Raw genomic sequence first — 56,291 nt, forward strand, 5'->3', positions numbered from 1 at the left:
ACGGGGTCGTAAGGGCTGCCCATGTGCCCCGTGCGGGCCCGCGGGCAGACGTCCTGGACGGTGATGTTGGTGACCTGGCCGGCGGAGGGACCGGGGCGGAGGTACTGGCGCTCGTACGGGGTGACGATCCTGTCCCACCGCGTGACGAGCGTGGTGTAGTGCACGCCGCGCACGGTGTCGCCGCCCGCGTCGAGCCGGCGGTTGACGGCCGATCCGATCGTCTGGTCGGCCAGTGCCTGCCCGCCGAATTCGGCGACCGGGGCGAGGATGCGCAGCCGCTGGGCGAGGGTGGCGAGCCCGGACACGGTGCTGCCGTGGTTGGCCGGGGAGATGCCGATCAAGTGGTGCACCTTGTTGCGGGCGGGATGGCCCGGGTCTGTGCCGCCGGCGAATTTCAGGTAGTAGCGCGGCAGGATTCCGCCGCCCTGGGAGTGGCCCACCATGTCGACCTGGCGGGCTCCCGTCCGGTCGAGGACCCGGTCGACGAAGCGGGCGACCTCCACCGCGGAGTCGGGGATGGCGGCTCTGCCCTTGGCGACGTCCCCCCGCGGCGCACCGAAGTTGCCGGCGAAGACGCAGTAGCCCTCCGCCCTGAGCCGGGGCGAGAGTGCGCTCCAGTTGCTGAAGGCGTTCTCGTACGTGCCGTGGACGAGGACGACCGGCCTGGGGTGCCGGGCGGCCGGTTCGCAGTTCCAGTCGTTGGCACGCGGCGGCGGGGCGTCGGGGTGGTCGACGGAGGCGAGGAACGCCCGCTTCCAGCGCGGGTGTCCGGTGTCCGGAACGCCTGCGGAGCCGGCGGTGAGCGGGGAGCGGCTGTCCGGAGCTGACGCGACGACGAGGGCGAACAGGAGGCCGAGGGCCGTCAGCACCGCCGACCGGCGGAACACGCGGCCGTTCCGGGGCCTTCGGCCGGTGGGGAGGTCGGGGTCGGTGGTGCGGAGATACGGGACCTGCATGGAGGTGCCTCCCGGCTGGGTTCTCAGGGTCTGTTCATGGGCGTGGGTTGACGGGGGGTCCGCCGGCCTGGCCGGTGCGCTTTCGGGTGACGCCACGCCAGGCGTTGTTCACGGAGAGTGAGATCGCCGGTACGGTGGGAGGTGTCGTGGGCGGGCCGGTGTGCCCGCTCCGCCCCCCGACGCCACGTCACCTCGTGCCCGGCCGCTAGGAGATGGCATGCCCGCGAACTCTGTTGTCCTCGGTGCCGGTGGCTTCATCGGCCGCTCCCTGGTGGCGGAGCTCCTGCGCCGCGGCCAGGAGGTCGCCGCGGCCGTGCACAGCGGCGGTGACCGGCTGACCCGGTGGCTCGCGGACCAGCGGGTGGACACCGGTCGGCTCACCGTCGTCCACGCCGACATCACCCGGCCCGGACTCGGCCTGCCCGAGCAGGACTTGGGCGAGGTGCGCGACATGTACAACACGGCGGCGCGGTTCGCCTTCGGCATGGACCCGGCCGAAGCCAGGGCGGTCAACGTGGACGGCGCCGTCCATGTGATCGAGTGGGCCTCGGCCCGCCCGCACCTGCGCCGGGTGGTGCACATCAGCGGCTACCGCATGGCCGCGGCCGGCGCCGACTCGCCCGACTACGCGCGTGACGGCGCCTACGAGGCGTCCAAGCGTGAGGGCGACACCGCGACGCGGGCCCGGGCTCGTGAACTGGGCGTCCCGCTGACGGTCGCCAATCCCAGCACGGTGATCGGTCAGGGGCAGTACGTCGGCCTGGCAGACCTGGTCGGGGAGCTCTGGCGGGGCCGCCTCGCCGCACTGCCCGGCGGCCCGGACATCTTCCTTCCGGTCGTCACGCTCGACTACTTCGTCCAGTTCCTGGCCTCCCTTCCCGAGCATCAGGAGAGCGCGGACAACACCTACTGGCTGCTGGACGACGCCACACCCCGACTGCCCGAGCTCGTCGCACTGCTCGCCGAGCACATGGGGGTGCGGGCGCCGCACCGGTCCGTTCCCCTCGGTCTCCTGAAGCGGCTGCCCCGCGCACTCACCAGGGCGGACCCCGAGACCCTGTCGTTCCTCTCCACCGACCGCTACGACACGTCGTCCGCACGGAAGTTCGCGGAGTCCTGCGGCCTCGAGATGCCGCCGGTGCACGATGCCCTGCGCGGGTGGACGGACGACCTGGTCGCCGCCCGCTTCGGCCGGGTCCGGGCACCGCGCGGCCCGTACGGCTTCCAGCAGGTCGGCACGGACCGGACCTGGGTGACGGGCGACCGGGAGGAGCCGGGTTATGTCTTCCTGCACGGGCTCCCGGTCGATGCCGACTCCTGGGCGCCCGTGGCCGACCGGGTGGACGCCTCCACCCTGGCGGCCGACCTGCCGGGCTTCGGGCGGTCCGCACCCGCCAGGCAGTCGCACGACAACTGGCTGAGCGCCCTTCTCGCACCGGTCCGGGGCCGGCCGGTCCTGGTCGCGCACTCCTACTCCTGCGGGCCGGCCCTGCGTTACGCACTGCGGCACCCCGAGCGCGTGGGCGCGCTGGTCCTCGTCTCCCCGGCCTTCCTCCAGCCCGCCTCCTCGTGGCTGATGCGCTCACCTCTCGCCGTACCCGTCCTGCGCGGGATGTCCGCCGAGCGGCTGGCCGGATCGCTGGGGCTGCCGCACGACGGTTACCTCGAGGGGCCGGTGGCGGACCTGCGCCGGTCGGGGGCGGCGGTCCGGGTGGTGGCCGCCCTGCGTTCGGCGTACGGACAGCGCGGTGCGCTCCGGAGCGCCCTGCACCGTGTCACGGTGCCGGTGGAACTCGTCGTCGGAGCGCAGGACCCGCTGGAGGAGCCGAGCGTCCTGCCGGTCACCGAGATCGCGTCGGCCGGCCACTACCCCCAGCTCACCCATCCTGATGACGTCGCCCGTCACCTCGTCCCGGTGAGGGAGCGGGCAGCGGCCCGCTAGCGGCCGGTATTCAGCCACGGGTGAAGGCCAGCACCACGTTGTGCCCGCCGAAGCCGAAGGACGTCGACAGGGCCGCGCCGGCGTCGGCCTTGCGTGGTACGCCGGTCACCAGGTCGAGGCCGATGCCGTCCCCGATCTCCTCCAGGTTGCGCACCGGCGGCACCAGCGACTCCTTGAGCGCGAGCACGGTGAGGATCGCCTCCACCGCGCCCGAGGCGCCCAGCAGATGGCCCGTGGCGGACTTCGGGGCCGTGACCACCGGGTGATCGCCCACCGCGGCCGTCAGGGCCCGGGACTCGGCGATATCGCCCTGGGGTGTGCCTGTCGCGTGTGCGTTGACGTGGCCGATGTCGCCGCCGGTCAGTCCCGCGTCGCGCAACGCCTCATCGATCGCCCGCGCCTGGCCCGCCGCGTCGGGCAGCGTGATGTCGTGGGCGTCGGACGTGACACCTGCCCCCGCCAGCGCCGCGTGGACGCGCGCGCCCCGCGCACGTGCGAAGTCGCCCCGTTCCAGCACGACCATTCCCGCGCCCTCGGACATCACGAAGCCGTCCCGCCTCCGGTCGAACGGCCGGGACGCCCGGTCGGGTGCGTCGTTGCGCAGCGACAGGGCGCGCATCTGCGCGAACGCGCCGAGTGAGAGCGGATGGATACAGGCGTCCGTGCCCCCGGCCACCACCACATCGGCGCGGCCGGCTCGGATCAGCAGGGCGCCCACCGCGATCGCCTCGGCGCCCGAGGCGCACGCACTGGTCGGGGCATGGGTACCGGCACGCGCTCCGAGCAGCAGGCTGACCACGGCCGAAGGGCCGTTGGGCATCAGCCGCGGGACGGTGTACGGGGATACGGCACGCTGCCCGCGCTCCCCCATGCGGTCGTGCTGGTCCAGTATGGTCAGCGCGCCGCCGATCCCGGTGCCCACCACGACGGCCAGCCGTTCGGGTTCGACCTCCGGCGGCCCCGCGTCGGACCACGCCTCCCTGGCCGCGACCAGGGCCGCCGCCTGGCTCCGGTCCAGCCGGCGGCGCTGCACCCGGTCCACCTCGGCGTACGGATCCTGGAGCATGGTGCCGGCGATGTGGACCGGCAGCCGCGTGACCCAGGGAGCGATGATCGGGGAGATCCCGGACCGGCCCGCCAGCAGCCCGTCCCAGGTGCCCGCGACGTCGGCGCCGAGCGGGGTGGTGGCTCCCATACCGGTCACCAGCACGTCGTTCCCGACCCGGTCGCGGGACCGCTCGGTTTCACCGACCGTACGCCGCACGGCCGACCCCCTTGCCGGAGCCGCCGGCCGACCACGCACACGCGCTCAGCCCGGCCGCGGTGAGCCTCACCACGGCGAGCATCAGATCGCGGGTACCGGCCACCTGGGCCGGGTTGTCGTGGGAGTCCGGCCGCCCGGACTCCTCCCCGCCGCGAAATGCATTCGTTTCCACGGTCACACACATACCATCTCCCCATTCCTTTGCACCGCGTGTGGCTTGAAAATGCCGTAGCCGCCGGACGGGCGCACGGAATGCCACAGAGACACGGCCGAGTTAGCGGCTACGGATTCATCTCCCGCAACCGCAACTCAATCTATGCGCCGCCACCTCCTGTGCACCTCGGCTATTGTGTCGAATTATCGCCTCCCCCTTTCAGCGGGTTCTCGTCCGTTAGGGGGGCGCAAGGGGCGCAACCGACAGCACAGGAAGCCGCCCCACCTCCTCTGCACGTACAGTATGCCGAGCTCAGCACCATGATCAAATTCTTTCTGACTTGTCGTACAATGCCTTCGATTATTGCTTATTGCCACAACACTCAGGAATGCTGCATAGTGAAGAAAGAGGCTGCAGAGAACACTTCCAACGCCGACCTCGGACTCCGGTGCACTTCAAAAATAAATCAATGCACAGTAGGGGCCAGGGCAGCTCACGGATGACTTTCCCGTTCTCCTGCAAAATTCGGAAAGGGAGATTCGTGCCGCACACCAAAAGGCCTCAACCGTCCTCGGACGAGGAACAGGTTCACGTAGTTCGCTGGCCCCTCGAAGCGTCGAAGCTGGAGCACTTCCGGCACAAGGGCGCCCTCCGTCTCCTCGTGATCGAGAACGGGGCGACGCCGCCCGTGTCGACGGACGTGCGGGAGGACTGGGTCCGATCACCGATCACCCGGGAGGACTTCGCCGCACGCGTCTCGGCCCTGCGCGCCAGAGCGTTGTCGCACGACGTGCCGGCGCTGGACCACGACGGTCTGCTCAGGTACTGCAGCCGGGTCGTGCCGGTGTCCCCGACGGAGATGTACCTGTTGCGGCCGCTGGTGCAGCGCTTCGGAGGCCTGGTGGGCCGGGACGAGCTGCTCACGCTGCTGAGCACACGGGGCAGCACCGCGAGCCGGAACGCCCTGGACCTGCACGTGATGAGGATCCGGCGCCGCGTCCTGCCGCTGGGGCTGCGGGTCCGCACCGCCAGCCGGCGGGGATATCTGCTGGAGGCGCTGGGCTGACCACGGAGCCCCTGCCGGACGTCGGTCCGGCAGGGGCTCCGTGGTCGTGTGAGGGCGCTGTGCTCAGGCCGCTCCGGTCCGCTGCGGTCCGGAGCAGGCGCAGAGGGCGGGCGCCAGTCCCGTCCGGTGTGCGTAGATCACCGCGTGCACCCGGTTGCGCAGGTGCAGCTTGTCGAGCAGGTTCTGCACATGTGACTTCACCGTGCTCTCGCTCACCACGAGTTCGGCGGACATCTCGGCGTTGCTGAGGCCGCGGGCGAGGAGCTGGAGCACCTCGTGCTCCCGGCGCGTCAGCAGCCCGGCGCGTGCACGGTCCGCGTCCGGCCCCGGCCGGGAGGCGGTCGCGGGCCACGGCTCCCCGGCGCCCGCGCCGTCCCGGAGTCCGGCCGCGGTGTAGACGGCGTATCCCGCCGAGACCATGTGGACGGCGGAGACCAGCTGTTCCGGGGTGGCGCTGCTCAGGACGACGCCCTTGGCACCGGCCCGTAACGCCTCCCGCGTGGTGGAACCGGTGCCCTGGGCGGTCAGGAGGACGGCCGGCATCGTGTCCCCGCACCGTGCGGTCAGTGCGGCGACCATACCGACGACGTCGAGGCCGGGTGACTGTGCGTCGGCGAGCACCACTCCGGGGCTGAGGCGGAGCACCTCGCGCTCGGCGGCCGCGGCGTCGGAGGCCTCCCCGACCACCTCGATGGCCCCGTTCTGGTCGAGAATGGCGCGGATGCCGGTCCTGGTGATGGCTCGGTCGTCGACGAGCAGGACGCGGACGGATGCGGTGATCGGTCTCTCCTCTCCTCTGGAGCGTGGAAACACTCTGCGGTGATCCGGACCTTCGGTCCGGGCCGGCCGACGAAGGGCCGGGCGTCAGGCCTGGGCGCTCTCGGCGCCGGAAATCCTCATGCCGGTGTCCCTCCCGGCGGTCCGTTCCGTTTTCGGGCGCCTCGGTGTCGTGAGGACCGCGACAGCGCCGACGGCGATGAGGCACGCGCCGGTCCACAGGGCGGGGATCATGCCGTCGGTGAACCGGCCCGGCGTGGCGAGGTCACCGTGCGCGGTGAACACGGAGGCGAGCACGGCGACTCCGAGGACACCGCCCAGCTCGCGCAGCGAGTTGACCGCGCCCGAGGCCATCCCCCGGTCCTGGGCGTCGACCGAGCTCATCACCAGGTTCGCGGTCGGGGAGAAGTAGAAGGTCATGCCGAGCCCGCACAGGACCAGGGCCGGTACCAGGGAGACGTAGTCCACGTCCGGTGAGACGCGGGCGGCGATCCAGCCCAGCCCGCAGGCCTGGAAGGTCAGGCCGATCGCCACGATGGAACGGCTGCCGATCCGGTCGGAGAGGAATCCCACGATCGGTGCGACGAAGATCGGCACCGCCGTCCAGGGAAGGATGCGCAGGCCGGCCTCCATCGGGGAGTAGCCGCGCGGGCCTTGGAAGAACTGGGTGAGGAGGAAGACCGACCCGAACATGCCCGCGAACATCAGCAGCCCCGCGGCGTTCATGCCGCTGAAGGTGCGGTGGCGGAACAGCCGCATGGGGAACATGGGCATGTCGGTACGGAGTTCCCAGGCGACGAACGCGGCCACGACCAGGGCGCCCCCGGCCAGCGCGGTCAGGACATGAGGGCTCGTCCAGCCGTCCGTGGGGCCCTGGATGAGGCCGAACACGATGCCGAAGAGACCGGCACCGGCCAGTACGGTCCCGACCAGATCGAGCCGGGAGTTGGGGCCGCGGCTCTCGGCGAGCTTCCACCGGCCGAGAGGCAGCAGGACGAGACCGATGGGTACGTTGATCCAGAAGATCCACTGCCAGGTGAGGTGCTCCACCATCACCCCGCCGACGAGCGGCCCCATCGCGATGGCCAGGCCCTCGACGGCGCTCAGCGCCCCGAGGACGGCGCCGCGGCGCGCGGGCGGAGCGACCGCCGTGAGCAGGGTCAGATTGAGGGGCATCAGCGCGGCGGCGCCGAGGCCCTGCAGGGCGCGGGCCGCGATGAGCTCGCCGATGCCGGGGGCGAGAGCCGCGGCGGCCGACGCGGCGGTGAAGACGCCCAGGCCCACCACGAACATCCGCCGCCGTCCGAACCGGTCCCCCAGCGCCGCACCGGGGAGCATCAGGACGGCGTAGGTGAGTGTGTAGGCGTTGACGGTCCACTCGAGTTGCTGGATGTCGCCGCCGAGGCTCTCGCGGATCGCGGGCAGGGCGGTGATGACGACCAGATTGTCGAGGGAGACCATGGCCACGCCGAGGCCACAGCAGAGGAACGTCCACAGGACGCTCCGCTTGGAGACATGCATGATTGCCTTTTCCTGGAGGGTGTCGCCGCGGCCGGACACCGGCGGCGGCCCCGCGGGAGCCCGCGGGGAACGCCGCCGGTGAAGCGTGCGCGGTCGCGTTCAGCGCGCGCCGGATCGGCGCATGAGGCGGAGCATCGGCGGCACCAGGGCCGCCAGTTCGACCGGCCGTCGCAGGCGGGTGAGCCAGCGCTCGCCGAGCGGCCGGGCCATCTGGTGCACGTCCAGACCGATCTCCTGACGCACCCGCTTCCCGGCGAGGACGCGTACGGCCATGTGGGAGCTCAGCACTCCGAACGCCGCCGCGGTGTAGGCGACTTGGGGGAAGCTGTAGTCCGGACGCAGGTGGTTCGCCCGGATCTCCGCCAGCATCTCGGCCGGCACCCGGCGCAGCGGCACCGCGCGGCGCAGGAGTTCCCAGGTGTCCACGCGCTCGATGTCGGCCAGGGTGATGGCTCCGGCGAAGGGCTCCCGGATGCGCCGGTAGTCGTAGCAGCGCACGTACTGGGTTCCGGCCATGTCCCAGCCGGTGATGAGAGGGAGCTTCCGCTGGACCGCCACGCGGTGCAGGAGGTGCTTCGCGTGCCATCCGTCGGCGGTGGTGACGTCCACCCCGTCGATGACGATCTGACAGGACGCGGTGAGCCGCTGCACGGTCGCCGCGGTCACCCCCTCGGTGAATACGCTCACCCGGGCGTGCGGGTTGATCGACATGATGCGTTCCGCCGCGCCGGCGGCCTTGTTCTGCTCGATGTCGGCAGCGACCGCGCTCTGGCGGTTGAGGTTGTTCAGCTCGAACGTTCCGGGGTCCGCCACCAGGAACCGCTGCGCTCCGAGCCGGGTCAGCGGCTCCACGGCGGCGCCTCCGATCGACCCGCAGCCCGCCACCAGGATCGTGGCGTTGCGCAGCGCCAGCTGCTCGTCGGCGGAGACGACCCCCGCGTTGCGGGTGACGAGCTCCTCGTAGAAGACGCGGTGCGGTCCCGACTCCCCGCTGCCCGCCGGCGGCAGGTCCGTGCTCTTTGGGGTCATGCGGCACCTCCTCGCTGGCGGGGGATCAGGGAGCCGCCCACCGCCTGTCTGCGTCCGGCGAGCCGGGCGACCATCTCGTGGTACGAGGTCAGATCGCTGCTGCCGTCCATGTACGACCGGACGACGTCGCGGTACCAGGGCAGGTCCTGGGGCACCGGGGCGACGAAGGGCTTGGCCAGGACGCCCTGGTGGTAGATCGGCGCCAGCGGGTCCGACGAGGGCAGGCTCGGGGAGGTGTCCTCGACGACATGCAGGTCGAAACCGGCCAGCCGCAGATGGCGCAGGGCCACGTGTTCCTTGGCGTCGCCGAGCACGAGGCGGATCGAGTCGTCGAGCTGGATCATCGCCTCACCCATACCGAGCATGAGGTGCCACGGCACCCGGTCGTGCTGGATCCCGAGTGGCATCGACTGGTCACGCAGGAAGCGCTTGAGCTCGAAGACCTGATGGGTCCCCAGACCCAGGCGCGCGTACTGTCCCAGCAGGTCGATGCCATGGGCGGCCTCGGTCGGGAACAGGGCGCGCCGTGGCGAGTCGAGGGGCAGGCTCACGGGGTCCGCCGAACAGCTCAGCCCGACGTAGCCGCGGATCCTTCCGGTGCGCGAGCAGAGGGTGACCGTGTGGATGCTCTCCATCTGACCCGGTCGGGGCAGCGGTTCGTGGTACGCCGCCGTCCGGTAGACGAGGTCGGCCGAGATCCAGCTCAGCCGCAGGTACTGGGCCAGCCGGAAGCCGAGGATGCCTCTGAGGTACCGGGCGGGGATCTGGCTGTCCCGTGCGGTGAGCGTGATCAGTCCGCTGTGCACGTCCTCCGCGTGGTACAGCGGTGTTCCGGCGATCTCCGCCGGCAGCTGCCGGTAGCTGAGCCGTTCGTGGAGTTCGATGATGTCGGCGACGTAGCGCAGGGCGCGGGAGCCGGCCGGGTCCGCGGAGGTCGGGATGGTGGTGCGGGCGGGCCCGTCACCGCCCGCGAGGGGGGAGGCGGTGTTCATTCGGCGTCGTCCTCGGCGTAGAGGCTCTCGGTGATCGTGAGCGCCAGGACCTCGGGGGTGCCCTCGTAGACGCGGGTGCCGTAGGCGTCGCGGAGCATCTTCTCCACTCCGTACGAGCGCAGGTAGCCTCGCGCGCCGACGAGGGAGAGAGCGGCGTCGGCCACGTCGATGGCGGCCCGGTCGGCGAAGAGCTTGGCGACGGCCGGCTCGTAGGCGGGTGGAGGCAGTTGGGTGTCCACGGTGTTCGCCGCGTGCAGGTACAGCAGGCGGGCGGCGTCCACCTGGGCGCTCATTCCGGCCAGCTTCGCCGCGGTGAACTGGTGCCGGTGCAGAAGTTCACCGCCCTGGACGCGTTCACCGGCCCAGGCGACGGCCTGTTCCAGGGCGCCGCGGGCCACACCGGTGGAGATGCCGGCGACTGCGGCGCGGGCCATGTTGCTCTGGGCCATGTTGATGGGCATGCCCTCGCCCTCCCCGCCGATCATGTTCTCGGCGGGCACCCGGACCTCGTGGAACTCCAACTCGCTTCCCAGGCAGGCCCGGTAGCCCATCTTGTCGGCGACCGGGCCGCGTACGACGCCGGGGAGGTTCAGGGGCACGATGAAGGAGGTGAGCCCGGTGGCTCCGGGGCTGCCCTCCATGTTCGCGAACACGGAGGCGAAGGCGGCGAAGCGGGCGTTGGTGATGAACCGCTTCTTGCCGGTGAGGACGTACTGGTCGCCGTCCCGCCGCGCGGTCATGACGTTGCGTGCGTGCTGTGCGTTGGCCGGGATGATCAGGTCGCACCCGGCGTCCTCCTCCGTCACCGCGTTGCACGCGAGCACCGGCTCGTCGCCGGAGAAGAGCGGGAGGTAGCGCGCCTGGAGGCGGGGGTCGCCGGAGAGCAGGAGCGGGGCCTGGCCGAGCATGGTGGCCCCGAAGACGAGCGCGGTGCCGGGGCACACGGTGGCCACTTCCTCCAGGGCGGTGGCGACTCCCAGCATGCCGAGCCCGAGACCGCCGTAGTCGGTGGGGACGGCGGCCCGGGTCAGACCGATCTCGTGGCCGCGGCGCACCACGTCCCAGTCGAAGTCCTCCGCCGGCGCCTGGTCGAGCTGACCGACCAGGGGCTTCACGGTCTCCTGCGCGAACCGCCGCGCGTCGCCCTTGAGTTGCCGCACATCCGGGGGCAGCACGTCGAAGTTGAGCTCTGGGGAGAGTTCTGCCGGTACGTCGATGGTCATGGGTTTCGTGGCTCCTCGGTCACAGGTGTCGTCGGGGGCGGTCGGGGGATGCACGCGGTGGGTCAGGCGCCGACGCCCGACTCCGCGGCGATCGTGGGGTAGCTGTCGAAGGCGGGCTGGAGCATCGGCACCAGCTCCAGCACCTTGGCGATGCGACCGCGGATCCGGACCTTGCCGGTGGCGATGGCGGCGGGCACCAGCAGCCGGCCCGACCACAGCGCGTGCGCGGTGTCGCAGGACATCTTGAGAGTGATCGCGGCCTTGAAGGGCACGTCATCCCCGAGGACGACGCCCTCGGACGAGACGAAGATCCGGCAGTCGGGCTTGGTGTGCACCAGCTGCACCGACAGAGCTTCCTTGCGCGCCTTCTCCACGAACTGCTCGTCCTCCAGCAGCACACCGAAAAGCCGGCCGAACACTTCGGAGGCCATTTCGCTGGACGAAAAAACGGTCATGCTTCCCCTTCACGATTTCAGTGGTCCGGCACCCGGCCCGCAATGAATGGACACATTGCCTGGCCGCTTCTCCCGCTCGTCGAGTGCCGATGTCCGCACGTTATGACACCTTCCGGAGAGCTTCGCCCGCATCGACAGGTAGCCGAAAAATGACTGAAAGAAATTGGCAAGCAGCCGCTTCATAACGCCCTGACCAGCGGCGATCATCTACAGCGGACCTCGCCTCCCGTATACGAAACGAGTTGACAGTGCGTGATAACGCTCCCCATGAATGCGACTCGAAGGAAAAGCGAGGGCCACGGATTCCACCACGAAAGAGTGATTAGGGAAATCAGGTCTTGCACATGACGATTTTGTGCTGCGTCATGGATATGCCGTCGCGGCGACGTACAGAGAAGTAACCCCGAAGCAAGGAAGAAGGAGGTGAAGAAGAATGCGCAGGATCGAGATGAAGCACCGGATCGCCATCCGGGCCGACCGCCCCAAGGCCGGTGAGGGTTCCACCTGGAACTGGACGTGGGCCTACCGCCAGGCGTGACCGCGCGCGTGGGGCCGGGTACCCCCTTGCCCGGCCCCACGCGTATGACCGGTCTTTCCCCTACATTCCCCTTGCAGGAGTCACCGTGCGTCTACGTCGTTCCCGTTGCCTGACCTGCTACTGGCACGACGGCGCCTTCGTCGTCCACCCTCATCCGCACGGCACGCCCACGGCACTGCACCCCGCCGCCGCGGAGATCCTGGCGGCCTTCGAGGACTGGAGCACTCCCGACGAGGCCGCCGGACACCTCGGCCACCTGACCCCGGACACCGTCGAGGACGCGGTCGAGACGCTGGTGCGGAGCGGAGCCCTGCTGGCCCACGGCAGCGCGGCCGCGCAGCTCGACGAACGGATCGCCGTGCAGTGGGGCGCGTGGATGCCCGAGGCGTCGTTCTTCCACTACGCCACCCAGGACGTGTACGACTCCCCGCAGGCCGTGGCCCCCTCCGGCGAGGCACGGGAGCCGGCCACCGCGGGGCCCGTGCGGGGACCGGTGCGGGAGTCGCCGCCTCCCCTGTTCACAGGGCATCCGGAGGCTCCCCGGCTCCTGTTGCCCCGCAGGCCGGCCGGGCTCCGGGTCCCGTTCGAGCAGGTCCTGTACGACCGCCGTACCCACCGCGACTTCACCGGCGCGCCGGTGTCGCTGGAGACACTGGCCACCCTGCTGGCCGTGGTCTTCGGCCCGGTCGACTTCATCGACTGCGGGCGGGGCGCCCTGTACCGGCGGACCAGTCCGCAGGGCGGCTCCCGGCAGGAGATCGACGCGTATGTAGGTGTCCTGGGCGTCAGCGGCGTGTCCCCGGGCTGGTACCACTACAACGGCTTGCGGCACGCGCTCGAACTGCTCTCCGAGGGCTTCACGCCCGCGGAGGCCTCCCGCCTCTGCGCCGACCAGTCGTGGGCCGCGCGCCCCGCCTTCCTCGTCGTTCTCGCCGCGCGGCTGGAGCGGATGAGCGTGAAGTACCCGACGCCGCGCGCCTACCGGGTCTGTCTGCTCGACGCCGGACACCTGGGGCAGACCTTCGCCCTGACCGCGACGGCCCTCGGCCTCGGCCCCGCCCAGACCGGTGCCTTCAGGGACTCCGCGGTCGCCGACCGCTGCGGCCTGGACAACACCGGCCACACCCCGCTGTACGTACTGGCCGCCGGACACCCCGCTCCGACTCCCCAGGACGCTCCTCCGCCGGCCGGCGTCCCGGCCTTCGACGCCACCGCACTGCTCGAGGGGTGACCCCGACGGGACACCGTGCCCCCTCGGCTCAGTCCCGGTCCAGGAAGGGCTCCAGCAGCCCCGGCACGGCGTCGGCGGCGAAGCGGAGACCTTCGGACGCGTCGGTGTCGTGCGCCGTGTAGGCGCCACCTCCGGCGGCCGTCGTGGCGGTGACGCTCAGCAGCCCCGCCCGGCGCTGGAACCAGGACTGCTTCACCGTCCAGCCGATCACACCCGCCCGCTGCAGAGCCGCTGTGGACCGCCGGACGGTACCTGAGCGGGTCACCAAGTAGCTGCCGCTGAGCGCGTGGCCCAGCGAGCGGTACGCGTCGACGGCCAGGAGCACGGCGACGGGCACGGACACCACCGCGCAGGCGAGCGCGGTCCGGAGCAGCACGGGCGTCAGCAGGACCCCCAGGACCACCTGGACCAGCACGGGTGCCAGGGCGACGGACAGGGCACGGCGGAGCCGGCGGCTCCTGGCGGCGAGGGGGTGGCCGGTCAGGGAGGCGCCCGTCGGGGAGACCGGCTCGCGCAGCACCTCCGCGGCGATGGAGTCGGCCAGTGCGCGGGGCGCGGCCGGCAGCAGGGTCTCGTGGTCGGCGTGCCGCTCCTCGTCCTTGGTCAGGCCGGTGGCGATCGCGTCGACCCGAGCGGCGCCCGCGAGCCGCACGCCCAGGGGCTCCACCAGGTCCACCCCGCGCAGGCGCCGTTCCTCGACGGACAGGGAGCGTGAGGTGAACAGTCCGCGCCGCACCCGCAGGGTGCCGCCCGGTTCACGCTCGAGTCTGTAGTTCCACCACATCTCGATCCACAGGCCGAGCGCTCCGACGACACCGGCGACCAGCGCCGCCACGACCAGGGTGACGATCGCCCAGACCAGCGGTGTGTCCCGGAAGCGGTCGGCGACCCAGTCGATCACCTCGCCCTGCGCACCGACCCATTCACTGATCTGCATCACACCGCCGGCCGCCGCGCCCCCGAGCATGGGCGCGACGAAGGAGACCGGTGCGTAGCGGACCCAGCGGAGGTCGAGCGTGGCCAGTTCCCCCTCACGGTGCGTTCCGGAGGCCCCGGATGCGGCACGGTCGAGGAGCTCGCGGCGCAGCCGCTCACCCTCGGCGCGGGAAACGGGGTCCAGCGTGAGCGTGGAGTCGCCGCCCGAGTGCTCACCGGTGCCGATGCGGACCGAGACCATCCCCAGGATCCGCAGCAGCGGATGGGCGGTGAGGTCGACGCTGCGGATCCGCTCGCGGGCGAGCGAGCGGCGCTTCACCAGGAGGAGCCCGGTGTGCAGGTCCACGCGCTCGGTGCCGACCCGGTAGCGGGTGCGCCGCCACCGTACGTAGTCACCGGCGGCCGCGCAGCCGATCAGCAGGGCGGCGCCCGCCAGGACCCAGCCGATGGCCGCCGCGTATCCGAGACGGCCTGACAGCGCGACCGTGACCGGCACGGCCGCGCCCGCCGCGACCCCCGCCGTGACCAGCGCGGTGACCAGGACCGTCCGGCGATGGAGCCGCCGCCAGCCCGGGCCGCTGTCGACGGCCGTGCTCATGTCGCGTCCCCGGGGGTCTCCTGGGTGATCCGGGTCAGCCGCTCGGCGAGCTCGGCCGCGACCTGGTGCGTCAGGCCTTCGATCTGTACGGCGCCCTTGGCGGACGCGGTGGTGACGGTGACCGTCGCCAGCCCGAAGAGCTGTTCCAGCGGGCCCCGCACGGTGTCCACGGTCTGGATGCGGGACATCGGCGCGATACGCCACTCCCGCAGGAAGGCACCGGTGCTCACATAGACCGCCTCGTCGGTGACCTCCCAGCGGTGGGTACGGAACCACCAGAAGGGGAAGAGGACGGCGCACAGCAGGCCGACGGCGGCGAGCACGGCGGCGGGCATCAGCAGCCAGGATCTGGCGGGCCCGATGAGCGCGCCCAGGATGCCGAGGACCGCGACCGGTGCCGCGGTCAGCAGCAGCCACTGGGCCCGCCACCAGCCGACGGCCCGGCGGTCGGGCGCGTTGCGCGGCGGCCTGAGCCGTATCGTCCCCTCCCCCGTGGTCATCGCTCAGCGGCCCCGCAGCGAGCGGTACGTCGAGACGAGCGCGGCGGTGGAGCTGTCCAGCTGTTCGCCGCCGGTGCCCTCGGTGAGGACCGGCTCGATCTTCTTGGCGAGGACCTTGCCGAGCTCGACGCCCCACTGGTCGAAGGAGTCGATGTTCCAGACGGCGCCCTGGACGAAGACCTTGTGCTCGTACAGCGCGATCAGCTGGCCGAGCACCGAGGGGGTGAGCCGGTCCGCGAGGATCGTGGTCGTCGGGTGGTTACCGCGGAACGTCTTGTGCGGCACGAGCTCCCCGGGCACGCCCTCGGCGCGGACCTCCTCGGGCGTCTTGCCGAAGGCGAGCGCCTGGGTCTGGGCGAAGAAGTTGGCCATCAGCAGGTCGTGCTGGGCGATCAGCCCGGGCAGCAGGTCCTGGACCGGTGCGGCGAAGCCGATGAAGTCGGCCGGGATGATCTTGGTGCCCTGGTGGATCAGCTGGTAGTAGGCGTGCTGCCCGTTGGTGCCGGGGGTGCCCCAGACGACCGGGCCGGTCTCCCACTCCACCGGATCGCCGTCCCGGTCCACGGACTTGCCGTTGGACTCCATGTCCAGCTGCTGCAAGTACGCGGTGAACTTGGACAGATAGTGGCTGTACGGCAGCACCGCGTGCGACTGCGCGTCGAAGAACTGGCCGTACCAGATGCCCAACAGGCCCAGCAGCAGCGGGGCGTTCTCCTCGGCGGGAGCGGTGCGGAAGTGCTCGTCGACGAGGTGGAAGCCGTCGAGCATCTCGCGGAACCGGTCCGGTCCGATGGCGATCATCAGCGACAGGCCGATCGCCGAGTCGTAGGAGTACCGGCCTCCGACCCAGTCCCAGAACTCGAACATGTTGGCCGTGTCGATGCCGAAGTCCGCGACCTTCTCCGCGTTGGTCGACAGCGCCACGAAGTGCTTGGCGACGGCGTCCTGACCGGCCCTCAGCTCGGTGAGCAGCCAGTCGCGGGCGGAGGTGGCGTTGGTGATGGTCTCGATCGTCGTGAAGGTCTTGGACGCGACGATGAAGAGGGTCTCGGCCGGGTCGAGGCCCTGTACCGCCTCGTGGAGGTCGGCGCCGTCGACGTTCGACACGAAGCGGACGGTGAGCGAGCGGTCCGTGAAGGAGCGCAGGACCTCGTACGCCATGGCGGGGCCGAGGTCCGAGCCGCCGATGCCGATGTTGACGATGTTCTTGATCGGCTTGCCGGTGTGGCCGGTCCACTCGCCCGACCGGATCCGGTCGGAGAAGGCGGCCATCCTGTCGAGGACGGCGTGCACGGCCGGCACCACGTTCTCGCCGTCGACCTCGATCACGGCGCCCCGCGGCGCGCGGAGCGCGGTGTGCAGGACGGCGCGGTCCTCCGTCGTGTTGATCTTTTCGCCGCGGAACATGGCGTCCCGCAGCCCGGCCACGTCCGTGGCGGCCGCGAGCTCGCGCAGCAGCCGCAGCGTCTCATCGGTGACCAGGTGCTTGGAGTAGTCGATGTGGAGGTCGCCGACCCGGAGGGTGTACTGCTTCCCCCGGTCCGGCGCGTCCGCGAACAGCTGCCGCAGATGCGTCTCCCCGAGCTGCTCACGGTGCTTGCCGAGAGCCGTCCACTCGGGCATCTGGTTGAGCTTGGTTCGGCTTTGTGCGTTCATCCCGGAAATCGCCCACTTCTCTCGTACCTGCAACCTTCCCCGCTGCCCCTCCAACCTAATTGATCTGGAGGGTCCGACGGGGCATCGGCGAGCTGGTGGGCGACATGACGATTCCGGCCGGGCACCCAGAGGGTGACCGGCCGGTGAAAAGTGAGGGTCTTCCGTTTGGATAAGGAACGACAGGCCCTAGATCTCGCCGCGGAGTTTCGCGAGGGCTTCGGCGAGGATCGCCTCGCCGTCCGCGTCGCTGCGCCGCTCGCGCACGTACGCCAGGTGCGTCTTGTACGGCTCCGTGCGCGGGGGGGCCGGCGGGCTGTCCCGGTCCTGTCCGGCCGGGAAGCCGCAGCGCGGGCAGTCCCAGGTCTCCGGTACCTGCGCGTCATGGGCGAAGCTCGGCTGCGTCTCGTGCCCGTTCGAGCACCAGAAGGAGATGCGGGCGCGTGGCGCGGACTCGCCGCGCTCGGCCTCCCCCATCGGCCCCGCTCCGACCCGGCTTCCCCGGATCGCGTTGCCACTTGCCACGGTCGTAACTCCCTGCGTGATGGTGCTCGAAGATGCCCCAGTCTACGTAAGGCCCAACGCGCGTCCAGTGAAAGGAGTTACACCCTCACAAGGAATCGCGGACGACGGGTCAGCTGTCCAGCTTGATGAGCAGAGCAAGGACGACAATGCACGCGAACCAACCCAGACCGACCACAACGGTGATGCGGTCGAGGTTCCGCTCCGCGACCGAGGAGCCGCCGACGGAGGACTGCATTCCACCACCGAACATGTCGGAAAGGCCGCCGCCCTTCCCCTTGTGCATCAGCACCAGCAGCATCAGCAGCAGGCTGAAGACGATCAGGGCGATCTCGAACGCCAAAACCACGGCTGGTCCCTACTTTCCGGAATTCCTAGGACTGCATGTACGAACAGCGGGGGCCCGGGGGTAGACCCCCCTCGGCCCCCGCAAGGGTACGACGGATCCGCGCTACCGCATACTCACTGGTCGCGGAAGCGGACGATCTTGACGAACTCGTCGGCGTCGAGAGCGGCGCCGCCGATGAGGGCACCGTCGACGTCCGGCTGCGCCATGATGGCCGCGACATTGCCGGACTTCACCGAGCCGCCGTACTGGATGCGGACCGCGTCGGCCAGCTCCTGCGAGTACAGCTCCGAGAGACGGCCGCGGATCGCGCCGCAGACCTCCTGCGCGTCCTCGGGGGTGGCGACCTCGCCGGTCCCGATGGCCCAGACCGGCTCGTAGGCGATCACGATGGACTCGGCCTGCTCGGCCGGGATGTCCTTCAGGGCACCGTCGAGTTGCGCCAGCGTGTAGGACACCTGGTCACCCGCCTTGCGGATGTCCAGGCCCTCGCCGACGCACAGGATCGGGGTCAGGCCGTGCTTGTACGCGGCCTTCACCTTGGCGTTGCAGATCTCGTCGTTCTCACCGTGGTACTGGCGGCGCTCGCTGTGGCCGACGGCCACGTACGTGCACTTCAGCTTGGCGAGCATCGGTCCGGAGATCTCACCGGTGTACGCGCCGGAGTCCTGGGCCGAGATGTCCTGGGCGCCGTACTTGATCTTCAGCTTGTCTCCGTCGACCAGCGTCTGCACGGAGCGCAGGTCGGTGAAGGGCGGCAGGACGGCGACCTCGACCGCGTCGTAGTCCTTGTCGGCGAGGGCGAAGGCGAGCTTCTGGACGTGGGCGATGGCCTCGAGGTGGTTGAGGTTCATCTTCCAGTTGCCCGCCATGAGCGGGGTGCGGGTGGTCATGAAAGGTCAGTCCTCCAGTGCGGCGAGGCCGGGAAGCGTCTTGCCCTCGAGGTATTCGAGGCTGGCGCCGCCACCGGTCGAGATGTGGCCGAATGCGTTCTCGTCGAAGCCCAGGATGCGGACGGCGGCCGCGGAGTCGCCGCCGCCGACGACGGTGAATGCCTCGGAGTCGACGAGGGCCTGGGCGACCGCCCTGGTGCCCTCGGCGTAGTCGGGGTGCTCGAAGACGCCCATCGGGCCGTTCCAGAAGACGGTGGCCGCGTCGGCGAGCTTCGAGGCATACAGCTTGTTGGTCTCCGGGCCGTTGTCCAGCCCCATCGCGCCGGCGGGAATGGCGTCGGCGGCGACGGTGGTGGGGTTGCCCGGGGTCTTGGCCTTGAGGTCGGGGAACTGCTCCGAGACGACGACGTCCACGGGGAGCACGAACTCCACACCCTTCTCCTCGGCGCGCTTGAGGTATTCGAGCACCGCCGGGATCTGGTCCTCCTGGAGGAGGGAGCTGCCGACCTCGTACCCCTTGGCCTTGAGGAAGGTGTAGGCCATCCCGCCGCCGATGAGGATGCGGTCGGCCTTCTCCAGCAGGTGGTCGATGACACCGAGCTTGTCGGAGACCTTCGAGCCGCCGAGGACCACGGCGTAGGGGCGCGTGACGTCCTCGGTGAGCTTCTTCAGGACACCGACCTCGGTGGCGATCAGGCTTCCGGCCGCGTGCGGCAGCCGGGCCGGGAGGTCGAAGACCGAGGCGTGCTTGCGGTGGACGGCACCGAAGCCGTCGCCCACGTACACATCGGCGAGCTCGGCGAGCTGATCGGCGAAGGCGCCGCGCTCGGCGTCGTCCTTCGACGTCTCGCCGGCGTTGAAGCGGAGGTTCTCGATGACGGCGACCTGGCCGTCGGTGAGAGCTGCGACCGTGGAGCGGGCGGACTCGCCGACGGTGTCGGTCGCGAAGGCGGCCTCGGCACCGAGCAGCTCGCCCAGGCGCGCGGCGGCGGGGGCGAGCGAGAAGGCCGGGTCCGGGGCGCCCTTGGGGCGGCCCAGGTGCGAGGCGACGACGACCCGCGCGCCGGCTGCGGCGAGCCGGGCGATCGTCGGCTGGACAGCGCGGATGCGGCCGTCATCGGTGATCGTGGTGCCGTCCAGCGGCACATTGAGGTCGGCGCGGACGAATACCCGCTTGCCCGCGACCCCTTCGTCGAGAAGTTCGTCGATCGTCTTCATCTCTGTTCCCATACTCCTTGGAAGGACGGATGAGCATGCGAGGGGGCTCGGACGGCGCCGCGTCGCGCCGTCCGAGCCCCTCACATCACACCTGGATGCCTGTCGATCCTAGGATCAGAGCTGGCCGCCGACGAAGACGGTCAGGTCGACGAGGCGGTTGGAGTAACCCCACTCGTTGTCGTACCAGCCGAGGATCTTCACCGAGTTGCCCTCCTGGACCATGGTCAGGGAGGAGTCGAAGGTGCAGGACGACGGGTCACCGACGATGTCCGAGGACACGATCGGGTCCTCGGTGTAGGTCAGGAAGCCCTTGAGGTCGCCGTCGTCGGACGCCTTCTTGAACGCGGCGTTGACCTCGTCCTTGGTGACCTCGCGCTGAAGGGTCACGACGAGGTCGGTGGCGGAGCCGGTCGGAACCGGGACGCGCATCGCGATGCCGTCGAGCTTGCCCTTGAGCTGCGGGAGGACCAGGGCGGTCGCCTTGGCGGCGCCCGTCGTGGTCGGGATGATGTTCTCGGCGGCGGCGCGGGCGCGACGCAGGTCCGAGTGCGGGAAGTCCAGGATGCGCTGGTCGTTCGTGTACGCGTGGACCGTCGTCATCAGGCCCTTGACGATGCCGAAGTTCTCGTCGAGAACCTTGGCCATCGGCGCCACACAGTTGGTGGTGCAGGAGGCGTTGGAGATGACGTGGTGGTTGGCCGCGTCGTACTTGTCCTGGTTGACGCCCATCACGATGGTGATGTCCTCGTCCTTGGCCGGAGCCGAGATGAGGACCTTCTTGGCGCCACCGGCGATGTGCTTCTCGGCGTCGGCCTTCTTGGTGAAGATGCCGGTCGACTCGATGACGATGTCGACGCCCAGCTGACCCCAGGGGATGTCGGCCGGGTTGCGCTCGGAGAGCACCTTGATGGTGTGACCGTCGACGGTGATGGTGTCGGCGGTGTGGCTGACCTCTGCCTTGAGACGACCCAGAATGGTGTCGTACTTCAGCAGGTGAGCCGTGGTCGCAGTGTCACCCAGGTCGTTGACAGCCACGATCTCGATGTCCGCACCCTGCTCCAGCAGCGCGCGGAAGTAGTTACGACCGATGCGGCCAAAGCCGTTGATGCCTACGCGGATCGTCACGAACCGATCTCCTCGTTAGGAACGCCGGTTTCGATGCCGGCGAGTTTTATAGGGATGTCCCCGACCGCCTCCGACCCTACCTCTCCGAAGGCTCCGGAGTGACATCGAGAGCGGTGGTGCGAAAAGGGATCCCCTTACTACCGAGTAGGAGTAAGGGATTCCGGTCGACGGAACCAGCGGGGACGGTCGTCGCACCACCCGGCCATCAAGCGTCAACACCCGGCGTGGCCAGGCCCCTTGTGGCGCGAGAACTACCGCCGCCCTCTCACCCCCGCGAGTCACTGATGTCGGCTCAGTTGTCGCGGCTCCGCCACCCAGGGGCGTCGGCAATGGTTTCTGCGGATCATTTTCTGCCAAACCCCGGGCCGGCCCCGCAAGCGCCACGCTCAATTGTGCGGAGCGGTACTCAATCGATGAAAGTGGCAGGCCAACTGCACACTTCTGGGGGATGCGGACGGCGGAACTGATGAGTTCACCCGCTCAATCGTGCGGGGTGGCGCTCGAAAAACCATTAGGGAAAAGCTCTGCGTCCCATACGGAAGACTTCGTCCCCGGCCGGAGACGATATTGCCGCCCGCGGCCTCCAGGGACCCGGCCCCCGCGTTTCCTGGAGCCGGAAGGCGGCAGGGCCCCGGCCGCGCCCGACGGGGCGGCCGGGGCCCTGCTACGGCTCTCACCCCACGAGGCCGTCGGCCAGCTCCTCGCTGAGGGTCGATTCCGTGCCGGGAATACCGAGGTCCTGGGCCCGCTTGTCGGCCATGGCCAGCAGACGCCTGATCCTGCCCGCGACCGCGTCCTTGGTCAGCGGCGGGTCGGCGAGCGCTCCCAGCTCCTCCAGCGAGGCCTGCTTGTGCTCCATGCGCAGCCGTCCGGCCGCGGCGAGGTGCTCCGGGACCTCCTCGCCCAGGATCTCCAGCGCGCGCCCCACGCGGGCGCCCGCGGCGACCGCGGCACGGGCGGAGCGGCGGAGATTGGCGTCGTCGAAGTTGGCGAGCCGGTTGGCCGTGGCGCGGACCTCGCGCCGCATCCGGCGCTCCTCCCAGGCGAGCACCGCGTCATGGGCTCCCAGACGGGTCAGCAGCGCGCCGATCGCGTCGCCGTCACGGACGACGACACGGTCCACCCCCCGCACCTCGCGCGCCTTGGCGGCGATGGAGAGCCTGCGGGCCGCGCCCACCAGGGCCAGGGCGGCCTCCGGGCCGGGGCAGGTCACCTCCAGCGAGGAGGAGCGGCCCGGCTCGGTGAGCGAACCGTGGGCCAGGAAGGCACCCCTCCAGGCTGCCTCCGCGTCGCAGGTGGCCCCCGAGACCACCTGCGGGGGGAGACCCCGGATGGGACGGCCGCGGCCGTCCACCAGGCCGGTCTGGCGGGCCAGCTGGTCGCCGCCCGCCACCACGCGAACGACGAAACGCGAGCCGCGCCGCAGTCCGCCGGGGGCCATCACGATCAGCTCCGAGCTGTGCCCGAAGATCTCCAGGATGTCCCGCTTCAGCCGGCGTGCCGCGCTCCCCGTGTCCAGCTCGGCCTCGATCACGATCCGGCCGCTCACCAGGTGCAGCCCGCCCGCGAACCGGAGAATCGCCGAGACCTCTGCCTTTCTGCAGCAGGTCCGGGTCACGGGAAGCCGAGAGATTTCGTCCTTCACCGCTGGCGTCATCGCCATGGGCCGATCCTTCCATGCATCCGAAAAATACGGTCGTACGCGGCGGCCAACAGCTCCGGATCATGAATCGGAACGCCGTCGGGTGAGGCCACGGGGGCCAGCTCGACCGCGGCTCCGAGCCGCTGTGCGGCGTCGGCGAGGGACTCGCGGTCGGGCACGGCGGCCTCGTCGGCCAGCACCACGTCCATGGCGAGTTTAGGGGCGTGTCGTCCCAAAACCTCCAAATGACGCTGCGGTGAGAACCCTTCTGTTTCACCGGGCTGTGGTGCGAGGTTCAGCGAGAGGACCTTACGGGCCCTCGTGGTCACCAGTGCGTCGAGCAGCTCCGGGACCAGCAGATGCGGAATCACGGAGGAAAACCAGGACCCTGGGCCCAGAACCACCCAATCGGCGTCGAGAACGGCGGCGACCGCCTCGGGAACCGCGGGCGGATCGGCCGGCACGACGTGGACCGACTGCACCTCCCCCGGGGTAAGCGCCACCGTCGCCTGTCCGCGCACCGTGACCGTCTCGTCGGGGCGCTCCGGGTCGTGCCCCCGTACGAGGGCCTGGAGCTCGAGGGGGACGGCGGACATCGGCAGCACCCTGCCGTGCGCTCCGAGCAGCTTGCCGACCAGGTCGAGGGCCTGGACATGGTCGCCCAGCTGCTCCCAGAGGGCGACGATGAGCAGATTGCCCACCGCGTGCTCGTGCAGGTCGCCCTTGGACTCGAAGCGGTGCTGGATGACCTGGGCCCAGGTCTGGCCCCACTCGTCGTCCCCGCAGAGCGCGGCGAGCGCCTTGCGCAGGTCTCCCGGTGGGAGGACGCCGAGCTCCTCACGGAGCCGGCCGCTGGAACCGCCGTCGTCGGCGACGGTCACGACGGCCGTGAGATCGCCGGTGATTCGGCGCAGCGCCGTGAGCGAGGCCGAGAGGCCCATGCCGCCGCCGAGGGCGACGACCTTGGGCTGTGCGCCGCGCTTACGGCCGGAGAGCGCGGCCGTGGCCCTGCTCAGCCTGCGCTGACGCGGATTGCGACTGGTCACTCGCGCCCCATGTCCCGGTGGACGAGGACGGTCTCGATCCCTTCGGTGGCCAGCCGGGCGGACAGCTTCTCCGACATCGCGACGGAGCGGTGCTTGCCGCCCGTGCACCCGACGGCGATGGTCACGTAACGCTTGCCCTCACGGCGGTAACCGGCGGCGATGAGCTGGAGCAGCTCGGTGTACTGGTTGAGGAATTCCTTGGCGCCCGGCTGGTCGAAGACGTAGTCGGACACCTCTTCGTTGAGTCCGGTGAAGGGGCGGAGCTCCGGCACCCAGTGCGGATTCGGCAGGAAGCGGCAGTCGACGACGAGGTCGGCGTCGACCGGCAGCCCGTACTTGTAGCCGAACGACATCACCGTCGCCCGCAGCTCCGGCTCCTCGTCGCCGGCGAACTGCGCGTCCATCTTGGCCCGCAACTCGTGCACGTTGAGGCTGGACGTGTCGATGACGAGGTCGGCGTCGCCGCGCAGCTCACGCAGCAGGTCACGCTCGGCGGCGATGCCGTCGACGATGCGGCCGTCGCCCTGGAGCGGGTGCGGACGGCGGACCGATTCGAAACGGCGTACGAGCGCGTCGTCGGAGGACTCCAGGAAGACGATCCGCCGGGTGACGTGCTTGGCCTCCAGGTCCGCGAGGGACTCCCGGAGGTTGTCGAAGAAGCGGCGGCCCCGTACGTCGACGACGACGGCGATGCGGGCGACGTTGCCCTGGGACCGGGCGCCGAGCTCCACCATCGTGGGGATCAGCGCGGGCGGCAGGTTGTCGACGACGAACCAGCCGAGGTCCTCCAGACACTTGGCTGCGGTGCTGCGCCCGGCGCCCGACATGCCGGAGATGATCACCAGCTCGGGGATGGCGGGCGTGGTGGCCTCGGCCTTCTCCGTGGTGCTTCCCGTACTCATGTGTGCTGCTCCGTCTGCTCGGCCGCGTTCGTTCTGCTGTTCATGCGTCTGGTCGGTCATGTCCTGCTGCCCCCGTCGTCCTCTTCAATGATCTCTCCAGTGGCGGTGTTCACGGCGGGTGCGGCCGGGGCGGCCGCGGCGAAGGCGGCAGCCACCGATTCCGCGGTCCTGCGCCCTATCCCCGGCACCCCGCAGATCTCGTCGATTGTCGCCTGCCGCAGCTTCTTCACGGAGCCGAAGTGCTTGATCAACGCCTGCTTGCGGGTCTCGCCGAGGCCCGGGACGTCGTCCAGGGGGCTGCTGCGGATGCGCTTGGCCCGTTTGGCCCGCTGGTAGGTGATGGCGAAGCGGTGGGCCTCGTCCCGGATGCGCTGGAGGAGATAGAGCCCCTCGCTGGAGCGGGGCAGGACCACCGGATCGTCGTCATCGGGCAGCCAGACCTCTTCGAGGCGCTTGGCGAGACCGCAGACGGCGATGTCGTCGATGCCCAGCTCGTCCAGCGCGCGCTTGGCGGCGGCCACCTGGGGCCGGCCTCCGTCGACGACGACGAGCTGGGGCGGGTAGGCGAAGCGCTTGGGCCGGCCGTCGTCCTCGCGGGGCTCCTCCCGGACGAGGGCGGGGTCCGGCGCCTCGGGCGCGACCGCCCCGGGCGACGGCTCACCGGGCATGGGGCCGTCTGACGCCGACTGAGCGGGCACGGCGCCGCCGGGCGCCGACTGAGCGGGCACGGGCCCGCCGGGCGCGAGCTCCGCGGGTGCGGGGACCGGGCCGGTGGGTGCCGGGGTCTCCTCCCACTCCCCCGTCCGCTCCTTCTCGTGGAGGTAGCGCCTGAAGCGGCGGCCGATGACCTCGTGCATCGACCGGACGTCGTCCTGGCCCTCGAAGCCCTTGATCTGGAAGCGGCGGTATTCGCTCTTGCGTGCGAGGCCGTCCTCGAAGACCACCATCGACGCGACCACGTCGTCGCCCTGGAGGTGCGAGATGTCGAAGCACTCGACGCGCAGCGGAGCGGTCCCGAGGCCGAGTGCCTCGGCGATCTCCTCCAGAGCACGCGAGCGCGTCGTGAGGTCGGAGGCGCGCTTGGTCTTGTGCAGCCCCAGCGCCTGCTGGGCGTTGCGCTGGACCGTGCCCATCAGGTCCTTCTTGTCGCCCCGCTGCGGGATGCGCAGGCTGACCTGGGACCCCCTGCGGCCCGCGAGCCACTCGGACACTGCGTCGGGGTCCTCGGGGAGCGCCGGGATCAGCACCTCCTTGGGGACGGAGTCGCCCGACTCCTCCCCGTAGAGCTGCTGGAGCGCGTGCTCGACCAGGCCCGCCGTGTCGACGGCCTCGACCTTGTCGGTGACCCAGCCGCGCTGCCCTCGCACCCGTCCGCCGCGGACGTGGAAGATCTGGACCGCCGCTTCGAGCTCGTCCTCGGCGACGGCGATCAGGTCGGCGTCGGTGGCGTCGGCGAGGACGACGGCGCTCTTCTCCATGGCCCTCTTCAGCGCCTCGGCGTCGTCGCGCAGCCGGGCCGCACGCTCGTACTCCATCTCCTCGGCCGCCTGCGTCATGTCCTTCTCGAGGCGGCGGATGTACGTCCCTGTGCGGCCTGCCATGAAGTCGCAGAAGTCCTCGGCCAGGTCCCGGTGCTCCTCGGGGGTGACCCGTCCGACGCACGGGGCGGAGCACTTGCCGATGTACCCGAGGAGACAGGGGCGTCCGGACCGCTCGGCGTTCTTGAAGACACCGGCGGAGCAGGTGCGCACGGGAAAGACCCGGAGCATCAGGTCGACGGTCTCGCGAATGGCCCAGGCATGCCCGTACGGACCGAAGTAGCGCACGCCCTTCTTCTTGGCGCCGCGCATGACCTGGACGCGGGGGAACTCCTCGTTGAGCGTGACCGCGAGGTAGGGATAGCTCTTGTCGTCGCGGTACTTGACGTTGAACCGGGGGTCGTACTCCTTGATCCAGGAGTACTCCAGCTGGAGCGCCTCGACCTCGGTGGAGACCACGGTCCATTCCACGGAGGCAGCCGTGGTGACCATCGTGCGGGTACGCGGGTGCAGACCGGCCAGGTCCTGGAAGTAGTTGGCCAGGCGCTGGCGCAGGTTCTTCGCCTTCCCGACGTAGATCACCCGACGGTGCTCGTCGCGGAACTTGTAGACCCCCGGGGAGTCGGGGATCTGTCCCGGCTTGGGGCGGTAGCTGGAGGGGTCTGCCATGTCTCACACCCTACTTGCGGGCAGTGACAGAGCGGCATTTCCGGGGTCCCGGGTGCCTGGGACGGGCGGCCCGGTCAGGCTTCGGGGCCCGCGACGAGCCTTCCGCCCTCGACCTTCAGCGGGACGGAGGGCAGCGGCACGGTGGCGGGGCCCTGCACCGCCTTGCCCGTGGTCATGTCGAAGCGGCTGCCGTGGCAGGGGCAGTTGCCCTCGTTGCCCTCGACCTTGTCCAGGAGGCAGCCCGCGTGGGTGCACTGCGCGCTGAAGGCCTTGTACTCCCCGGCGGCCCGGCAGCTCACGACGACTCGCTGCTCCCGGTAGAGCTTCGCCCCGCCGACCGGGACCTCGTCGGCGGCACCGAGCTCCACGGGCGCGGTGGGCGTGGGCGTCTGCGCGTGGCCGAGCTTCGACTCGGTCGAACAGGCTGCCGCTCCCAGCCCGGCGGCACCGGCGAGAGCGGCGCCCTTCAGAACGGTGCGGCGGGCGGCGGGCAGGCCGGGCATGCGGTCTCCACTGGTCGGGGGGACAGAGAGCCGCCGTCACCGTCCGGGGCACCGGGTGCCACGGACTCCGGGCACGGGCCGCACCTGAAGGCACGGGCGACAGACCCGACGATACCGGCGGAGAACGCCGGCCCTTCGACCGGCCCCGGAGAGCGCGGGCGGGCGAGGTGACTGTCCGGAGGGGGACGGGCCCCACGTGCGGGACCCGCCCCCCTCCGGACGGCGTCAGCCCTTCCGCGCGCGGGCCGCCTTCTTCGCCTTGGACGCCGGCTGCTCGGCCGCCGCCTTTCCCGCCGTCCTGGCCGTGGCGGTCCTGCGGGCCGTGGACGTCTTCGCGGCGACGGCCTTCTTCGCCGGTGCCTTACGGGCCTTCCGGGCCGCGGGCACCGCTGCCTCACCGATCCGGTCCGAGCCCAGGATCTCCTGGAGGAACTTACCGGTGTGGCTGGCCGGTACCGAGGCGATGTGCTCCGGGGTGCCCTCGGCGACGACCAGACCGCCGCCGCTGCCACCCTCGGGCCCCATGTCGACGACCCAGTCGGCGGTCTTGACGACATCGAGGTTGTGCTCGATGACGATCACCGTGTTGCCCTTGTCGACCAGGCCCGAGAGGACCGAGATGAGCTTGCTGATGTCCTCGAAGTGCAGACCGGTCGTCGGCTCGTCCAGAACGTAGACCGTGCGGCCGGTGGAGCGCTTCTGCAGCTCGCTCGCCAGCTTCACCCGCTGGGCCTCACCGCCGGAGAGCGTCGGCGCGGACTGGCCGAGCCGGACGTAGCCGAGGCCGACCTCGTTGAGCGTGCGGAGGTGGCGGGCGATCGTCGGGACGGCCTCGAAGAACTCCAGGCCCTCCTCGATCGGCATGTCCAGCACCTCGGCGATGGACTTGCCCTTGTAGTGGACCTCCAGGGTCTCCCGGTTGTAGCGCGCGCCGTGGCAGACCTCGCACGGGACGTACACATCGGGCAGGAAGTTCATCTCGATCTTGATCGTGCCGTCGCCGGAGCAGTTCTCGCAGCGGCCGCCCTTGACGTTGAAGGAGAAGCGGCCCGGCAGATAGCCGCGCACCTTCGCCTCCATCGTCTCGGCGAACAGCCGGCGCACATGGTCGAAGACTCCGGTGTACGTCGCCGGGTTGGAGCGGGGTGTGCGCCCGATCGGCGACTGGTCGACGTGGACGACCTTGTCGACGAGGTCGTCGCCGTCGACCCGGGTGTGGCGCCCGGGGACCGACTTGGCGCCGTTGAGCTCGCGCGCGAGGTGGGTGTAGAGGATGTCGTTGACCAGGGTCGACTTGCCCGAACCGGAGACGCCGGTGACCGCGGTGAGCACGCCGAGCGGGAAGGAGACGTCGATGTCCTGGAGGTTGTTCTCCCGGGCGCCGTGCACCGTGAGCCGGCGCTTAGGGTCGACGGGACGCCGGATGTCCGGCATCTCGATCTCCCTCTTGCCCGAGAGGTACTGGCCGGTGATCGACTCCTTGTTGGCCAGGAGCTCCTTGAGCGAGCCGGAGTGGACGACCTTGCCGCCGTGCTCACCCGCGCCGGGACCGATGTCCACGACCCAGTCGGCGACCTTGATGGTGTCCTCGTCGTGCTCGACGACGATGAGCGTGTTGCCCATGTCCCGCAGCCGGACCAGGGTCTCGATCAGCCGGTGGTTGTCGCGCTGGTGCAGGCCGATGGACGGCTCGTCCAGCACGTACAGCACGCCGACGAGCCCCGAACCGATCTGGGTGGCGAGCCGGATGCGCTGGGCCTCACCGCCGGACAGGGTGCCCGCGGCGCGGTTCAGCGAGAGGTAGTCGAGGCCGACGTCGACGAGGAACCGCAGCCGCTCGTTGACCTCCTTGAGGACCCGCTCGGCGATCTTCTTGTCACGGGCGTTCAGCTTGAGGCGGCCCAGGAACTCGGCGCACTCGCTGATCGACATCGCGGCGACCTCGGCGATGGACTTCTCCATCACCGTCACCGCGAGGACCAGCGGCTTGAGCCGGGTGCCCTCACAGGTCGGGCAGGCCACCTCGCGCATGTAGCCCTCGAAGCGCTCCCGGCTGGAGTCGCTCTCGGCCTCGGAGTGCCGCCGCTTGACGTACTGGACGGCGCCCTCGAAGCGGGGCGTGGTGTAGGCACGCTCGCGCCCGTACCTGTTGCGGTAGCGGACCTCGGTCTGGATCTTGTGGCCGTGGAGCAGAGCCTTCTTGGCGCGCTGCGGCAGTCCGGCCCAGGGGATGTCCGTACGGAATCCGAGGGCGTCGGCCAGCGCGGTGATCTGGCGCCCGAAGTACTCCTTGGTGTGGCCGTGCGACCAGGGGTGGATCGCGCCCTCGTCCAGGGACTTATCCTCGTCCGGGACGATCAGCTCCGGGTCGACCTCCATGCGCGTACCGATGCCCGTGCAGTCGGGGCAGGCGCCGAAGGGAGAGTTGAAGGAGAAGGAGCGGGGCTCCAGCTCCTCGAAGGAGAGGTCGTCGTACGGGCAGTAGAGGTGCTCGGAGTACATCCGCTCACGCTCGGGGTCGTCCGCCTCGAGGTCGACGAAGTCGAGCACGACCATGCCGCCGGAGAGGCCCAGCGCCGTCTCGACGGAGTCGGTCAGCCGGCGCTTGGCGCTGTCCTTCACCGTGAGGCGGTCGATGACCACCTCGATGGTGTGCTTCTCCTGCTTCTTCAGCGTGGGCGGCTCGGACAGCTGGATCGTCTCGCCGTCGACCCGGGCCCTGCTGTAGCCCTTGGTCTGGAGGTCGGCGAAGAGGTCGACGAACTCCCCCTTGCGCTCGCGCACCAGCGGGGAGAGCACCTGGAAGCGGCTGCCCTCGGGGAGGCCGAGCACCTTGTCGACGATGGCCTGCGGCGACTGGCGCGCGATGGGCCTTCCGCACTCGGGGCAGTGCGGCTTGCCGATCCTGGCGAAGAGCAGCCGGAGGTAGTCGTAGACCTCGGTGATGGTGCCGACCGTCGAGCGCGGGTTGCGCGAGGTCGACTTCTGGTCGATGGAGACGGCGGGCGAGAGGCCTTCGATGAAGTCCACGTCCGGCTTGTCCATCTGGCCGAGGAACTGCCGGGCGTACGAGGAGAGGGACTCCACGTAGCGCCGCTGGCCCTCGGCGAAGATCGTGTCGAACGCGAGCGAGGACTTGCCCGATCCGGAGAGCCCGGTGAAGACGATGAGGGAGTCACGGGGGAGATCGAGCGAGACGTTCTTCAGGTTGTGCTCGCGCGCGCCACGGACGATGAGACGGTCGGCCACGCCGGTCCGCACCTTTCTGGAGAGAAGTGGGGGAACTGAGCCCCTGTCCCAGGGTATGGGGGGCGCCACAGCGATGTACGAAGCTTTCGACTCCGAGCGTATAGCACGCGCATTCGATTTACGGCCGACCGAAGACTCCATCACCCGAATGAGTGGCGGGGTCTACGCTCGGTCCATGACTGATCATGCGCGCGACCTGGAAGCTGTACGTGAAGCGACCGATCGGCTGCTCAGCGCCACGGGCAAGATGGACGACGGCGCCGTTGCCGAGCCGTCGCGCCTGCCGGGCTGGAGCCGCGGCCATGTTCTTGCCCACCTGTCACGTAACGCCGAAGCCCTCGTAAATGTTCTCCAAGAGCGCCCCATGTACGCGAACAGCGAAACCCGGGACGCCGACATCGAACGCGACGCCCCTCGCCCGGTGGCCGAACACCTCGCTGACCTGCGTGCGAGCGGAGCGGCCTTCCTCGCCGCCACCGAGGCGCCGGCCGACTGGTCACGCACGGTCACGTTGCGCAACGGTGTGACGGACTCCGCCTCGCGGATCCCCTTCCGCCGCCGGGTCGAGGTCGAGCTGCATCACGTCGACCTGGGGGTGGGATACGAGCTGGAGGATCTGCCGGAGGAGTTCGTGACCCGGGAGAACGACTTCCTGGCGGAACGGTTCGCCGGGCATCCCGATGTCGTCCCCACGACGGCCGTCGCCCCGGACGGCCGGCTGTGGACCACGGGCGGCGGCGCCGACGGCACTCCGGTCACCGTCCGCGGCACGGCACCCGGCATCCTCGGCTGGCTCTGCGGACGCCGTGACGGCTCCGCGCTCACGGTGGAAGGCGGCAGCCTTCCCGCGCTGCCGCCGCTATAGGCTGCGTCACATGACGTACAGCGGAACGGTCAAGGTCGGCGGAGCTGCGGATGTGCACGAGCTGACGGATCTGATGATCTCCAAGGTCGCCGTCGGACCGATGAACAACAACGCGTATCTGCTGCGCTGCCGGGCCACCGGCGAGCAGCTCCTGATCGACGCGGCCGCCGAGGCCGGGACACTGCTGCGGCTGATCGGCGAGGACGGCATCGCGTCCGTCGTCACGACGCACCGGCACGGCGACCACTGGCAGGCGCTCGCCGAGGTGGTGGCGGCCACCGGAGCACGGACGTACGCCGGGGCATACGACGCCGAGGGCATCCCCGTCCCGACCGACGAGCTCGTGGAGGACGACGGCACGATCCGGGTGGGCCGGGTCTCGCTCACCGCCAGGCATCTCACCGGTCACACCCCGGGGTCCATCGCTCTGGTGTACGACGACCCGCACGGTGCGCCGCACGTGTTCACCGGGGACTGTCTCTTCCCCGGCGGCGTAGGCAATACGCACAAGGACCCGGAGGCGTTCGCGAGCCTGCTGCACGACGTGGAGACCAAGCTCTTCGACCGGCTCCCGGACGAGACATGGGTCTATCCGGGGCACGGTCACGACACCACGCTCGGTGCCGAGCGCCCGCACCTGCCGGAGTGGCGCGAGCGCGGCTGGTGAAACGCTGAACGCCGGACGGCCGGGTGCCCCTTCATGGGGACCCGGCCGTCGGTGTGTGCGTCAGGCGCTACTTCTCCGCGCCGACGTTCTCGCTGTCGTCCTTCTTCTCGGCCTCCCGTGCCGCCTGCTTCTTGTTGGCGATCAGGCTGGTGACCGTGGTGACCACCAGGACGAGGCAGATGAAGGAGAGTGAGAACGGGATGGAGATCTCCGGGACGTGCACCCCGGACTCGTGCAGGGCGTGCAGCACCAGCTTGACGCCGATGAACCCGAGGATCACCGAGAGCCCGTAGCTGAGGTGGACCAGCTTCTTCAGCAGACCGCCGATGAGGAAGTACAGCTGACGCAGGCCCATCAGGGCGAAGGCGTTCGCGGTGAAGACGATGTACGGGTCCTGGGTCAGACCGAAGATCGCCGGGATCGAGTCCAGCGCGAACAGCACATCGGTGGTGCCGATGGCGAGCATGACCACCATCAGGGGGGTCATGACGCGCTTGCCGTTGTTCCGGATGAAGAGCTTCGTCCCGTGGTACTTGTCGGCGACACCGAAACGGTGCTCGATCGACTTCAGGAGACGGTTCTCCTCCCAGTCCTCCTCGTCCTCGTCGGCCCGCGCCTCCTGGATCAGCTTCCAGGCGGTGTAGATCAGGAACGCGCCGAAGATGTAGAAGATCCACGAGAAGTTCGCGATGACCGCGGCACCGGCCGCGATGAAGATCGCACGCAGCACCAGGGCGATCAGCACACCGATGAGCAGCACCCGCTGCTGGAGATGGCTGGGCACCGAGAACTTCGCCATGATCAGGACGAAGACGAAGAGGTTGTCGACACTGAGCGACTTCTCGGTGATGAAGCCGGCGAAGAATTCGCCCGAGGCCTGGCTCTCGCCGAAGACCAGCAGGCCGAGCCCGAAGAGGCCGGCCAGGGCGATCCAGACGATGGTCCAGATCCCGGCTTCCTTGGTCGACACGTCATGGGGCTTGCGCCCGATGAAGAAGTCGACGGAGATGAGGGCGACGAGACCGAGAATGGTCAGCGTCCAAAGAGTCCATGAAACGTCCACTGCGCCTCCGGCAGTTCGCTACGGCTATAGATCAGCGTCGTCGCTGCCGGAGGTCTCTTCCACCCGGGAGCGCGGGATGCGCGCCGGGCCGACGCCCCGGGACCGGTCACAGTCCGTACTGACGGGAACGCCGCGATCGGGAGTACTCCCCTCCGCACCAAGAACAGTACATGAAGCACCAAGAAACGGTAAAGTCCGCACCAAGGTGTGATCAAAACGCCAGGTCAGAAGGCACGTGCGGGTAGTTGACCTACCGTCATCCGGCTCAGCGGTGACCGCTTCGCCGCGCCGCGGCCACCAGCGCTAGCACCTGCTCCAGGACGCGGCTGCCCTGCGGCGCCCTCAGCGGCTCGTACGTCCACGCGTGGCCCACCCAGGGGTCGGCGAGGTGGTCGTCGGCCACGGGGGTGATCCGCAGCAGGGAACGCCACAGCGGGTCGAGCACCGGGCCGTAGGCGCGGGCGTCCTCGCGGTCGGCCACCATCAGCAGGTGCACGCCCACCGAAGGCCCCTCGTCGGCCAGATAGCGCAGCTGGGTGACGGCCCTGTCGTCGAAGCCGTGCGGGAAGTCGTTGACGATCAGCAGGTGCTCCCCCGTGTCGAGGTCCGGGGGCAGCGCGTCCGCCGCGCCGGCCCTGATCGCCATCTGCACCAGATCGACGCGCCGGGTGAGGTGGGCGAGGGCCGAGGACACGCCTTCCGCTCCGGCGGCGGGCGGGCCGGCGAGAACCCCTGAGGCGACCAGAGGGGAGAGGGGACCCGCGGCGGAACCGGCCGGATCGATCACGTGTACGGAGAATTCGTCCGCGGGGTAGACCGCGAGCAGCCGCGCGGCCAGGGCGACCGCGGTCTCCATGGCCAGCGTGCGCAGCTGGTCCCCCGTCGCCGCGGCAGCCGCCTCGGAGGCCGTACGTCCGCTGTCGACCCAGATCCCGCGCTCCAGGGGCAGCCGCACCAGCAGCGGGATGCGCAGGCCGATGCCCTCGGGCAGATGGAGGTCGCCGATACGCAGGGCCATCGGGATCTCCATGGGGACGCGGTAGCCGTGCCAGACGGGGTTGCCCCAGGCCGCATAGGCGGCGGGGAGGGCCGGTTCGACGACGGCGGACTCGGCGGCGAGCTGGGCGAGATCGCGCTCGAGCGCCTCGCGTGCCCGGCCGGAGAGTTCGTCGTGCTTGGCCCGGGCCTCCTCGCGGGCCCGGTCGCCGGCACCACCGATGCGGCTGCGCGGGTCGGAAAGCGTCCGGTCGAGCTCCTGGTCCATCCGGGACTCGGCGAAGTCGACGGCGCTCCGGTAGGCGGCGACCGCGCGGGCCAGGTCCTCGAACATGCCCCAGATCTGGTTGTAGAGGCGCTCGTCCATGGACCAGCCGGTGGCGTCGCCGGCGACGGGCTGCACGGGCTGTCCCGGGGCGGCGGGAGGGGCCGCGGGGGGCGGCGGGGGCGGCGCCGAGGTCTGACGCCGCGGGTGCGCGTAGTCGACGGGACCGCCAGGTGCGTCGGTGTGCGGGGGCGCGGGCTCTGTCTGCGGCTCAGGGATCCGCGCCGAGGCGGGCGGCCTGCCGCCGCCTCCGGTGGCCGCGGGGCCCGCCGGGTAGCGTACGCGCTCGCCCTCGGGAGCGCGGGGCGGCGGGGGCACGGAGCGGGCGAGCCCGGAGGCGACCGCCTCCTGGATGGACGCGGCCAGCTCCGCCGCCTCGGCCACCCCCTGGTCGGCGAGCATCTCGGCGAGCCCCGCGGCATAGCCCTGGCCGACGGCGCGGACCTTCCAGACCCCCTGGCGGCGGTAGAGCTCCAGTGCCGACACGGCGGACTCGGTGTCCAGACCGGTGAGGGTGAACGTGGCGATCTCGGTGCCGTCGAGTCCGGTGACGGCGACGAAGGGGGCGGCCACCGCGCCGAACCTGCCCGGCCGCCCGGCTCCGATGGGCAGGGCGAGGAGCACGGTGACGCGGTGCACCGTTTCGGGCAGGGCGTCCAGGTCCACGGCCAGCCGGTGGTCGGCCGCGGCCTGCCGGGACACCTCGAGTCCGGGCACCCGGTGCGACGCGGGGTGGGCGATCCACTCGGCGCCCCGGACGGTGCCCCGCTCGTCCCCGAGCGTGGCCCCGGCCACGACGGGTGAGCCCGCCGACACCCTGATCTCCAGACGGGTCTGGGGCAAGATGTGGTTCTGCCCCCGGACCAGCTCGGCCGTCATGCCCTGTCCCCTCGACGTTCGGTGTGGTGCCCTGCCATGGGCGCAGCTCCCGGCGGCGGTGCCTCCGGGAGCTGCTCGTACGGATCTGCGGGCCGGGTGCCGCCCGCGCCCTGCCGCGTCTACAGGTGCGGCAGGATCGCGGGCATCAGGTCCTGGAACGTACGGCCGTTGGCCGGGTTGCCGAGGGCGGTCATCTGCCATCCGCTGCCCGCGCGGTGCACCTTGGCCATGATCTGCGCCGTGTACTGCCCGCCGCCGTCCAGCGTGTAGCGGGCGAGCTCCTGGCCGTTGGTCTCGTCGACGATGCGACAGAAGGCGTGTCGCACCTCCTGGAACGTCTGGCCGGTGAACGAGTTCACCGTGAAGACGATCTGGTCGATGTGGACCGGGACCCGCTGCAGGTCGACGAGGATCGCCTCGTCGTCGCCGCCCGAGCCGGCTCCGCCGACCAGGTTGTCGCCGGTGTGCTTGACCGAACCGTCGTCGCTGACGAGGTGGCGGAAGAACACGACGTCCACGGGCTGCTTGTCGGCGAAGAGCACCGCCGAGGCGTCCAGGTCGATCTCACGGGTACGCGAGCCGAACAGCCCTCGGCGCGGAGCCGCCTGCCAGCCGAGCCCCATCCGTACCGCGGTCAGGGTCCCCCCGTCGCTCTTCTGCAGGCTGATGGCCTGGCCCTTGGTCATGTTGACCGTCACGCGCTGTCCCCTCTCCGCTTGCCCCGCAACCCTCGGTGTGCGGTTTCCGAGCACCCTACGCAGTCCCCGCAGGCGGGAAGAGTCGTGGGACGTTTTTGTGTCGGTCCTGCAACACTGCGGGCCCCACGGGGTCAGGCCAGCCCCGCCTCCCTCATCTGACGCAGCTCCTTCTTCAGCTCCCCCACCTCGTCACGCAGCCGTGCCGCCACCTCGAACTGCAGGTCGGCGGCGGCCGCACGCATGCGGTCCGTCATCTCCTCGATGATCCCCGCGAGCTCGGCGGCGGGCCGGTCGGTGACCACCGCGCCGTCCTTCTTCGCCTTGCCCCCGGCGGCCGCCTTGCCGCCCAGCGAGGGGACGGGTGCCTTGGTGTCCTTGGCCTGCCGGTAGCCGGTGCCGAGGAGCTGCTCGGTGTCGACCTCCTCGCGGGCGATGGACGCGACGATGTCGTTGATCTTCTTGCGGAGCGGCTGCGGGTCGACCCCACGCTCGGTGTTGTAGGCGATCTGCTTCTCACGGCGACGGTTGGTCTCGTCGATGGCCTGCGCCATCGCCGGGGTGACCTTGTCGGCGTACATGTGGACCTGCCCCGAGACGTTACGGGCGGCACGGCCGATGGTCTGGATCAGGGACGTGCCGGAGCGCAGGAAGCCCTGCTTGTCGGCGTCGAGGATGGCCACGAGCGACACCTCGGGCAGGTCGAGGCCCTCACGCAGGAGGTTGATGCCGACCAGGACGTCGTACTCGCCGGAGCGCAGCTCGCGCAGCAGCTCGATCCGGCGCAGCGTGTCGACGTCGCTGTGGAGGTAGCGGACCTGGATGCCCAGCTCCAGGAAGTAGTCCGTGAGGTCCTCGGACATCTTCTTGGTGAGGGTGGTGACCAGGACGCGCTCGTCCTTCTCGGTCCGCTTGCGGATCTCGTGGACCAGGTCGTCGATCTGGCCCTCGGTGGGCTTGACGACGACCTCCGGGTCGACGAGCCCGGTGGGCCGGATGATCTGCTCGACGAAGCCGTCGCCCCGGGACATCTCGTACTTCCCGGGTGTGGCGGAGAGATAGACCGTCTGGTCGATCCGGCCCAGGAACTCCTCCCACTTCAGCGGACGGTTGTCCAGGGCGGAGGGCAGCCGGAAACCGTGGTCGACGAGGGTCCGCTTGCGGGAGGCGTCGCCCTCGTACATCGCGCCGATCTGCGGCACGGTGACGTGCGACTCGTCCAGGACGAGGAGGAAGTCCTCGGGGAAGTAGTCGAGGAGGGTGTTTGGGGCGGTGCCTGGAGAGCGGCCGTCGAAGTGCATCGAGTAGTTCTCGACGCCGGAGCAGGTGCCGATCTGCCGGAGCATCTCGATGTCGTACGTGGTGCGCATGCGCAGTCGCTGGGCCTCCAGCAACTTGCCCTGCTTCTCCAGCTCGGCGAGGCGCTGCTCCAGCTCCTGCTCGATGCCGCTGACCGCCTTCTCCATGCGCTCGGGGCCCGCCACGTAGTGGCTGGCGGGGAAGACGTGGAGCGAGGTGTCCTCGCTGATGACCTCACCGGTCAGGGGGTGGAGGGTCGAGAGCGCCTCGATCTCGTCGCCGAACATCTCGATACGGACGGCGAGCTCCTCGTACACCGGGAAGATCTCGATGGTGTCGCCGCGGACGCGGAAGGTGCCGCGGGTGAACGCGAGGTCGTTGCGCGTGTACTGGATCTCGACGAAGCGGCGCAGCAGCTGGTCACGGTCGATCTCGTCGCCGACCTTGAGCTGGACCATCCGGTCCACGTACTCCTGCGGGGTGCCAAGGCCGTAGATGCAGGAGACCGAGGCGACCACCACGACGTCGCGCCGGGTGAGCAGCGAATTCGTGGCGGAGTGGCGCAGCCGCTCGACCTCCTCGTTGATCGAGGAGTCCTTCTCGATGTAGGTGTCCGACTGCGGGACGTACGCCTCGGGCTGGTAGTAGTCGTAGTACGAGACGAAGTACTCCACGGCGTTGTTCGGGAGGAGCTCGCGGAACTCGTTCGCCAGCTGGGCGGCCAGCGTCTTGTTCGGTGCCATCACCAGGGTGGGGCGCTGAAGCTTCTCGATCATCCAGGCGGTCGTCGCCGACTTGCCCGTGCCGGTCGCGCCGAGCAGGACGACGTCCTTCTCACCTGCGCGGACACGCCGGTCCAGCTCGGCGATGGCCGCCGGCTGGTCACCGCTGGGCTGGTAGGGACTGACGACCTCGAAAGGCGCCACCGAACGTTCGATCTTCGAGACTGGCCGCATGCAACCACCGTACGACCCCCCACTGACAACGGCGGGGGATCAGCGGTTCCACGGCTGCCGGGACGCCTTGCGGGCGGTGGTCGCGTAGGGCGGTGTGTGCCGTCGCTGGGCCGGGATCGCGGTCACCGGGCCCCCGCCCCGTGCCGCCTGTCCCGACGGTCGCCGGGCTTCTTCGGGGCCGCCGGAAACCACCAGGGGGTCGATCATCACGACCACGGCGGCGAGCAGGAGGAAGCAGCCCGGTCCGATCATCATCGGCAGGAGCAGCGAGGTGGGCGCCTCGCCGGGCGGTCCCGGTACGGCGTCGGGGTGCAGGTGCACCTGGAGCGCGGCCATCCCCGTGTAGTGCATCCCGCTCACGGCCACGCCCATGACCACGCTGGCGCCCAGGCTGGGGAGGAAACCGTGGATGGAGACGGCCGCCCAGAGCGCGGCGGTCGCGGCCACCACGGCGATGACGACGGAGAGCGCGACGGTGAGGGTGTCGTACTCGAACAGTCCCTCGAAGTTCATTCCGGCCATGCCGAGGTAGTGCATGGAGGCGACCCCGAGACCGGTGATCGTCCCGCCCGTGACCAGCGCCATCCGGGTGGCGCCCCGGTAGCCGACCAGGAAGATGCCGACCCCGACCATCCCGACGCCCACGGCGAGACTGGCGTAGGTGAGGGGTCTGTCGTAGCTCACCGGCGCTTCCCGGACGGTGAAGCCCAGCATCGCGATGAAGTGCATCGTCCAGATGCCGGACCCTATGGAGGTGGCGCCGAGTGCCAGCCAGCCGGCTCTGGACGCTCCACGGGTGCGCAGGGACCGCGTGGTGCACCGAAGACCGAGCGCGGCACCGAGACATGCCATGAGGAACGCCGTGACAGGCGTCACGAGGCCGTAGGTGAATCCGTCAACTGTGCCCTGCATGCTGGTACGCCCTTCGCGGTGTGCCCGGGTTCGGGGGTGACCCTAAAGGGCAAGGCCCGGCAAGCAAACATAAGAGCGGCATTTTATCCGCCTGTGGGCCCTCCGCGGACTCGGCGCCCACTATTCCGTTCACAACATGGCCATCATCCTCCTCCCCTCCGTTGGGGATCTGATGCGAGTCTCTGCCTGACCGCATCTCTACGCGAGGAGCACACGTGTCCGTACGCACAGCAACCGCCTCCGGTGCCGCCGCCGCCATGCTCGGCGCCTGCGTCCTGCTGCCCGCCACCCAGGCCCAGGCCTCGGGCGCGCAGGACAGCCCGGTCGTCTACGCCCACCGGGGCGCTTCCGCCTACGCCCCGGAGAACACCCTGGCCGCCGTGGACGCTGCCGACGACCTGGGCATCGCGTGGGTGGAGAACGACGTCCAGCTCACCAAGGACGGCGTGCTGGTCGTCGTGCACGACACCACCCTGAACCGGACCACCGACGCCGAGGAGGTCTTCCCCGACCGCGCGCCCTGGGCGGTCAAGGACTTCACCGCGGCGGAGATCGCGAAGCTGGACGCCGGCAGCTGGTTCGGCGCAGGCTTCGCGGGCGCCCGGGTGCCGACGCTCAGCCAGTACCTGCACCGTGTCGAGCGCAACCGCCAGAAGCTGCTCCTGGAGATCAAGAGCCCGGAGATCTACCCGGGCATCGAGAAGGAGACCCTGCGCGTCCTGCGCAAGGAGGGATGGCTCGACCGCTCCCACGTCAAGCGCAAACTGGTCATCCAGAGCTTCGGTGCAGAGAGTGTGAAAACTGTTCATGTTCAGCGCCCGGACGTCGTCACGGGGTTCCTGGGCACCCCGGCGGTGGCCGACCTGCCGTCGTACGCGGCGTTCACCGACCAGATCAATCCGTCGTACACGACGATCGGCGCCGACTACGTCGCCGCGGTGCAGAAGCTGAAGGGCGCCCACGGCAAGCCCCTCCAGGTCAACACCTGGACCGTCAACGACGCGGCGAAGGCCGCCGAGGTGGCCGGCTTCGGCGTGGACGGCATCATCACCAACAACCCCGACATCGTCCGGGACGCCACCCGCTGAGCGGCTGACGGGACGGCACTGTCGGTGGCCGGCCGTACGGTGGGTCGCATGGAGAGCAGCGAGCACGTCGTGGAGTGGTCCGTCGTGCCGAGCGACATCGGCCCGCTCCTGCTGGCCGCGACCCGCTCCGGCCTGGTGACCGTGGTCTTCCACGCGCGCCCGGCGGTCCGGGACAAGGTGCTGGGGCGGCTGCGGACACGGCTGGGCGCGGAGCCCGTGGAAGCCCCGGACTCCGCGCTGCTGGCCGAGCCGGCGCGTCAGCTCGCGGCGTACTTCGCCGGAGGGCTGCGGGAGTTCTCGCTCGAGCTGGACTGGTCGCTGAGCTCCGGCTTCCACCGTGCGGTGCTCACCGAGCTGGCGTCCGGCGTGCCCTACGGCACGGTCGTGGGCTACGGGGACCTGGCGAGCCGGGTCGGCCAGCCGGGCGCCGCCCAGGCCGTGGGGGCGGCCATGGGCTCCAACCCGCTGCCGGTCGTGGTGCCGTGCCACCGCGTGGTGGAGAGCGACGGAGGGCTCGGCGGGTTCGGCGGCGGGCTGGAGACGAAGCGGCAGCTGCTGGCCCTGGAGGGCATACTCCCGCAGCCGTTGTTCTGAAGCCGTCCGTCCCGCCCCGTAGAGACGATCACCACGTCGTCCTTCGCCGAAGGGCACATCACCGCGTCGTGCCGCGCTCCGTCGCTTCGTATCGACCGTGTCCGTCACGCCATGTCGCACGGAGGTACGAGCTGGCACACTGCGGCGGTAATGACAGCTCTCCCCGGACTCCGGATCACAGCCACCGAGCTGCCGGCCCTGCGGCGCCGGATATCCGCCGTACTCGTCGGCAGCCAGATACTCGGCGGTCTCGGCGTGGCCGTCGGTATAGCGCTCGCCCCGGTCCTGGCGGCCGAGGTCAGTGGTTCCGAAGCCCTGTCGGGGCTCGCGCCGACCGCCTCCGTGACGGGCACCGCACTGCTGTCGCTGCCGCTGGCCGCTCTGATGACCTCGCGGGGCAGGCGCGCCGGGCTCGTCCTGGCCTACCTGATCGGGGCGTCCGGAGCCTTCCTCGTGGTGACCGCTGCCGTCGTGGGCAGCTTTCCGCTGCTGCTGCTCGGCATGGCCGGCTTCGGCGCCGGCTCGTCGGCCAATCTCCAGGCGCGGTTCGCGGCGGCCGACCTCGCGGAGCCGGAGCGGCGCGGCCGGGCGATCTCCACCGTCATCTGGGCCACCACGATCGGTTCGGTGCTCGGCCCGAACATCGCCGCTCCCGCGAGCCGGGTGTTCCGGGGCACCTTCGTGCCCGAGACGGCGGGCCCGTTCGCCTGGGCCGCCGTCATCTTCCTGCTCACCGGGGCCGTGGTCGCCGTGCTGCTGCGCCCCGACCCGCTGCTGACCGCGCGGGCGCTCGCCTCCGAGGACACGGCCGACACGGCGAGCCGGTCGCTGCGGGCGGGGATCGCGGCGGTGCGGGCGTCCCCGATGGCCCGGCTGGCTCTCGTGACGGTCGCCGTGTCCCACACCGTGATGGTCTCCGTCATGGTCATGACCCCTGTCCACCTGGGGCACCACGGCGCGGACATCCAGCTGATCGGCCTGGTCATCAGCGGACACATCGCCGGCATGTACGCGCTGTCCCCCGTCATGGGCTGGCTCTCCGACCGGGTCGGCCGGCTCTCCGTCATCGGGCTGGCCGCCGGACTGCTCTGCTGCGCGGCGGTGTCGGCCGGTACGTCGGGTGACGGGCACATCCGGACGGCCGCGGGCCTGTTCGTCCTGGGGCTCGGCTGGTCGGCGGGCCTGGTAGCGGGCTCGGCCCTGCTCACCGACTCCGTACCGCAGGCGGCACGGGCCGCCGTGCAAGGACTCTCCGACCTCACGATGAACACGGCGGCCGGCATCGGCGGCGCCGTCGCCGGAGTGATCGTCTCGCGGCTGGGCTACGGCTGGCTGAACGCGGTCGCCGCCTGCCTCCTCCTGCCGATGGCCGCGCTCGCGCTGCGCAGAGCGGTGGCCCGGCCGGCCCCGGATTCCGCGAAGGCCTGACCGCCCGCTCGACAACCGGGCCGTCGCGGGTTTGCGGCGCCCGGGCCCGCGACAGAGATGGGGCATGCCTCAGAATCCATCGGCACCCCTGTCGCAGGAACCCGGCCGCAGCACCCCCGTACTCTCCGGAGAGGTGCGGGAGGCCCTGGAAGAGCAACGTCCCGTGGTCGCCCTGGAGTCGACGATCATCGCGCACGGGCTGCCGCGCCCCCGCAATCTCGACGTCGCCCAGGAGCTGGAGGAGCTGGTGCGGAAGGCGGGCGCCGTCCCCGCCACGGTCGCCGTGCTGGACGGCCGTGCACATGTGGGTCTGGACGGCGCCCAGCTGGAGCGGGTCGCCGGGGCCCCGGACATACGCAAGCTGGGCCACCGTGATCTCGCGCCCGCGCTGGCCCTGGGCGCGAGCGGCGCCACCACCGTGTCCGCCACCGCCTTCCTCGCGGCGCGGGCCGGTCTGAGCGTCTTCGCGACCGGCGGGCTCGGCGGCGTACACCGCGGGTGGACACAGACCCAGGACGAGTCCGCGGACCTCCGGCTGCTCGCCCGGACCGGCATCACGGTGGTGTGCGCGGGCGTGAAGTCCATCCTGGACGTACCCGCCACACTTCAGCGCCTGGAGACCCTCGGTGTCGGCGTGCTGGGCTACGGGACGGAGTACTTCCCCGGCTTCTACCTGAGCAGTTCCGGCGAGCGGGTCGACTGGACCGTCCGTACACCGGAGGACGTCGCGCAGGTGATGCGGGCCGGGGAGCGGCTGGGAGGCCCGCCTGCGGCACTGATCGTCGCCAACCCCGTAGCGGAGGACGAGCAGTTGGACCCGGCGGTGCACGACCGGGTGCTCGCCGGGGCCCTGGACGCATGCCGGGCACGGGGGGTCACGGGGCAGGCGGTCACCCCGTTCCTGCTGGAGTATCTGATGCGGGAGACCGGCGGGGCGTCCCTGGAGGCCAATCTCGCCGCCGTACGCGGGAACGTGACGCTGGCAGCGCGGATCGCCGTGGCCGCGGCCGGCCGGTGAGCGGGACCGGCCGCGCGGTGGCCGGGGGCGCGGTGGCCGGAGGCGGTCTGCTCGTGGTCGGGGAGGTGGTCACCGACGTGGTCGTACGGCACGCCTCCGCACCGCTGCACGGCACGGACACGCCCGCGCGAATCTCCACACTGCCGGGCGGTGCGGGGGCCAACGTGGCCTGCTGGGCGGCGCGTTCGGGCTGCCGGGAAGTCCGGCTGCTCGCCCGGGCCGGGGCGGAATCCGCGGCCTGGCACCGCGACGCGCTGCGTCGGGCCGGAGTGCGCCCCCTGCTGTGCGTGGACGAGGACGCCGCGACCGGCACGGTGGTGGCCCTGGTCGACTCCTCGGCCGAACGCACCTTCCTCACCGACAGCGGGGCGGTCCTGCGCCTCTCGCCCGGCGACTGGTCGCCTTCGCTGCTCGACGGTGCCGCCCGGCTCCATCTGTCGGGCTACCTCCTCTTCGGGCCGACGAGCCGGGCGACGGCGGCACTGGCGCTGCGCGAGGCCCGGCGGCGGGGTGTCCCGGTGAGCGTGGATCCGGCTTCGGCCGGATTCCTCGCCGCGCTGGGCGCCGCCGCGTTCCTGGACCTGGTCGAGGGGGTCGATCTGCTGCTGCCCAACGCGGACGAGGCACGCGAGCTGACGGGGCTGCCGGAGCCCTCGGACGCCGCGGCCAAGCTGAGCCGTCATGTGGGCCGGGTCGCCGTCACGCTCGGGGACCGGGGCGTGCTGTTGGCGGCCGACGGCACGGTGACCGCGCGTGTGCCCGCCGGGGAGGTCAGCGCCCCGGTCGACTCGACAGGCGCGGGGGACGCGTTCACCGGCGGCTTCCTCGCGGCCCTCATCGACGGTGCGGACGAGGTCTCGGCGGCCGCGGCGGGCTGCCGGGCAGGGGCCGAAGCGGTCGCGACGGTCGGGGGCCGCCCGGCGTGACGCCCCCTCGCTTCAACCGGCGAGCCCCGTCCAGGCGGGGTGGTGCGGGTCGTCGGCCCGCACGACGGCGTCCGCGCGGTCGTACGGGCCGACCTCGTCCTCGTACCGCGCGAAGGCGGGCAGAGTCCACCGCTCGCTCTCTCGCGTACGCCGTCGCAGCGCTCCCGGCGAGAGACTCAGATGCACTCCGAGGTCGAACGGGAACCAGTGCCCGAGGAGCAGCGGCCCGTGCAGGATCAGTACCCCTCCTTCGGGCAGCACCTGGTACGGACTGCGGGTCGCCCGGTCCGTCGCGGGATTCCAGAGATCGGGCAGGACCCGTCCGCTGCCACCGGCCTCGAGCGGGCGGAACACCTCGCGCCACAGCGCCCCGGTGTCGAACCAGGTGTCGGCGTACGAGTCCGGGTCCTCCTTGCCGTATTCGTAGCGCAGGCTCGCCGGGCGCAGGAAGCCTCCCGTGGAGACGGTGAGCACCGGGCGCCCGCGGGCCCGCAGTGCCTCGGCGAGGTGGGCGGCGGCCTCCTCGGGGCGGGCGGCGGGAGCACCGTCGACGCCGATCCTCAGCCAGGACCCGCCGTCGGCCGGTTCGAGTCCGTCGGCATGGGCGGCGAGGGCGCGGGCCAGCCGTTCCCAGGTAATGGGTTCAAAGTGCACGCATCCATCATCGCCCTGTCGCATCATCATCCGTATGGATCTCGCATATGCCCGCCGGTTCGCGTCCCGGTGGCAGGACGACTGGAACTCCCATGATCTGGACCGCATCCTCGCCCATTACCACGAGGACGTGACCTTCAGCTCACCGATGATCACCCGGCTGACGGGCTCCCCGGCCGGGACACTGCACGGCAAGGCGGCGCTGCGCGCGTACTGGGCCGCCGGGTTGGAGAAGATCCCCGACCTGGAGTTCGAGGTGATGGACGTGCGCGCGGGAGTCGACGCGCTGGTGATCGACTACCGCAACCAGATCGGCGGCCGGGTGTACGAGGTGCTGACCTTCCGGGACGGGCTCGTCGTCTCCGGTTTCGGAGCGTACGGGGAGACGGCCGCCGTCTGACGGACGGCTCGGGGTGTACGGGGCCTCCAGCTTGCCCTCGGACGTGCCCACGGCGACGACCGTGCCGCTCACGCCGCTGCCCGGTGTCGCGACCGCCGCCGCCGGCACGAGGCCGGGCGCCGCGGGCATGACCTTGCGCAGGTCGTCCGCTTCTTCGCGCCGACCGTGCCACCGGACTCCATGACCGACTCCCTCAGCGTCCGGGACCATCGAACACGGCCACGCCACGCGCGAGTTGGCCTGGAGGCGCCGACGGGGCGGTCAGCAGCCGCCACGGAGTTCGACGGCGAGCGGGCTCTCGCCCAGGACCTCGGCCCGGCCCTCCTCGACCGCCTCGGCGAGGGTGCTCCCACCGCGCCCGATGGCCAGGACGGCTTCCGCGTCCAACACGAGGCACGCGTCCGGGGCGTCGGCGGGGCCGTAGCCGTACACCTCGCCTCCCGTCGTCTCCGCACCGGCGCGGAGGTGGAAATCACCCTCGGCGAGCCGGACTTCGATGACTCCGCTGTGGGTGAGGCCGTCCAGGGCCCGCAGCAGAGGCAGGGCGAACCAGTGGGCCCTGACCGCGTCCGTGGGCCGGCGTTCACCGAGCACGGGCGCGCCCCACCCGGCAAGCGCGGTGAGGACCGGGAGCAGTCCGCGCCCGTGCTCGGTCAGTTCGTAGACGGCGACGGCCGCCGGGGGCGGCAGACGGCGGCGCACGGCCAGGCCGCCCTGCTCCATGTCCTTGAGCCGGGAGGCCAGCACATCCGTGCTCACTCCCGGCAGATCGGCGTGCAGGTCCGTGTAGCGGCGCGGCCCGGCCAGCAGTTCACGGACGATCAGCAGGGTCCACCGGTCGCCGACGGAGTCGAGGGCACGGGCGGTGGCGCAGAACTGGTCGTAGCTCCGGCGGCGGACGGGACGTGCGGGCTGCTGCTGACGTGGCATGCGACGCAGTCTAGACATGTTGTTGGACTTTCCAAGCCCGAGCTTGGTAAAACCAAGTAACGCATATTCAGGGTCGGGGAGGCACCGCATGGAGTTCCGGCAGTCCAGCAAGCTGAACGAGGTCTGTTACGAGATCCGGGGCCCGGTCATCGAGCAGGCCAACGCCCTGGAGGAGGCGGGCCACAGCGTGCTCCGCCTCAACACGGGCAATCCGGCGCTGTTCGGGTTCGAGGCCCCCGAGGAGATCGTCCAGGACATGATCCGGATGCTCCCTCAGGCGCACGGCTACACCGACTCGCGCGGCATCCTGTCCGCGCGCCGGGCCGTCGCGCAGCGCTATCAGGCGATGGGACTGGCCGATGTCGACGTGGACGACATCTTCCTCGGCAACGGGGTCTCCGAGCTGATCTCCATGGCCGTTCAGGGGCTGCTGGAGGACGGCGACGAGATCCTGATCCCGAGCCCCGACTATCCGCTGTGGACCGCCGTCACCACACTCGCGGGCGGCAGGGCCGTGCACTACACCTGTGACGAAGGAGCGGACTGGAACCCCGACCTCGCCGACATGGCCTCGAAGATCACCGACCGTACCCGGGCCATGGTGATCATCAACCCGAACAACCCGACGGGCGCCGTCTACTCCCGCGAAGTCCTCGACGGCATGCTCGACCTGGCGCGCCGGCACGGGCTGATGGTGTTCGCCGACGAGATCTACGACCAGATCCTGTACGACGGTGCCGAGCACCACAGCGTGGCGGTGCTGGCTCCCGACCTGCTCTGCCTCACCTTCAGCGGGCTGTCCAAGACGTACCGTGTGGCGGGGTTCCGCTCCGGCTGGATGGTGGTGTCGGGCCCGCAGCAGCACGCCCGCAGCTATCTGGAGGGGCTCACCATGCTCGCCTCCATGCGGCTCTGCCCCAACGCCCCGGCGCAGTACGCGATCCAGGCGGCACTCGGCGGCCGGCAGTCGATCCGGGAACTCGTCGCCCCGGGCGGCAGGCTCCACGAGCAGCGCGACCGGGCCTGGGAGCGCCTCAACGAGATCCCAGGGGTGTCCTGCGTGAAGCCGAAGGGTGCGCTGTACGCCTTCCCACGCATCGACCCGAAGGTCCACCACATCGTCGACGACGAACGGTTCGTCCTGGACCTGCTGCTGCGGGAGAAGATCCAGGTGGTGCAGGGCACCGGCTTCAACTGGCCGCGCCCGGACCACTTCCGCATCCTCACCCTCCCGCACGCCGACGACCTGGACGCCGCGATCAGCCGCATCGGCCGCTTCCTGAACGGATACCGCCAGTGACCTGTACGACCTGCCGGACGCGCGTGCACACGCAGTTCGCCTCGCCGGGTCTGGTGGAGGCGATCGTGGAAGGCGGGCTCGATCCGGCCGAGGACCCCCGCTGGGCGGACTCGGGCGCCGCGTCGGTCTCCGAGTACGCGCGCTGGGCAGGCCATCTGTGCGGTATGGCCTGCCTGCGCATGGCGCTCGGCACCGGTGCGCCGCCGCTGTTCGCCCTCCGGGACGGGGCGTTGAAGTACGACGCGTACACGGAGGACGCCGACGGGGTGATCAAGGGGCTGGTCTATGCCCCCTTCGCCCGGTACGTGTCCGAGGTCCACGGTCTCGAGGCGGTCGTCCACCGGGACCTCTCCCCCGCCGGCATCCTGGAGCTGCTGGACGAGGGCCGAAGGGTGATGGCCTCCGTGCACTACGGGATCCGGCACCCGGAGCAGCCGGCTCCTGGGCGCGGTGGCCATCTGGTGCTGCTGACCTCCCGGACGGCGGACGGGGCCGGTGTCCACTTCCACAACCCGTCGGGGACGTCGGCCGCGACCCGTGCGGCCGGCCTTCCGCTGCCGGTCTTCGAGCGCTTCTTCGCAGGCCGCGGGGTCTCCCTCCCCGGCGCCGCGGCAACAGGCGCGTAGCTGCTCACCATTACGGGTGGTTCGGCCTCGATCAGGATGTCCCGCCGCTTGGGCGCGGCGCCCTCGTGCCACGGTGGGCGCCGACCTCGTCCGACCGTTCATGGGAGAGCACCTTGCCGCGTCCGAGCACACAGCCCGAGCCGCGTCCGAAGCGTCCCGGCAGGCGCACCGCGCTCACCGCGGCCGTCGCGGCCGCCGCCGTGCTGGCCGGAGGGACACCGATCGCGTACGCCACCCTCGGCGACGAAGTCCCCGCGGCAGCGGCCGCGCCCGCCGCACGGGGCACGGCCCATGTGGAGACCCGCCTGTTCTTCGGCACGGAACGCCCTGACGGTGGGCCCGATGTGACGGGTGAGCAGTTCCGGTCGTTCATCGACCGCACGGTCACGCCCGCCTTCCCGGCCGGACTCACGGTCCAGGAGGGCCGGGGGCAGTGGCGCGACTCCAACGGGGTGATCGAGCGGGAGCGTTCGTACGAACTGATCCTGCTGTACCCGGCGTCGGAGGCCCGCCTGCGCGACCCGCAGATCGAGCGGATCCGCACCGCGTACGAGAAGGCCTACGCACAGGACTCGGTGGCCCGGCTCGACGAACGCACTCTCGCCGACTTCTGAGAGCCGGACGCTCCGTTCCCGTTCAGCGCCTGCTCAGCAGACGGGCGAGCCCCTGCACCCCACCGGCGGCGACCGGGAACAGAGCCAGGCCCGCGGCGGCCGAACGTCCTCCCCCGACGGGCACACCGGCCGCCGCCAGCCGTCGCACGGCCCAGACCGAGTACGGAATGACGACCAGCGGGGCGGTGACGACACCCGGGGTGTAGCCGCGGTACGCCGCGGACTGGGCGAGGTGGACCGCTCCGTGCAGCCCGAACCCGAACAGGACAGTACCGAAGAAGCGGCTGCGGCCTCCCGTGCGCGCACCGTCGGCCGACGCCGCGGCGACCACCCCGGCCATCAGGCCGATGGCGGTGTTCACCTCGCGCTGCGAGAGGTCCATCCGCCGCCACACCGCGTCCGGCACGCGCGGGAAGCGCTCCTGCAGACGGGGCCGGGCCGTCGCGGCCCATCGGGCCATGGTGGCCAGTTCCTCCGCGTCGTGCACCGCCCATGCGGCGAACAGCCCCCAGGTCACCGCGCCTGACACCGGTATCCCGGCCATGTCCGCCCCCTTGTCGGTAGGTGACGCGACGTCGCGTCACCTGCCGACCTTAGGCCGGGCCGTCGTCGTCCTGCCGGTGTTCGCTACTGTTCCGCAGCCGGGTTCACGGACCGGCGCTCACGGACGGACACGAGCAGGGAGCAATCGACATGGGCGCGGCGATACGCCACTTCACCGCCATCGACCCCGGGAACCAGGTGTTCACGGTGAACATCGAGCGTGACTTCCGGTACGACCCGTACCGCGATTTCCTCGTCTGCGCGCACTGCGACTGGTCCCCGTCGCTGCTGACCACGCAGCGGATCGACGCCATGGCCTGGGAGCATCTGGCCGATGCGCACGACGCCTCCCGCGGGCGGACCGATCAGGAGAACGAGTCCTTCCGCAAGGCGCGCTGGGTGGTGCTCCCGCTGTGCGCGGTCCTGATCATCGCCCTGCTGGTGTACCTGCAGAGCTGACGCGGCTGCCGGGCCTCAGCCCCGCAGGGCCCTGAGGGCGGCGACCGGGTCGGGGTCCGGCGTCGCGCGGGGCCACCAGTCGTCCTCGCCCGGCTCGGATTCGTAGCCGTACCAGCGGCTGTCGTGGCCGAAGCGGAGCTGGAGGGTGCCGCCGGCGTTGGTCAGGTGGTTGCGCCAGGGCTGGAAGCGCGGGTGTTCGGCCGCGGCCAGGGCGGGCCGTGCCCGGTCGAACGGGCCGGCCGGCGGGTCCCACGGGGTTTCCAGCACCTCCAGCCCCTCCGCGCCGCCCTGCCGCCACGCGGCGACGGACCGGGCCAGGTCCGTCGTGCTGCGGCCGGTGGCGAAGGCCAGCTCGCGATAGAGGGCCCGGGTCGTGGCGGTGAGCCCGGCGGTGGGGCGGGAGGCGGCGATCCGGACGGCGTCCTGCCAGGTGCTGAGCCCGGCGAGCGGGTCCTCCCCGGTGGTGAGCATCGTATGCGCGCGGGCCGCCGCGTCCGTGGCGAGGTGGTCGAGGCCGAGCGGGTCACGCGCGCCGGGCAGCTCCGGGTAGGACGGCGGCTCTTCCGGGCAGGGCGGCACGGGCAGGGGTGCGGGCAGCGGCGGCAGGAAGCGGTCGGCGAGGGCTTCATGGGCCGCGACCGAGGGCATGACGGGGGGCTCGGGGCGTTCGCGCGCGGAGTGCTCGGCGTTGCGCCGGCCCAGCTCCTCGAGGAGCTCGCGCTCTCCCCGGCCACGCATCAACAGGAGGACGAACGGGTCGCTGTCCAGCAGCCGTGCCGTCTGGAAGCAGAGCGCCGCCACGTGCTTGCAGGGCCAGCCGCGGTCAGGGCAGGAGCAGTCCGGGTCCAGATCACCGGCGACGGGCAGCAGCCGGATACCGGTCTCGCCCGCCGTGTCGACCAGGGAGTGCGGCATCTCCTTGTCCAGGAGCGCGGACAGATGCCCGGGCCTGGCAGCGACGGCGTCCAGGAACGTGTCCCAGTCGGACGCCGAGAACGTACGCAGGCGGAGCTCCGCGCGGTAGGGGCGGGGGCGGCTGCCGTGGACGTAGGCGATGACCCGGCCCGGGGTGACGGTGACCGCGGCGACGTGGCCTCCGTCGGCGTACTCACGGCCGCGGGCCAGACGCCCTTCGTCCATCGACAGGGACTGCAGGGCGTCCACCCAGGCGCGGCCCCACCAGCTGTCCGCGAAGAGCCCCTCGGAGGCGCGGGCGGGCACCGCTTCGAAGGTGCGTCGCAGATCGTCGGGGCCCGGGCGGGCCGCGGGGCTGCCACCAGGGCTCATGACGTCCTCCGGAGCGAGACGAGGTCGGCCAGGTCGCGGTCGCTCAGCTCGGTCAGGGCGGCCTCTCCGGAACCGAGCACCGCGTCGGCGAGAACACGCTTGGACCGGAGCAGCTCGCTGATCCGGTCCTCGACGGTGCCCTCGGCGATCAGCCGGTGCACCTGCACGGGCTGGGTCTGGCCGATGCGGTACGCACGGTCGGTGGCCTGTTCCTCGACCGCCGGGTTCCACCACCTGTCGTAGTGGATGACGTGGGCGGCCCGGGTGAGATTGAGTCCGGTGCCCGCCGCCTTCAGGGAGAGCAGGAAGACGGGGACCTCGCCGGACTGGAAGCTGTCCACCATCCGCTCCCGCTCGGGCACCGGCGTGCCGCCGTGCAGCAGCTGGGAGGGGATCGCGCGGGAGGCGAGGTGGGCGGCGAGGAGCCTGGCCATCGACACGTACTGGGTGAAGATCAGGACGGAGCCGTCCTCGGACAGGATGGTGTCGAGGAGCTCGTCGAGCAGGGCGAGCTTGCCGGAGCGCCCTGTGAGCCGGGTCGGCTCCTCCTTCAGATACTGCGCGGGGTGGTTGCAGATCTGCTTGAGCGAGCCCAGAAGCTTCATGATCAGGCCGCGGCGGGCAATGCCCTCCGACTGCTCGATGAACGCCATCGTCTCGCGGACGGCCGCCTCGTAGAGCGTGGCCTGTTCCCGGGTGAGGAAGACCGGGTGGTCGGTCTCGGTCTTGGGCGGAAGCTCGGGCGCGATGCCCGGGTCGGACTTCTTGCGGCGCAGCAGGAAGGGCCGCACCAGCCGGGAGAGCCGCTCGACGGCCTCCTCGTTGCCCAGGCCGGCGGCGGTGCCGGTGTTCTCGACGATCCTGGCGTGCCGGGAGCGGAACGCCTTGAGCGGACCGAGCAGTCCCGGGGTGGTCCAGTCGAGCAGCGCCCACAGCTCGGAGAGGTTGTTCTCGACAGGGGTGCCGGTCAGGGCGACGCGGGCCGGGGCGGGGATGGTGCGCAGTGCCCTGGCGGTCGAGGAGTGCGGATTCTTCACGTGCTGTGCCTCGTCGGCGACGACCAGCCCCCAGGTGTGCGCGGCGAGCTGCTCCGCGCTGGAGCGCATCGTGCCGTACGTCGTGAGGACGAAGCCGCCGTCGGAGCCGCCGAGGGTGCGTTCGGTGCCGTGGAAGCGGCGCACGGGGACGCCGGGCGCGAAGCGGTTGATCTCGCGGTGCCAGTTGCCGAGGAGGGAGGCGGGACAGATCACCAGGGTGGGGGCGGCATGCGCGCGGTGCAGATGGAGGGCGATGACGGTGATCGTCTTGCCGAGGCCCATGTCGTCGGCGAGACAGCCGCCCAGGCCGAGCGAGGTCATGCGGTCCAGCCAGGCCAGGCCGCGGAGTTGGTAGTCGCGCAGGGTGGCGTCGAGACCGGGCGGCGCCGGGAGGGTGGCGTCCTCGTCCAGGATGCGCGCGCGGAGCGCGGCGAGGGCACCGGCCGGCACGGCTTCGACCTGTTCGCCGTCGACCTCGGCGCTGCCCGTGAGGGCGACGGCGAGCGCGTCCACCGGGTCCAGGAGACCGAGCTCCCGTTTACGTGCCTTGCGGACGAGCGCGGGATCCACGACGACCCATTGGTCGCGCAGCCGCACCACCGGCCGGTGCGCCTCGGCCAGGGTGTCCATCTCGGCCTCGGTGAGCCGGTCCTCGCCCAGGGAGAGCTGCCAGTTGAACGCGAAGAGCTGCTCCGCGTCGAAGAAGGACGTCCCGTCGGTGGCCGAACCGGGCGCCGGGCGGACGACGGCCGCCGCCGTGAGCGAGCGGGCGAGCTCCCGGGGCCAGTGGAGCGCCACCCCTGCCGCCGCGAGTCGTGCTCCGGCCGCGCCGATCAGCTCGTGGAGCTCGTCCTCGGTGACGGCGAGGACGTCGGGAACGGGCTGGTCCAGCAGCCTCTCCAGCGGTGGCCAGACGCGGGCGGCGCGGCGCAGCGCGAGCACGGCGTCGATCCGGGCCCGCGGCCCGAAGGGCTCCCCCGCCCCGCCGCTCCACAGTGTGGCCGCGTCGGTGACGTACGTCGGGTCGGCCAGGCTGTGCACCTGGGTGATGGCGGCGGCGGCATGACGCGTGGCGGCCGGGGTGCGGGACGTCTCCTCGTCCCCGGGGTCCCCGGCGTCCCCGGAGGAGTCGAAGAGGTCGTACGCGGAGAGGTCGAGCCGGAGCGAGATCCGCACCCCCGCGTCGAGGCCGGCGGCCACCTCGACTGCCCAGGCGCGGGCGTCCGGCAGGTGCTGTCCCCCGGGGGCGGCGAACGGCGCGCCCATGGCGTGGGCGGCGGCGGGCGTCCGGGGCAGGGTGTCGGCGACCGCGTCGAGGAAGGCGCCGAGCAGCGCACGGGGTTCGGGGACGCGCAGGGGCGTGCCGTCCAGCGGGACGGCGTGGCCCTCGGGCGGCATCGAGGCGGCGACGGCCCTGAGATGCGCGATGTCCTCCGCGTCGCGTGGTCCTGCCCGCCAGGCGTCGTGGTCGTCGGCGGTGAGTCCGGGCAGGAGCCTGCCGCGCGCCACGAGGGTGAGGGCGTGCAGTGCCGCCGCTCCCCACGCCCGGGTGGCGGGGTGGGCCGCGGCGCGGTGCCTGGCGCGCGCGAGCAGGGACACCGCGTCCCCGACGGGAAGCGCGACGGCGGGCACGGTGCGGGTCCGGGCTCCGTCCGGGCCGTGCCGGACGACGACCGTGAGCTCGGTGACGGCGCACGCGGGCCCGGCGGCGGTCAGCCCCGTGTCGGGGCCCGGGAGGCCGACGTCTCCTTCGGGGTCCCAGAAGGCGATCCGGCCGTCCCGGGGCAGCGCTCCCGGCAGGAAGACCGCCGCGCACCGCAGCAGCCGGTCGACCGTGACGTCCTGCGCCTGCCGCGTCATGTCCACCGCCCCCTCCCGCCTCCGGTCCGCTCGCACTTCTCCTGTCTTCGCGAGTCTAGGCCGGGGGTGTGACAGCGCCCGCCCCGGCCGTGTCTCCACAGGTGGGACGGGCGGACAACCCTGTCAGTGACGGGTGAAGGGCCTGCTCCGGGAGCGGCCGGACTGCTCCTCCGGACCGAGCTCCGGGAGCACCTCCGGGTCGAACTCCGGCACCCCGTCCGGCTCCGGGACCGCGTCCGTGAGAGGGGCGTCGGGGAGCGGCCGGTCCGTGAAGGTCTGCTCCGTGACGGAAGGGTCCATGGCGGGCGCCTCCGCGGGGGGCGGGTCCGCCGGCTGCTCCGGCGCCGGCTGCCCGGCATCCACGGGCGGCTTCGGCTCCTGGCCCTGCTGTGCGCGTTCCAGGAAGCGGAGGAGCTCCACCGGGAAGGGCAGGACCAGCGTGGAGTTCTTCTCGGCCGCGACCGCGACCACCGTCTGCAGCAGCCGTAGTTGCAGAGCCGCCGGCTGGGTCGACATCTGCTGCGCCGCCTGGGCGAGCTTCTTCGACGCCTGCAGTTCCGCGTCGGCGTTGATGACCCTCGCGCGCCGCTCACGGTCGGCCTCGGCCTGCCGGGCCATGGACCGCTTCATCGTCTCGGGCAGCGACACGTCCTTGATCTCGACCCGGTCGATCTGCACACCCCAGCCCACCGCGGGGCTGTCGATCATCAGTTCAAGACCCTGGTTCAGCTTCTCGCGGTCGGACAGCAGGTCGTCCAGGTCGCTCTTACCGATGATCGACCGGAGGGAGGTCTGCGCCATCTGGGAGACCGCGAACCGGTAGTCCTCCACCTGGATCACCGCGCTCGCCGGGTCCACGACCTTGAAGTAGATGACCGCGTCCACCCGCACGGTGACGTTGTCGCGCGTGATCCCGTCCTGGGCGGGCACGGGCATCGTCACGATCTGCATGTTCACCTTACGGAGCCGGTCGACACCCGGGACGATCATGGTGAAGCCCGGAAGGCGCACCGCGTCGTGGAGCCTGCCGAGCCGGAGCACGACGCCCCGTTCGTACTGCTTGACCACCCGGGCCGCGGCCATGGAATAGAGCAGGCCGCCCGCAAGCACGGCCACCAATACGATCATCAGAACCTGGACCATCACGGCCCCCTGAATCCGGGGTGCGTCACCGCACCCACCCATCACGCCCTATTAACACGATATGCCCGATACCCACACTTTCGAACCCCCGTCCGGGTGCCGGGGGCCCCGGCCGGCCGCGCACCGGATGCCGGCACCCCGGGGACCGGGCAGGGTGGCAGCGCCAGCACGTCTCTGTGACGTACCGATGAGCCGGACGAGCAGACGAGGACCCGCCCATGTCCGTCACCGCGCCCCCCACCGTTCTCCGCCGACGTACCGGCATCGCCGCCGGTGCGGCCCTGCTCGCCCTGGCCGCCACGGGCTGTTCCGGCCTCGGGCGCACGGCGGTGGGGCCGGTCTCCTACACCACCGAGAAGAACGAGGTCGTCACCGTGCACAGCCCGTCGGTGAAGGGCTGCCACACGATGGACCCGGCCGGTTCGGGCAAGGTCGACAACCGGACCATGATCGACATGGTCCTCTACACCACCCGCGACTGCTCCGGCCGAGGGACCGCGTACGTCGCCACCACGTTCTCCGACACCAACGCCGCGCGCGCCCTGCCCTGGCGCAGCTACCGGTTCGTTCACTGACCGGCGCGGACCGCCCGCCCCTGCCCGCGGAGCAGCGCGAAAAGCTCCCGGGTCCGCTCCCGACGGTCCCGGGCGATGAGGACGACGACGACGACGAGCAGGGCGGGCATCACCGCGTTCGGCGGGTCGAGCAGCGTCAGCTGGACGACGGACGCCCCGGCCAGCAGCCCGACGAGAGCGATGGCGGCCACTCCCGCGAGGAGCGGGATCAGCAGGGCCAGCGCGCCCGCCAGCTCCAGAGCGCCGATGGCGTACATCGCGCCGCTGCCCCAGCCCATCCGGTCGAAGGACTCGACGGCCGACGCATGGCCGATGAGCTTGGCCACCGCGCTGAAACCGAGGAACAGCGCGAGGACGACCCGGGCCCCGGTCAGTGCGGCGGAGCGCACGCGCCGGCGCGGCGCGGAGAGGGCGTTCGGCGAGGCGGGGGCAGCGGTTCCGGACATGGAGGTCTCCTCGGAGGGCCTTGTGGGTGACGTGCGCCGGGACGCGGTGCGGCTCCCGCCGCCGCGCTCCCACGCGCTTACGGAGAGGTAGACCGCACCGGTCTCCGGAACTCATCGCCTCAGGGGCCCTCACCCCCTTTTTTTCAGGACCGGCGGGGACGCGCCAGCACCCACATGCCGTCCGGGGTGAGATAGCGGCCGACGACGAGCCCGGCCCC

At 71.0% G+C, this 56,291-nt stretch carries 52 protein-coding genes (2 of these 52 running past the window's edge); 16 read left to right on the forward strand and 36 right to left on the reverse strand.

The window, feature by feature from the left end; translation table 11 throughout:
* On the reverse strand, window positions 1-956 hold the 5' portion of the coding sequence (locus tag ACIQM3_RS21920; protein ID WP_401626773.1) for an esterase/lipase family protein. 85 nt of this gene lie to the left of the window's left edge; only the first 956 of its 1,041 coding nucleotides appear in the window; its start codon is at window positions 954-956; the stop codon falls past the left edge of the window.
* Between the two features lie 217 nt (window positions 957-1,173).
* Here ACIQM3_RS21920 and ACIQM3_RS21925 point away from each other — a divergent pair, with 217 nt between their 5' ends.
* Window positions 1,174-2,898: an alpha/beta fold hydrolase gene (locus tag ACIQM3_RS21925; RefSeq protein ID WP_401626775.1), complete on the forward strand. Its 1,725-nt coding sequence runs from the start codon at window positions 1,174-1,176 to the stop codon at window positions 2,896-2,898.
* Between the two features lie 10 nt (window positions 2,899-2,908).
* On the opposite strand, the gene ACIQM3_RS21930 is transcribed toward ACIQM3_RS21925, so the two are convergent.
* Entirely contained in the window at window positions 2,909-4,162 is a 1,254-nt protein-coding gene (locus tag ACIQM3_RS21930) for a beta-ketoacyl-[acyl-carrier-protein] synthase family protein (protein WP_401626777.1), read from the reverse strand.
* A complete protein-coding gene (locus ACIQM3_RS21935; protein WP_401626779.1) occupies window positions 4,143-4,340 on the reverse strand; it encodes a hypothetical protein in 198 nt (65 codons plus the stop codon). The genes ACIQM3_RS21930 and ACIQM3_RS21935 overlap by 20 nt, the downstream gene beginning before the upstream one ends.
* 517 nt (window positions 4,341-4,857) lie before the next feature.
* Between ACIQM3_RS21935 and ACIQM3_RS21940 the strand changes: the two genes are divergently transcribed.
* A complete protein-coding gene (locus ACIQM3_RS21940) occupies window positions 4,858-5,382 on the forward strand; it encodes a helix-turn-helix domain-containing protein (protein WP_401626781.1) in 525 nt (174 codons plus the stop codon).
* 63 nt (window positions 5,383-5,445) lie between these two features.
* On the opposite strand, the gene ACIQM3_RS21945 is transcribed toward ACIQM3_RS21940, so the two are convergent.
* The 6 genes from ACIQM3_RS21945 to ACIQM3_RS21970 all read right to left on the reverse strand — a co-directional run bounded on the left by ACIQM3_RS21945 (window position 5,446) and on the right by ACIQM3_RS21970 (window position 11,379).
* The gene (locus ACIQM3_RS21945; RefSeq protein ID WP_401626782.1) at window positions 5,446-6,195 is read right to left on the reverse strand and encodes a LuxR C-terminal-related transcriptional regulator; all 750 of its coding nucleotides are present in this window, start codon (window positions 6,193-6,195) and stop codon (window positions 5,446-5,448) included.
* 51 nt (window positions 6,196-6,246) lie between these two features.
* Window positions 6,247-7,680: an MFS transporter gene (locus tag ACIQM3_RS21950; protein WP_401626784.1), complete on the reverse strand. Its 1,434-nt coding sequence runs from the start codon at window positions 7,678-7,680 to the stop codon at window positions 6,247-6,249.
* A 99-nt stretch (window positions 7,681-7,779) separates the two neighbouring features.
* The gene (locus ACIQM3_RS21955; RefSeq protein ID WP_401626786.1) at window positions 7,780-8,709 is read right to left on the reverse strand and encodes a ThiF family adenylyltransferase; all 930 of its coding nucleotides are present in this window, start codon (window positions 8,707-8,709) and stop codon (window positions 7,780-7,782) included.
* Window positions 8,706-9,701, reverse strand: coding sequence for a hypothetical protein (locus ACIQM3_RS21960; protein WP_401626787.1), 996 nt, complete (start codon window positions 9,699-9,701; stop codon window positions 8,706-8,708). The genes ACIQM3_RS21955 and ACIQM3_RS21960 overlap by 4 nt, the downstream gene beginning before the upstream one ends.
* Window positions 9,698-10,924: an acyl-CoA dehydrogenase family protein gene (locus ACIQM3_RS21965; RefSeq protein ID WP_401626788.1), complete on the reverse strand. Its 1,227-nt coding sequence runs from the start codon at window positions 10,922-10,924 to the stop codon at window positions 9,698-9,700. The genes ACIQM3_RS21960 and ACIQM3_RS21965 overlap by 4 nt, the downstream gene beginning before the upstream one ends.
* A 62-nt stretch (window positions 10,925-10,986) precedes the next feature.
* Entirely contained in the window at window positions 10,987-11,379 is a 393-nt protein-coding gene (locus ACIQM3_RS21970; RefSeq protein WP_401626789.1) for a hypothetical protein, read from the reverse strand.
* A 623-nt stretch (window positions 11,380-12,002) separates the two neighbouring features.
* Here ACIQM3_RS21970 and ACIQM3_RS21975 point away from each other — a divergent pair.
* The gene (locus tag ACIQM3_RS21975; RefSeq protein WP_401626791.1) at window positions 12,003-13,148 is read left to right on the forward strand and encodes a SagB/ThcOx family dehydrogenase; all 1,146 of its coding nucleotides are present in this window, start codon (window positions 12,003-12,005) and stop codon (window positions 13,146-13,148) included.
* 28 nt (window positions 13,149-13,176) lie between these two features.
* On the opposite strand, the gene ACIQM3_RS21980 is transcribed toward ACIQM3_RS21975, so the two are convergent.
* The 14 genes from ACIQM3_RS21980 to uvrA form a co-directional block, all read right to left on the reverse strand.
* Window positions 13,177-14,682: a PH domain-containing protein gene (locus ACIQM3_RS21980; RefSeq protein ID WP_401626793.1), complete on the reverse strand. Its 1,506-nt coding sequence runs from the start codon at window positions 14,680-14,682 to the stop codon at window positions 13,177-13,179.
* The gene (locus tag ACIQM3_RS21985) at window positions 14,679-15,182 is read right to left on the reverse strand and encodes a PH domain-containing protein (protein WP_401626794.1); all 504 of its coding nucleotides are present in this window, start codon (window positions 15,180-15,182) and stop codon (window positions 14,679-14,681) included. Before ACIQM3_RS21985 ends, ACIQM3_RS21980 begins: the two co-directional genes overlap by 4 nt.
* 3 nt (window positions 15,183-15,185) lie before the next feature.
* A complete protein-coding gene (gene pgi / locus ACIQM3_RS21990; protein WP_401626796.1) occupies window positions 15,186-16,838 on the reverse strand; it encodes a glucose-6-phosphate isomerase in 1,653 nt (550 codons plus the stop codon).
* A gap of 186 nt (window positions 16,839-17,024) precedes the next feature.
* The gene (locus tag ACIQM3_RS21995) at window positions 17,025-17,360 is read right to left on the reverse strand and encodes an RNA polymerase-binding protein RbpA (protein WP_099176117.1); all 336 of its coding nucleotides are present in this window, start codon (window positions 17,358-17,360) and stop codon (window positions 17,025-17,027) included.
* Between the two features lie 109 nt (window positions 17,361-17,469).
* Window positions 17,470-17,706, reverse strand: a complete 237-nt coding sequence (gene secG / locus ACIQM3_RS22000) for a preprotein translocase subunit SecG (RefSeq protein ID WP_031094498.1) — start codon at window positions 17,704-17,706, stop codon at window positions 17,470-17,472.
* Between the two features lie 113 nt (window positions 17,707-17,819).
* Entirely contained in the window at window positions 17,820-18,596 is a 777-nt protein-coding gene (gene tpiA / locus ACIQM3_RS22005; RefSeq protein WP_401626797.1) for a triose-phosphate isomerase, read from the reverse strand.
* A 6-nt stretch (window positions 18,597-18,602) separates the two neighbouring features.
* On the reverse strand, window positions 18,603-19,814 hold the full coding sequence (locus ACIQM3_RS22010; protein ID WP_401626799.1) for a phosphoglycerate kinase: 1,212 nt from the start codon (window positions 19,812-19,814) through the stop codon (window positions 18,603-18,605).
* Window positions 19,815-19,928: 114 nt separating this feature from the next.
* Complete coding sequence (gene gap / locus ACIQM3_RS22015) at window positions 19,929-20,939, reverse strand: type I glyceraldehyde-3-phosphate dehydrogenase (RefSeq protein WP_104789935.1); 1,011 nt, start codon at window positions 20,937-20,939, stop codon at window positions 19,929-19,931.
* Between the two features lie 673 nt (window positions 20,940-21,612).
* Window positions 21,613-22,602 (reverse strand): DNA-binding protein WhiA, encoded by a 990-nt coding sequence (whiA, locus tag ACIQM3_RS22020; protein ID WP_104789934.1) that lies wholly within the window; start codon window positions 22,600-22,602, stop codon window positions 21,613-21,615.
* Window positions 22,593-23,627: a uridine diphosphate-N-acetylglucosamine-binding protein YvcK gene (gene yvcK / locus ACIQM3_RS22025; protein WP_401626801.1), complete on the reverse strand. Its 1,035-nt coding sequence runs from the start codon at window positions 23,625-23,627 to the stop codon at window positions 22,593-22,595. The genes whiA and yvcK overlap by 10 nt, the downstream gene beginning before the upstream one ends.
* Window positions 23,624-24,589, reverse strand: coding sequence for an RNase adapter RapZ (rapZ, locus tag ACIQM3_RS22030; RefSeq protein WP_401626803.1), 966 nt, complete (start codon window positions 24,587-24,589; stop codon window positions 23,624-23,626). Before rapZ ends, yvcK begins: the two co-directional genes overlap by 4 nt.
* Window positions 24,586-26,736 carry an excinuclease ABC subunit UvrC gene (gene uvrC / locus ACIQM3_RS22035; RefSeq protein WP_401626805.1) on the reverse strand — a complete coding sequence of 717 codons (2,151 nt, stop codon included), beginning with the start codon at window positions 26,734-26,736 and terminating at the stop codon, window positions 24,586-24,588. The genes rapZ and uvrC overlap by 4 nt, the downstream gene beginning before the upstream one ends.
* Window positions 26,737-26,810: 74 nt before the next feature.
* Window positions 26,811-27,239, reverse strand: a complete 429-nt coding sequence (locus ACIQM3_RS22040; RefSeq protein WP_401626807.1) for a Rieske (2Fe-2S) protein — start codon at window positions 27,237-27,239, stop codon at window positions 26,811-26,813.
* A 225-nt stretch (window positions 27,240-27,464) separates the two neighbouring features.
* Window positions 27,465-30,488, reverse strand: a complete 3,024-nt coding sequence (gene uvrA, locus ACIQM3_RS22045; RefSeq protein WP_401626809.1) for an excinuclease ABC subunit UvrA — start codon at window positions 30,486-30,488, stop codon at window positions 27,465-27,467.
* 175 nt (window positions 30,489-30,663) lie between these two features.
* On the opposite strand from uvrA, the gene ACIQM3_RS22050 reads away from it, so the two are divergent.
* Window positions 30,664-31,353: a maleylpyruvate isomerase family mycothiol-dependent enzyme gene (locus tag ACIQM3_RS22050; protein WP_401626810.1), complete on the forward strand. Its 690-nt coding sequence runs from the start codon at window positions 30,664-30,666 to the stop codon at window positions 31,351-31,353.
* A 10-nt stretch (window positions 31,354-31,363) separates the two neighbouring features.
* Window positions 31,364-32,020, forward strand: coding sequence for an MBL fold metallo-hydrolase (locus tag ACIQM3_RS22055; RefSeq protein WP_401626812.1), 657 nt, complete (start codon window positions 31,364-31,366; stop codon window positions 32,018-32,020).
* A gap of 67 nt (window positions 32,021-32,087) precedes the next feature.
* Here ACIQM3_RS22055 and ACIQM3_RS22060 read toward each other — a convergent pair whose 3' ends face one another.
* The 5 genes from ACIQM3_RS22060 to ACIQM3_RS22080 all read right to left on the reverse strand — a co-directional run bounded on the left by ACIQM3_RS22060 (window position 32,088) and on the right by ACIQM3_RS22080 (window position 39,145).
* Window positions 32,088-33,083 (reverse strand): TerC family protein, encoded by a 996-nt coding sequence (locus tag ACIQM3_RS22060; RefSeq protein ID WP_401626813.1) that lies wholly within the window; start codon window positions 33,081-33,083, stop codon window positions 32,088-32,090.
* Window positions 33,084-33,348: 265 nt separating this feature from the next.
* Window positions 33,349-35,283: a TerD family protein gene (locus ACIQM3_RS22065; protein ID WP_401626815.1), complete on the reverse strand. Its 1,935-nt coding sequence runs from the start codon at window positions 35,281-35,283 to the stop codon at window positions 33,349-33,351.
* A 119-nt stretch (window positions 35,284-35,402) separates the two neighbouring features.
* Window positions 35,403-35,981, reverse strand: a complete 579-nt coding sequence (locus ACIQM3_RS22070; protein ID WP_362938848.1) for a TerD family protein — start codon at window positions 35,979-35,981, stop codon at window positions 35,403-35,405.
* A 131-nt stretch (window positions 35,982-36,112) separates the two neighbouring features.
* The gene (gene uvrB, locus ACIQM3_RS22075; protein ID WP_401626817.1) at window positions 36,113-38,233 is read right to left on the reverse strand and encodes an excinuclease ABC subunit UvrB; all 2,121 of its coding nucleotides are present in this window, start codon (window positions 38,231-38,233) and stop codon (window positions 36,113-36,115) included.
* A gap of 39 nt (window positions 38,234-38,272) precedes the next feature.
* Window positions 38,273-39,145, reverse strand: coding sequence for an MHYT domain-containing protein (locus tag ACIQM3_RS22080; protein ID WP_401626819.1), 873 nt, complete (start codon window positions 39,143-39,145; stop codon window positions 38,273-38,275).
* Window positions 39,146-39,360: 215 nt separating this feature from the next.
* Between ACIQM3_RS22080 and ACIQM3_RS22085 the strand changes: the two genes are divergently transcribed.
* The 5 genes from ACIQM3_RS22085 (at window position 39,361) to ACIQM3_RS22105 (ending at window position 44,199) form a co-directional block, all read left to right on the forward strand.
* Window positions 39,361-40,233, forward strand: a complete 873-nt coding sequence (locus tag ACIQM3_RS22085; protein WP_401626821.1) for a glycerophosphodiester phosphodiesterase — start codon at window positions 39,361-39,363, stop codon at window positions 40,231-40,233.
* A gap of 48 nt (window positions 40,234-40,281) precedes the next feature.
* Window positions 40,282-40,827, forward strand: a complete 546-nt coding sequence (locus ACIQM3_RS22090; RefSeq protein ID WP_401626823.1) for a methylated-DNA--[protein]-cysteine S-methyltransferase — start codon at window positions 40,282-40,284, stop codon at window positions 40,825-40,827.
* A gap of 150 nt (window positions 40,828-40,977) precedes the next feature.
* A complete protein-coding gene (locus ACIQM3_RS22095; RefSeq protein WP_401626825.1) occupies window positions 40,978-42,255 on the forward strand; it encodes an MFS transporter in 1,278 nt (425 codons plus the stop codon).
* 64 nt (window positions 42,256-42,319) lie between these two features.
* On the forward strand, window positions 42,320-43,273 hold the full coding sequence (locus ACIQM3_RS22100; protein WP_401626827.1) for a pseudouridine-5'-phosphate glycosidase: 954 nt from the start codon (window positions 42,320-42,322) through the stop codon (window positions 43,271-43,273).
* Complete coding sequence (locus ACIQM3_RS22105; RefSeq protein WP_401626829.1) at window positions 43,270-44,199, forward strand: carbohydrate kinase family protein; 930 nt, start codon at window positions 43,270-43,272, stop codon at window positions 44,197-44,199. Before ACIQM3_RS22100 ends, ACIQM3_RS22105 begins: the two co-directional genes overlap by 4 nt.
* Window positions 44,200-44,211: 12 nt before the next feature.
* Here ACIQM3_RS22105 and ACIQM3_RS22110 read toward each other — a convergent pair whose 3' ends face one another.
* Entirely contained in the window at window positions 44,212-44,853 is a 642-nt protein-coding gene (locus tag ACIQM3_RS22110) for a uridine kinase (RefSeq protein WP_401626831.1), read from the reverse strand.
* A gap of 34 nt (window positions 44,854-44,887) precedes the next feature.
* Here ACIQM3_RS22110 and ACIQM3_RS22115 point away from each other — a divergent pair, with 34 nt between their 5' ends.
* Window positions 44,888-45,253, forward strand: a complete 366-nt coding sequence (locus tag ACIQM3_RS22115; RefSeq protein ID WP_401626832.1) for a nuclear transport factor 2 family protein — start codon at window positions 44,888-44,890, stop codon at window positions 45,251-45,253.
* Window positions 45,254-45,514: 261 nt separating this feature from the next.
* Here the strand turns inward: ACIQM3_RS22115 and ACIQM3_RS22120 are convergent, their stop codons facing one another.
* Window positions 45,515-46,201 carry a winged helix-turn-helix transcriptional regulator gene (locus tag ACIQM3_RS22120; RefSeq protein ID WP_401626834.1) on the reverse strand — a complete coding sequence of 229 codons (687 nt, stop codon included), beginning with the start codon at window positions 46,199-46,201 and terminating at the stop codon, window positions 45,515-45,517.
* 70 nt (window positions 46,202-46,271) lie between these two features.
* Here ACIQM3_RS22120 and ACIQM3_RS22125 point away from each other — a divergent pair, with 70 nt between their 5' ends.
* From ACIQM3_RS22125 to ACIQM3_RS22135, 3 genes are all read left to right on the forward strand, one after another.
* Window positions 46,272-47,483, forward strand: coding sequence for a pyridoxal phosphate-dependent aminotransferase (locus ACIQM3_RS22125; RefSeq protein ID WP_362938816.1), 1,212 nt, complete (start codon window positions 46,272-46,274; stop codon window positions 47,481-47,483).
* Window positions 47,480-48,109: a peptidase gene (locus tag ACIQM3_RS22130; protein WP_401626836.1), complete on the forward strand. Its 630-nt coding sequence runs from the start codon at window positions 47,480-47,482 to the stop codon at window positions 48,107-48,109. The genes ACIQM3_RS22125 and ACIQM3_RS22130 overlap by 4 nt, the downstream gene beginning before the upstream one ends.
* A gap of 113 nt (window positions 48,110-48,222) precedes the next feature.
* Window positions 48,223-48,723: a DUF3574 domain-containing protein gene (locus ACIQM3_RS22135; RefSeq protein WP_401626838.1), complete on the forward strand. Its 501-nt coding sequence runs from the start codon at window positions 48,223-48,225 to the stop codon at window positions 48,721-48,723.
* A 22-nt stretch (window positions 48,724-48,745) separates the two neighbouring features.
* Here the strand turns inward: ACIQM3_RS22135 and ACIQM3_RS22140 are convergent, their stop codons facing one another.
* Entirely contained in the window at window positions 48,746-49,267 is a 522-nt protein-coding gene (locus ACIQM3_RS22140) for an HXXEE domain-containing protein (RefSeq protein WP_401626840.1), read from the reverse strand.
* A 149-nt stretch (window positions 49,268-49,416) separates the two neighbouring features.
* On the opposite strand from ACIQM3_RS22140, the gene ACIQM3_RS22145 reads away from it, so the two are divergent.
* Complete coding sequence (locus ACIQM3_RS22145) at window positions 49,417-49,725, forward strand: hypothetical protein (RefSeq protein ID WP_401626842.1); 309 nt, start codon at window positions 49,417-49,419, stop codon at window positions 49,723-49,725.
* Between the two features lie 15 nt (window positions 49,726-49,740).
* Here the strand turns inward: ACIQM3_RS22145 and ACIQM3_RS22150 are convergent, their stop codons facing one another.
* The 3 genes from ACIQM3_RS22150 to ACIQM3_RS22160 all read right to left on the reverse strand — a co-directional run bounded on the left by ACIQM3_RS22150 (window position 49,741) and on the right by ACIQM3_RS22160 (window position 55,052).
* Window positions 49,741-51,012: an SWIM zinc finger family protein gene (locus ACIQM3_RS22150; RefSeq protein ID WP_401626844.1), complete on the reverse strand. Its 1,272-nt coding sequence runs from the start codon at window positions 51,010-51,012 to the stop codon at window positions 49,741-49,743.
* Window positions 51,009-53,909, reverse strand: a complete 2,901-nt coding sequence (locus tag ACIQM3_RS22155; RefSeq protein WP_401626846.1) for a DEAD/DEAH box helicase — start codon at window positions 53,907-53,909, stop codon at window positions 51,009-51,011. Before ACIQM3_RS22155 ends, ACIQM3_RS22150 begins: the two co-directional genes overlap by 4 nt.
* A 123-nt stretch (window positions 53,910-54,032) precedes the next feature.
* Entirely contained in the window at window positions 54,033-55,052 is a 1,020-nt protein-coding gene (locus ACIQM3_RS22160) for a slipin family protein (protein ID WP_401626848.1), read from the reverse strand.
* Window positions 55,053-55,270: 218 nt separating this feature from the next.
* Between ACIQM3_RS22160 and ACIQM3_RS22165 the strand changes: the two genes are divergently transcribed.
* Window positions 55,271-55,627, forward strand: a complete 357-nt coding sequence (locus tag ACIQM3_RS22165; protein WP_401626849.1) for a hypothetical protein — start codon at window positions 55,271-55,273, stop codon at window positions 55,625-55,627.
* Here the strand turns inward: ACIQM3_RS22165 and ACIQM3_RS22170 are convergent.
* Together ACIQM3_RS22170 and ACIQM3_RS22175 are read right to left on the reverse strand one after the other, a co-directional pair.
* Complete coding sequence (locus ACIQM3_RS22170) at window positions 55,621-56,073, reverse strand: DoxX family protein (RefSeq protein WP_401626851.1); 453 nt, start codon at window positions 56,071-56,073, stop codon at window positions 55,621-55,623. The genes ACIQM3_RS22165 and ACIQM3_RS22170 overlap by 7 nt on opposite strands.
* A gap of 143 nt (window positions 56,074-56,216) precedes the next feature.
* Window positions 56,217-56,291: the 3' end of a class I SAM-dependent methyltransferase gene (locus ACIQM3_RS22175; protein WP_401626853.1), read on the reverse strand. Its footprint extends 630 nt past the window's final position; the window shows 75 of its 705 coding nt (coding positions 631-705); its start codon lies off the right edge, out of view — the gene reads right to left on this strand; it ends in the stop codon at window positions 56,217-56,219.

Origin of the sequence: Streptomyces sp. NPDC091271 (assembly GCF_044757505.1) — a bacterium.
Classification (GTDB): domain Bacteria; phylum Actinomycetota; class Actinomycetes; order Streptomycetales; family Streptomycetaceae; genus Streptomyces.

Bases quoted from the DNA above. Each gene is read 5' to 3' on its own strand.
- ACIQM3_RS21925 (WP_401626775.1), top strand. From the start codon at position 1,174: ATGCCCGCGAACTCTGTTGTCCTCGGTGCCGGTGGCTTCATCGGCCGC.
- ACIQM3_RS21950 (WP_401626784.1), bottom strand. From the start codon at position 7,680: ATGCATGTCTCCAAGCGGAGCGTCCTGTGGACGTTCCTCTGCTGTGGC.
- ACIQM3_RS21955 (WP_401626786.1), bottom strand. From the start codon at position 8,709: ATGACCCCAAAGAGCACGGACCTGCCGCCGGCGGGCAGCGGGGAGTCG.
- ACIQM3_RS21960 (WP_401626787.1), bottom strand. From the start codon at position 9,701: ATGAACACCGCCTCCCCCCTCGCGGGCGGTGACGGGCCCGCCCGCACC.
- ACIQM3_RS21965 (WP_401626788.1), bottom strand. From the start codon at position 10,924: ATGACCATCGACGTACCGGCAGAACTCTCCCCAGAGCTCAACTTCGAC.
- ACIQM3_RS21970 (WP_401626789.1), bottom strand. From the start codon at position 11,379: ATGACCGTTTTTTCGTCCAGCGAAATGGCCTCCGAAGTGTTCGGCCGG.
- ACIQM3_RS21980 (WP_401626793.1), bottom strand. From the start codon at position 14,682: ATGAGCACGGCCGTCGACAGCGGCCCGGGCTGGCGGCGGCTCCATCGC.
- ACIQM3_RS21985 (WP_401626794.1), bottom strand. From the start codon at position 15,182: ATGACCACGGGGGAGGGGACGATACGGCTCAGGCCGCCGCGCAACGCG.
- pgi (WP_401626796.1), bottom strand. From the start codon at position 16,838: ATGAACGCACAAAGCCGAACCAAGCTCAACCAGATGCCCGAGTGGACG.
- tpiA (WP_401626797.1), bottom strand. From the start codon at position 18,596: ATGACCACCCGCACCCCGCTCATGGCGGGCAACTGGAAGATGAACCTC.
- ACIQM3_RS22010 (WP_401626799.1), bottom strand. From the start codon at position 19,814: ATGAAGACGATCGACGAACTTCTCGACGAAGGGGTCGCGGGCAAGCGG.
- whiA (WP_104789934.1), bottom strand. From the start codon at position 22,602: ATGGCGATGACGCCAGCGGTGAAGGACGAAATCTCTCGGCTTCCCGTG.
- rapZ (WP_401626803.1), bottom strand. From the start codon at position 24,589: ATGACCGACCAGACGCATGAACAGCAGAACGAACGCGGCCGAGCAGAC.
- uvrC (WP_401626805.1), bottom strand. From the start codon at position 26,736: ATGGCAGACCCCTCCAGCTACCGCCCCAAGCCGGGACAGATCCCCGAC.
- ACIQM3_RS22040 (WP_401626807.1), bottom strand. From the start codon at position 27,239: ATGCCCGGCCTGCCCGCCGCCCGCCGCACCGTTCTGAAGGGCGCCGCT.
- ACIQM3_RS22050 (WP_401626810.1), top strand. From the start codon at position 30,664: ATGACTGATCATGCGCGCGACCTGGAAGCTGTACGTGAAGCGACCGAT.
- ACIQM3_RS22055 (WP_401626812.1), top strand. From the start codon at position 31,364: ATGACGTACAGCGGAACGGTCAAGGTCGGCGGAGCTGCGGATGTGCAC.
- ACIQM3_RS22065 (WP_401626815.1), bottom strand. From the start codon at position 35,283: ATGACGGCCGAGCTGGTCCGGGGGCAGAACCACATCTTGCCCCAGACC.
- uvrB (WP_401626817.1), bottom strand. From the start codon at position 38,233: ATGCGGCCAGTCTCGAAGATCGAACGTTCGGTGGCGCCTTTCGAGGTC.
- ACIQM3_RS22080 (WP_401626819.1), bottom strand. From the start codon at position 39,145: ATGCAGGGCACAGTTGACGGATTCACCTACGGCCTCGTGACGCCTGTC.
- ACIQM3_RS22090 (WP_401626823.1), top strand. From the start codon at position 40,282: ATGGAGAGCAGCGAGCACGTCGTGGAGTGGTCCGTCGTGCCGAGCGAC.
- ACIQM3_RS22095 (WP_401626825.1), top strand. From the start codon at position 40,978: ATGACAGCTCTCCCCGGACTCCGGATCACAGCCACCGAGCTGCCGGCC.
- ACIQM3_RS22100 (WP_401626827.1), top strand. From the start codon at position 42,320: ATGCCTCAGAATCCATCGGCACCCCTGTCGCAGGAACCCGGCCGCAGC.
- ACIQM3_RS22115 (WP_401626832.1), top strand. From the start codon at position 44,888: ATGGATCTCGCATATGCCCGCCGGTTCGCGTCCCGGTGGCAGGACGAC.
- ACIQM3_RS22120 (WP_401626834.1), bottom strand. From the start codon at position 46,201: ATGTCTAGACTGCGTCGCATGCCACGTCAGCAGCAGCCCGCACGTCCC.
- ACIQM3_RS22125 (WP_362938816.1), top strand. From the start codon at position 46,272: ATGGAGTTCCGGCAGTCCAGCAAGCTGAACGAGGTCTGTTACGAGATC.
- ACIQM3_RS22140 (WP_401626840.1), bottom strand. From the start codon at position 49,267: ATGGCCGGGATACCGGTGTCAGGCGCGGTGACCTGGGGGCTGTTCGCC.
- ACIQM3_RS22145 (WP_401626842.1), top strand. From the start codon at position 49,417: ATGGGCGCGGCGATACGCCACTTCACCGCCATCGACCCCGGGAACCAG.
- ACIQM3_RS22150 (WP_401626844.1), bottom strand. From the start codon at position 51,012: ATGAGCCCTGGTGGCAGCCCCGCGGCCCGCCCGGGCCCCGACGATCTG.
- ACIQM3_RS22155 (WP_401626846.1), bottom strand. From the start codon at position 53,909: ATGACGCGGCAGGCGCAGGACGTCACGGTCGACCGGCTGCTGCGGTGC.
- ACIQM3_RS22160 (WP_401626848.1), bottom strand. From the start codon at position 55,052: ATGGTCCAGGTTCTGATGATCGTATTGGTGGCCGTGCTTGCGGGCGGC.
- ACIQM3_RS22165 (WP_401626849.1), top strand. From the start codon at position 55,271: ATGTCCGTCACCGCGCCCCCCACCGTTCTCCGCCGACGTACCGGCATC.
- ACIQM3_RS22170 (WP_401626851.1), bottom strand. From the start codon at position 56,073: ATGTCCGGAACCGCTGCCCCCGCCTCGCCGAACGCCCTCTCCGCGCCG.